Source organism: Lacticaseibacillus porcinae (assembly GCF_003946305.1).
Lineage (GTDB): Bacteria > Bacillota > Bacilli > Lactobacillales > Lactobacillaceae > Lacticaseibacillus > Lacticaseibacillus porcinae.
In genome coordinates, this window is record NZ_RHNS01000007.1 from 57,672 (window position 1) to 115,342 (window position 57,671).

General features: G+C 46.2%; 55 protein-coding genes (2 of these 55 cut by a window edge). 9 read left to right on the forward strand and 46 right to left on the reverse strand.

Annotation, left to right across the window (positions count from 1 at the left end; genetic code table 11):
* Positions 1-180, reverse strand: the 5' portion of a protein-coding gene (locus EKM92_RS07250) for an S-ribosylhomocysteine lyase (RefSeq protein ID WP_125709344.1). 294 nt of this gene lie to the left of the window's left edge; only the first 180 of its 474 coding nucleotides appear in the window; it begins with the start codon at positions 178-180; its stop codon lies off the left edge, out of view.
* 138 nt (positions 181-318) lie between these two features.
* Positions 319-1,431: a vitamin B12 independent methionine synthase gene (locus tag EKM92_RS07255; protein WP_125709346.1), complete on the reverse strand. Its 1,113-nt coding sequence runs from the start codon at positions 1,429-1,431 to the stop codon at positions 319-321.
* A gap of 563 nt (positions 1,432-1,994) precedes the next feature.
* Here EKM92_RS07255 and EKM92_RS07260 point away from each other — a divergent pair.
* Positions 1,995-2,753, forward strand: a complete 759-nt coding sequence (locus tag EKM92_RS07260) for a nucleoside phosphorylase (protein WP_125709348.1) — start codon at positions 1,995-1,997, stop codon at positions 2,751-2,753.
* Positions 2,754-3,229: 476 nt separating this feature from the next.
* On the opposite strand, the gene EKM92_RS07265 is transcribed toward EKM92_RS07260, so the two are convergent.
* The 9 genes from EKM92_RS07265 to EKM92_RS07305 all read right to left on the reverse strand — a co-directional run bounded on the left by EKM92_RS07265 (position 3,230) and on the right by EKM92_RS07305 (position 11,236).
* A complete protein-coding gene (locus EKM92_RS07265; protein WP_125709350.1) occupies positions 3,230-4,102 on the reverse strand; it encodes a sortase domain-containing protein in 873 nt (290 codons plus the stop codon).
* Positions 4,103-4,469: 367 nt separating this feature from the next.
* Complete coding sequence (locus EKM92_RS07270) at positions 4,470-5,279, reverse strand: Rossmann-fold NAD(P)-binding domain-containing protein (protein WP_125709353.1); 810 nt, start codon at positions 5,277-5,279, stop codon at positions 4,470-4,472.
* 9 nt (positions 5,280-5,288) lie between these two features.
* Positions 5,289-6,212 carry an alpha/beta hydrolase gene (locus EKM92_RS07275; protein ID WP_125709355.1) on the reverse strand — a complete coding sequence of 308 codons (924 nt, stop codon included), beginning with the start codon at positions 6,210-6,212 and terminating at the stop codon, positions 5,289-5,291.
* Positions 6,213-6,221: 9 nt separating this feature from the next.
* Positions 6,222-6,917: a hypothetical protein gene (locus EKM92_RS07280; protein WP_125709357.1), complete on the reverse strand. Its 696-nt coding sequence runs from the start codon at positions 6,915-6,917 to the stop codon at positions 6,222-6,224.
* A 13-nt stretch (positions 6,918-6,930) separates the two neighbouring features.
* A complete protein-coding gene (locus tag EKM92_RS07285; RefSeq protein ID WP_125709359.1) occupies positions 6,931-7,587 on the reverse strand; it encodes an HAD hydrolase-like protein in 657 nt (218 codons plus the stop codon).
* A gap of 99 nt (positions 7,588-7,686) precedes the next feature.
* Positions 7,687-8,847, reverse strand: coding sequence for a cation:proton antiporter (locus tag EKM92_RS07290; RefSeq protein ID WP_125709361.1), 1,161 nt, complete (start codon positions 8,845-8,847; stop codon positions 7,687-7,689).
* 22 nt (positions 8,848-8,869) lie between these two features.
* Positions 8,870-9,388: a GNAT family N-acetyltransferase gene (locus tag EKM92_RS07295; RefSeq protein ID WP_125709363.1), complete on the reverse strand. Its 519-nt coding sequence runs from the start codon at positions 9,386-9,388 to the stop codon at positions 8,870-8,872.
* 579 nt (positions 9,389-9,967) lie between these two features.
* Positions 9,968-10,309, reverse strand: a complete 342-nt coding sequence (locus EKM92_RS07300; protein ID WP_125709365.1) for a hypothetical protein — start codon at positions 10,307-10,309, stop codon at positions 9,968-9,970.
* 24 nt (positions 10,310-10,333) lie between these two features.
* On the reverse strand, positions 10,334-11,236 hold the full coding sequence (locus tag EKM92_RS07305; RefSeq protein ID WP_225420741.1) for a proline iminopeptidase-family hydrolase: 903 nt from the start codon (positions 11,234-11,236) through the stop codon (positions 10,334-10,336).
* Between the two features lie 127 nt (positions 11,237-11,363).
* Between EKM92_RS07305 and EKM92_RS07310 the strand changes: the two genes are divergently transcribed.
* Positions 11,364-13,682 carry an HAD-IC family P-type ATPase gene (locus EKM92_RS07310; RefSeq protein ID WP_125709369.1) on the forward strand — a complete coding sequence of 773 codons (2,319 nt, stop codon included), beginning with the start codon at positions 11,364-11,366 and terminating at the stop codon, positions 13,680-13,682.
* 60 nt (positions 13,683-13,742) lie between these two features.
* On the opposite strand, the gene EKM92_RS07315 is transcribed toward EKM92_RS07310, so the two are convergent.
* Positions 13,743-14,192, reverse strand: coding sequence for a universal stress protein (locus tag EKM92_RS07315; RefSeq protein WP_164509927.1), 450 nt, complete (start codon positions 14,190-14,192; stop codon positions 13,743-13,745).
* An 878-nt stretch (positions 14,193-15,070) separates the two neighbouring features.
* Complete coding sequence (locus EKM92_RS07320) at positions 15,071-15,865, reverse strand: LysR family transcriptional regulator (protein WP_125709373.1); 795 nt, start codon at positions 15,863-15,865, stop codon at positions 15,071-15,073.
* Between the two features lie 107 nt (positions 15,866-15,972).
* Here EKM92_RS07320 and EKM92_RS07325 point away from each other — a divergent pair, with 107 nt between their 5' ends.
* Positions 15,973-16,989: a YeiH family protein gene (locus EKM92_RS07325; RefSeq protein WP_225420742.1), complete on the forward strand. Its 1,017-nt coding sequence runs from the start codon at positions 15,973-15,975 to the stop codon at positions 16,987-16,989.
* Positions 16,990-17,303: 314 nt separating this feature from the next.
* On the opposite strand, the gene EKM92_RS07330 is transcribed toward EKM92_RS07325, so the two are convergent.
* The gene (locus EKM92_RS07330) at positions 17,304-17,651 is read right to left on the reverse strand and encodes a hypothetical protein (RefSeq protein WP_125709375.1); all 348 of its coding nucleotides are present in this window, start codon (positions 17,649-17,651) and stop codon (positions 17,304-17,306) included.
* A 144-nt stretch (positions 17,652-17,795) separates the two neighbouring features.
* Between EKM92_RS07330 and pepF the strand changes: the two genes are divergently transcribed.
* Positions 17,796-19,604, forward strand: coding sequence for an oligoendopeptidase F (gene pepF / locus EKM92_RS07335; protein WP_164509928.1), 1,809 nt, complete (start codon positions 17,796-17,798; stop codon positions 19,602-19,604).
* Positions 19,605-19,649: 45 nt separating this feature from the next.
* On the opposite strand, the gene EKM92_RS07340 is transcribed toward pepF, so the two are convergent.
* The 3 genes from EKM92_RS07340 to EKM92_RS07350 are packed head-to-tail and all read right to left on the reverse strand — an operon-like array spanning position 19,650 to position 21,476.
* Complete coding sequence (locus EKM92_RS07340) at positions 19,650-19,949, reverse strand: CHY zinc finger protein (RefSeq protein ID WP_125709379.1); 300 nt, start codon at positions 19,947-19,949, stop codon at positions 19,650-19,652.
* A complete protein-coding gene (locus EKM92_RS07345; protein ID WP_125709381.1) occupies positions 19,942-20,904 on the reverse strand; it encodes a biotin--[acetyl-CoA-carboxylase] ligase in 963 nt (320 codons plus the stop codon). Before EKM92_RS07345 ends, EKM92_RS07340 begins: the two co-directional genes overlap by 8 nt.
* Positions 20,905-20,930: 26 nt before the next feature.
* Positions 20,931-21,476: a biotin transporter BioY gene (locus tag EKM92_RS07350; protein ID WP_125709383.1), complete on the reverse strand. Its 546-nt coding sequence runs from the start codon at positions 21,474-21,476 to the stop codon at positions 20,931-20,933.
* 127 nt (positions 21,477-21,603) lie between these two features.
* On the opposite strand from EKM92_RS07350, the gene EKM92_RS07355 reads away from it, so the two are divergent.
* Both EKM92_RS07355 and EKM92_RS07360 read left to right on the forward strand, forming a co-directional pair.
* Positions 21,604-22,248 (forward strand): YdeI/OmpD-associated family protein, encoded by a 645-nt coding sequence (locus EKM92_RS07355; RefSeq protein ID WP_125709385.1) that lies wholly within the window; start codon positions 21,604-21,606, stop codon positions 22,246-22,248.
* Positions 22,248-22,544 carry a hypothetical protein gene (locus EKM92_RS07360; protein ID WP_125709387.1) on the forward strand — a complete coding sequence of 99 codons (297 nt, stop codon included), beginning with the start codon at positions 22,248-22,250 and terminating at the stop codon, positions 22,542-22,544. Before EKM92_RS07355 ends, EKM92_RS07360 begins: the two co-directional genes overlap by 1 nt.
* Here the strand turns inward: EKM92_RS07360 and EKM92_RS07365 are convergent.
* Positions 22,541-23,005 carry a flavodoxin domain-containing protein gene (locus tag EKM92_RS07365; protein WP_125709389.1) on the reverse strand — a complete coding sequence of 155 codons (465 nt, stop codon included), beginning with the start codon at positions 23,003-23,005 and terminating at the stop codon, positions 22,541-22,543. The genes EKM92_RS07360 and EKM92_RS07365 overlap by 4 nt on opposite strands.
* Positions 23,006-23,095: 90 nt before the next feature.
* Between EKM92_RS07365 and EKM92_RS07370 the strand changes: the two genes are divergently transcribed.
* Positions 23,096-23,596, forward strand: coding sequence for a thiol peroxidase (locus EKM92_RS07370; protein ID WP_125709391.1), 501 nt, complete (start codon positions 23,096-23,098; stop codon positions 23,594-23,596).
* A gap of 54 nt (positions 23,597-23,650) precedes the next feature.
* Here EKM92_RS07370 and EKM92_RS07375 read toward each other — a convergent pair whose 3' ends face one another.
* Complete coding sequence (locus EKM92_RS07375) at positions 23,651-24,346, reverse strand: hypothetical protein (RefSeq protein ID WP_125709393.1); 696 nt, start codon at positions 24,344-24,346, stop codon at positions 23,651-23,653.
* On the reverse strand, positions 24,346-25,215 hold the full coding sequence (locus tag EKM92_RS07380) for a hypothetical protein (protein WP_125709395.1): 870 nt from the start codon (positions 25,213-25,215) through the stop codon (positions 24,346-24,348). Before EKM92_RS07380 ends, EKM92_RS07375 begins: the two co-directional genes overlap by 1 nt.
* 667 nt (positions 25,216-25,882) lie before the next feature.
* On the opposite strand from EKM92_RS07380, the gene EKM92_RS07385 reads away from it, so the two are divergent.
* Entirely contained in the window at positions 25,883-26,809 is a 927-nt protein-coding gene (locus EKM92_RS07385; RefSeq protein ID WP_125709397.1) for a glycosyltransferase family 2 protein, read from the forward strand.
* Positions 26,810-26,875: 66 nt separating this feature from the next.
* Here the strand turns inward: EKM92_RS07385 and EKM92_RS07390 are convergent, their stop codons facing one another.
* The 22 genes from EKM92_RS07390 to galE form a co-directional block, all read right to left on the reverse strand.
* Entirely contained in the window at positions 26,876-27,319 is a 444-nt protein-coding gene (locus tag EKM92_RS07390; protein ID WP_338035109.1) for a GtrA family protein, read from the reverse strand.
* Positions 27,320-27,606: 287 nt separating this feature from the next.
* Positions 27,607-29,166, reverse strand: coding sequence for a glycosyltransferase family 39 protein (locus tag EKM92_RS07395; RefSeq protein ID WP_164509929.1), 1,560 nt, complete (start codon positions 29,164-29,166; stop codon positions 27,607-27,609).
* A 132-nt stretch (positions 29,167-29,298) separates the two neighbouring features.
* The gene (gene rfbD, locus EKM92_RS07400; protein ID WP_125709401.1) at positions 29,299-30,141 is read right to left on the reverse strand and encodes a dTDP-4-dehydrorhamnose reductase; all 843 of its coding nucleotides are present in this window, start codon (positions 30,139-30,141) and stop codon (positions 29,299-29,301) included.
* 60 nt (positions 30,142-30,201) lie between these two features.
* A complete protein-coding gene (rfbB, locus tag EKM92_RS07405) occupies positions 30,202-31,227 on the reverse strand; it encodes a dTDP-glucose 4,6-dehydratase (RefSeq protein ID WP_125709403.1) in 1,026 nt (341 codons plus the stop codon).
* A 2-nt stretch (positions 31,228-31,229) separates the two neighbouring features.
* Positions 31,230-31,802: a dTDP-4-dehydrorhamnose 3,5-epimerase gene (gene rfbC, locus EKM92_RS07410; protein WP_125709405.1), complete on the reverse strand. Its 573-nt coding sequence runs from the start codon at positions 31,800-31,802 to the stop codon at positions 31,230-31,232.
* Positions 31,803-31,804: 2 nt separating this feature from the next.
* Positions 31,805-32,680, reverse strand: a complete 876-nt coding sequence (rfbA, locus tag EKM92_RS07415; RefSeq protein ID WP_125709408.1) for a glucose-1-phosphate thymidylyltransferase RfbA — start codon at positions 32,678-32,680, stop codon at positions 31,805-31,807.
* A gap of 89 nt (positions 32,681-32,769) precedes the next feature.
* Positions 32,770-34,200 (reverse strand): oligosaccharide flippase family protein, encoded by a 1,431-nt coding sequence (locus EKM92_RS07420; RefSeq protein ID WP_125709409.1) that lies wholly within the window; start codon positions 34,198-34,200, stop codon positions 32,770-32,772.
* A gap of 97 nt (positions 34,201-34,297) precedes the next feature.
* On the reverse strand, positions 34,298-35,194 hold the full coding sequence (locus tag EKM92_RS07425) for a glycosyltransferase family 2 protein (RefSeq protein WP_125709411.1): 897 nt from the start codon (positions 35,192-35,194) through the stop codon (positions 34,298-34,300).
* A 24-nt stretch (positions 35,195-35,218) separates the two neighbouring features.
* Positions 35,219-36,196, reverse strand: coding sequence for a glycosyltransferase family 2 protein (locus EKM92_RS07430; RefSeq protein ID WP_125709413.1), 978 nt, complete (start codon positions 36,194-36,196; stop codon positions 35,219-35,221).
* Positions 36,197-36,230: 34 nt separating this feature from the next.
* The gene (locus EKM92_RS07435; RefSeq protein WP_420812571.1) at positions 36,231-37,289 is read right to left on the reverse strand and encodes an NAD-dependent epimerase/dehydratase family protein; all 1,059 of its coding nucleotides are present in this window, start codon (positions 37,287-37,289) and stop codon (positions 36,231-36,233) included.
* An 8-nt stretch (positions 37,290-37,297) separates the two neighbouring features.
* Positions 37,298-38,002, reverse strand: a complete 705-nt coding sequence (locus tag EKM92_RS07440) for an IspD/TarI family cytidylyltransferase (protein ID WP_125709417.1) — start codon at positions 38,000-38,002, stop codon at positions 37,298-37,300.
* 53 nt (positions 38,003-38,055) lie between these two features.
* Entirely contained in the window at positions 38,056-39,456 is a 1,401-nt protein-coding gene (locus tag EKM92_RS07445) for a sugar transferase (RefSeq protein WP_125709419.1), read from the reverse strand.
* Positions 39,457-39,658: 202 nt separating this feature from the next.
* Positions 39,659-40,708, reverse strand: a complete 1,050-nt coding sequence (locus EKM92_RS07450; RefSeq protein WP_191988950.1) for an EpsG family protein — start codon at positions 40,706-40,708, stop codon at positions 39,659-39,661.
* Between the two features lie 37 nt (positions 40,709-40,745).
* A complete protein-coding gene (locus EKM92_RS07455; protein WP_125709421.1) occupies positions 40,746-41,363 on the reverse strand; it encodes a CpsD/CapB family tyrosine-protein kinase in 618 nt (205 codons plus the stop codon).
* Positions 41,364-41,390: 27 nt separating this feature from the next.
* Positions 41,391-42,083, reverse strand: coding sequence for a YveK family protein (locus EKM92_RS07460; protein WP_125709423.1), 693 nt, complete (start codon positions 42,081-42,083; stop codon positions 41,391-41,393).
* Positions 42,084-42,121: 38 nt separating this feature from the next.
* On the reverse strand, positions 42,122-42,865 hold the full coding sequence (locus tag EKM92_RS07465; protein ID WP_125709425.1) for a glycosyltransferase family 32 protein: 744 nt from the start codon (positions 42,863-42,865) through the stop codon (positions 42,122-42,124).
* A 10-nt stretch (positions 42,866-42,875) separates the two neighbouring features.
* The gene (locus tag EKM92_RS07470; protein ID WP_225420743.1) at positions 42,876-43,625 is read right to left on the reverse strand and encodes a glycosyltransferase family 2 protein; all 750 of its coding nucleotides are present in this window, start codon (positions 43,623-43,625) and stop codon (positions 42,876-42,878) included.
* Positions 43,626-43,664: 39 nt separating this feature from the next.
* Complete coding sequence (locus EKM92_RS07475) at positions 43,665-44,444, reverse strand: LicD family protein (RefSeq protein ID WP_225420746.1); 780 nt, start codon at positions 44,442-44,444, stop codon at positions 43,665-43,667.
* 247 nt (positions 44,445-44,691) lie between these two features.
* Positions 44,692-46,566: an SH3-like domain-containing protein gene (locus tag EKM92_RS07480; protein ID WP_338035111.1), complete on the reverse strand. Its 1,875-nt coding sequence runs from the start codon at positions 46,564-46,566 to the stop codon at positions 44,692-44,694.
* A gap of 9 nt (positions 46,567-46,575) precedes the next feature.
* The gene (locus EKM92_RS07485; protein WP_125709430.1) at positions 46,576-47,706 is read right to left on the reverse strand and encodes a GH25 family lysozyme; all 1,131 of its coding nucleotides are present in this window, start codon (positions 47,704-47,706) and stop codon (positions 46,576-46,578) included.
* Between the two features lie 215 nt (positions 47,707-47,921).
* On the reverse strand, positions 47,922-50,513 hold the full coding sequence (locus tag EKM92_RS07490) for a GW dipeptide domain-containing protein (RefSeq protein WP_125709432.1): 2,592 nt from the start codon (positions 50,511-50,513) through the stop codon (positions 47,922-47,924).
* Positions 50,514-51,006: 493 nt separating this feature from the next.
* A complete protein-coding gene (gene galE / locus EKM92_RS07495; RefSeq protein WP_125709434.1) occupies positions 51,007-51,999 on the reverse strand; it encodes a UDP-glucose 4-epimerase GalE in 993 nt (330 codons plus the stop codon).
* 139 nt (positions 52,000-52,138) lie between these two features.
* On the opposite strand from galE, the gene EKM92_RS07500 reads away from it, so the two are divergent.
* The gene (locus EKM92_RS07500) at positions 52,139-52,939 is read left to right on the forward strand and encodes a hypothetical protein (RefSeq protein ID WP_125709436.1); all 801 of its coding nucleotides are present in this window, start codon (positions 52,139-52,141) and stop codon (positions 52,937-52,939) included.
* Between the two features lie 218 nt (positions 52,940-53,157).
* On the opposite strand, the gene rny is transcribed toward EKM92_RS07500, so the two are convergent.
* The 4 genes from rny to EKM92_RS07520 form a co-directional block, all read right to left on the reverse strand.
* On the reverse strand, positions 53,158-54,729 hold the full coding sequence (rny, locus tag EKM92_RS07505; protein ID WP_125709438.1) for a ribonuclease Y: 1,572 nt from the start codon (positions 54,727-54,729) through the stop codon (positions 53,158-53,160).
* A 387-nt stretch (positions 54,730-55,116) separates the two neighbouring features.
* Positions 55,117-56,358, reverse strand: a complete 1,242-nt coding sequence (locus EKM92_RS07510) for a competence/damage-inducible protein A (protein WP_125709440.1) — start codon at positions 56,356-56,358, stop codon at positions 55,117-55,119.
* 209 nt (positions 56,359-56,567) lie between these two features.
* Positions 56,568-57,137 (reverse strand): CDP-diacylglycerol--glycerol-3-phosphate 3-phosphatidyltransferase, encoded by a 570-nt coding sequence (gene pgsA, locus EKM92_RS07515; RefSeq protein WP_125709442.1) that lies wholly within the window; start codon positions 57,135-57,137, stop codon positions 56,568-56,570.
* A gap of 2 nt (positions 57,138-57,139) precedes the next feature.
* Positions 57,140-57,671, reverse strand: partial view of a helix-turn-helix domain-containing protein gene (locus EKM92_RS07520; protein ID WP_125709444.1) — the 3' portion only. Its footprint extends 389 nt past the window's final position; 532 of the gene's 921 nt are visible here — the last part of the coding sequence; the start codon falls outside the window, past its right edge; it ends in the stop codon at positions 57,140-57,142.

Consider the following 57,671-nt stretch of genomic DNA (forward strand, 5'->3'; position numbering starts at 1 on the left):
CAGCAAATGTTCGATGGTGTGCAAACCGCCAGTTGGGATCGCATCTTTGTTCGGTTGAACCAGCCGCAGATCAAAATTCGAGATCTTGTCGCCTTTTTCGCCTTCTTCAACCGCGATCAAGCGGACGTAAGGTGCTAAGACTTTCGTGTGGTCCAATTCAAAACTTTCAACTTTTGCCATGGTGAAATTCCTCCTAATTTTTACAAAACTTCTCGGCTTTCAAACCTCAATGAGCGAGGCGCAGCAGTCGAACAACGCAATGACTTGCGGCAGTCGATGTTTCCATCGTACACCGATACTCAACTAAGATTCAAGCGACTAGTCGTTCCAAGTGTCAGCAGCGACTTTTTGGACAAGGGCTAACTTCGCCCATTGATCAGCATCAGTGATCTTGTTACCTTCTTCAGTAGAAGCAAACCCACATTGTGTGGAGATTGCTAAGTTTTCCTTAGGGACGAATTGGCTCGCCTCTTCAATGCGCGCTTCGATTGCTTTAGGATCTTCGAGTTCAGCGAACTTCGAAGTGATCAAGCCTAAAACGATGCGCTTGTTTTTGTCGCCATTCCACAACGTCTTCAATGGTTCAAAGCTCCCAGAGCGTTCGTTGTCATATTCCAAGAACAAACCGTCATATGGCAAGTCTTTGATGTAATCGGCGACATATTCATAACCGCCGGCAAACAAGAAGGTGGATTGGAAGTTCCCACGGCAGATATGAGACGTGATAGTCAAGTCTGCAGGCTTTGCTGCCAAGACCTTGGCAATCACTTCATGAGCGGTTTCGGCAAGTTCAACGAATGGCTTTTGCGCGGCGGCGTCGCCTTCATTTTTCTTCAAGTTGTCGATCAAGTAAGCCCAGTTGGTGTCATCGATTTGCAAGTAACGCAAGCCTAAGTCGTAGAAGTGTTGGATCGAGTCGCTGTAAGCTTTGGCCACATCATCTTTGAAGGCTTGGAAAGAATCGTAGAAGTCAGCCCAGTTGTCAGCGCGGTGATCACGGAAGATCAATGCTGGACTGGGAATGGTGAACTTCGCGTCGACGCCTTCAGGTGTAACAGATTGCAAATATTCAAAGGCGTCATAGAATGGGTGGGTGTCATTAGCGGCAACTTTCCCAGTTAAAATGACGTTGTCAGCAGGCGCGATGTTCCCGACAAAGTTGCGATCATAATCGGCGCGAACCAGCTTGTCGATGCCTTTTAAGCCCCACAAGAAGTCCAAATGCCAGTATTGACGAGAAAATTCGCCATCAGTCACCGCTTTGAAGCCAGCAGCGACTTCTTTTTCAACAAGGTCTTTGATCGCGGCATGTTGAATTTCAACTTCGCGAGCGTTGGATAATTTGCCGGCTAAGAAATCAACATGGGCTTGCTTTAATTCAGCTGGGCGTAAGAAGGAACCAACAAGGTCTGCACGGTATGGTTTAGTCATAAGAATAATCTCCCTTTTTTTAAATGCGTCTGTATTTTTTTCGATATGCTTTAGCGGCGTCGAGGATTTCCAAACAACGCTCAGACGTCTAGCTACGCTCGAGCACTTAAACCACAAACCGGTCTAAGCACTTGATCGGGCTACCCGCTGAGCTAAGAACGCTTGAAACTCCTCTGGGACAAAAAAATTCGCCCCCACCTAGCACTATGCTAGATAGGGGCGAATCATCGCGTTACCACCCTAGTTCGAAAGCCTAAGCTTTCCTCAACGGCACCTGTTGATGCCCGGCAAGGTAACGGTTGCGACCGTCGCGCCAGCGTGAACTGGTGTGAAGCTATTAGGAGCTCATCTTCACAAACTTGCAGGCGTCCCTTTTTCACCATCCGGGTTCTCTTTGCCGCCGCGCGTTCGCTACTCTTCTCCGCTAAGCCATATCTGATTAACTCAATGACATCATGTTACCATCAATTCTCATGAAGTCAACAGCTAAATGAGAAAAATGTGAGAAATTATTTGAACCATCGTGTATACTAGCGCTATGACTTAGTTTAGGAGGTGTACTGATGCCTAATTCATTCGATCAATTGCCATTATTTCAATGCGACGATCAACCTGCAGTGATCGAACCTGATCGCCAAGAAGGTTTTGTCTTCCCGAAGAAAATGTTAATGGCCTTTGTCACTGAAACCAACTTCAACGCCTTCATCGCTGAACAATCTGCAAAAGTGGTCGGTGACTTTCACACGATCAACAACGATTATTCAATTTACGCATGCCTTGTTGACGGGCAAGTGATTGGTGCTTGTCTTGCGCCTTTAGGAGCGCCAGCAGCCACCCAGATCATGGAGTTCTTGATTGCTTATGGTGCTGAAGAAATTGTGGCAGTGGGCTCATGCGGTGTTTTAGTCGACACACCAGAAAACCAATTATTGATCCCCACGATTGCCTTGCGCGACGAAGGCACCTCTTATCATTACTTAGCACCAGCAGCGACGATCACCTTGCATCACGACTTCACCCAAGCGCTGCTGAATTACCTAGGCAACCAAGCCAAAGCTGTGAAAACTTGGACCAACGATGCCTACTTCCGCGAAACGCCTGCAAAAATTAAAGCGGCTTGCGATCAAGGTTTTGAAGTCGTGGAAATGGAATGTGCTGCGCTGGCCGCATGTGCAGCCTTTCGCAACGTGCGCTTTGCACAGATCCTATTTACTGCAGATTCTTTGGCCACTGTCGATCACTATGATGCTAGAGGCTTTGGCATGGCCTCCCATTTAAAGACCATGGCGATTGGCTTTGATTGCTTGGTGCATATTGATTGACCACCAGCGTCCCCAAATGAAGTCCGGCATCGAGCGCGTTTCAGCAGACTATACCAATATGCTTTCGATTCGAAAATCTGTAGGTTCAGGCGAATTAACGCGACTCCGGTGAAGTGTGCCTTCATGCAATAGACAACCTATCACATCGGCGTTGGCATCACGCGTTTCGTATGGATCCGGTGACCGTTATCTAACGTGTTGAACGTAATTTGAAATGAGGACGGAAGCTGGTCGCCGGTGCGTGGTGAGATTCTCGTTAGCGGTTTACCGCTTACGAGAAGCCGCAGGGGAAGATCCACTTGGCGGTGAGCGTAGCGAAACGTCCAAGTTAGCTTCCCCGAGGACCCTCACCACGCACCGGCGAGCCAGCTGGAGTCCCCATTTCAAATCACCGAAGCGCAAAAAAAGAAGCCCATCAACGGCTTCCTTATGCTTACGATTGTGAAAGATGGTTGAACCCGCTGCCCCCCAGCAGCTTAATGGGCCCAAACGATCCGGTTAACAGTATCGGAAATGCAAGTTTGTAAAACCACTGCTTCGCCTTGGCCAGCAGAGGTAATGGCGTTCCATTGGTCTTTGCCAGTTTTGGTGGAGTATGATTGGTCATTGACATCATCAGTGGCATAAACCGTGTAAGTGCGGGCATTGCCATCAGCGTCAGTGACAGAAACTTGACTACCAACGCCTAAGCCCATGATCCAAGCAAAATTCATGCTCCGAGCATGGCCGGCGATTTCAGTGGTTAAACCATCGGTGGTGGACAAACGCGTTGCCCCGCCCCAAGTCATGGCCAAACCTGCTTGTGCAGGGGCTGACGTGCGGCTCATGGAGCCTTGAACGACATCAGTCGAATGGCCTAAGCCAGAGATCGTCCCGACATAAGTTTCACCGGTGGTGTTGCGGATACTTGCCGCTTTAGCAGCTGCGCGTTGGGCTGGCGTTTGAGCCACCGCTTGTGCTGGTGCACTATATGAACTAGCACTTGATTGAGAGGCGCTAGTTGAGCTAGCAGAAGTGGTACTTTGGCTAGTAGCAGCTTGACTACTTGCAGCAGCTTTGACGCTCGAAGTGCTGGCAGCAACACTTGACGCTTTGGCGCTAGAAGCCTTGCTAGAAGCTGCGGCTTTGGAAGATTCAGAAGCTTTAACCGCTAGCTTTTTAGCTTCAGCTTTTTTCTCAGCGACAGCTTTGCTGCTTGAGGTCGACTTGGATGACTTTGACTTAGTGGAAGTCGAAACACTGCTTGTCGACACCGGGTTGTTCCCCGCGTGCGCAGTCACAGTAACGACACCAAGACCAGAAGCCACGACAATAATTGCGGCCAAACCAAATATTCTGTTTTTAAACATGTTGTTCCCCTTACTTGCGTGCAGGGAACTGAGCCCTGCTTACACATGACAACACTGCGCTCACGTCTTGCTTCTCCCCCCCAGGATCCACAAAACCGCAGTGTTTTTTACGACTACACTCCGTTGAATACGAAAGTGGCGACAGTCACCTATCTCACTTTCCTCAAACCGACACGACGAAAACAGTGATGTGTGCTTCATCTCCGTAACTATACTTCCATAAGCTAGCGAATACAACAAAAAACGTCAAAAATTGATAGAATTGCATTCCAGTTATGAACAATCATTGATTTAATAAGGTTCTTAGAAAATAAAATAACACCTGTCGACGAATTGGCAGGTGTTATTTTGATGTTTTTTTATAAAACTATTTTTGTTTATTTCGGAAAAGGTAGCTCAACCCCGCGCCACACAAGCCAATGACGATCACGATGCCGGCGACGCGCTGCCACAACGGGGCATAAGCTTGCATCAATTGGCTGACGATCCCCATAGGCGACCCACCGATCGACCATTGTGCTGATAAACTCGGCATCCCAGCGGCAATACTCAACAATCCACCGCCGATACCGATGATGTAAGTCAATCGCCCAGTAACGCGCAAGAAACGTTGCCACGAATGCGCAGACAACCGCATCAGCAATAAAATGATCACTCCAAGGACAGCGGTGACAATGGTGGTCGTTTGCATCATTAAGACTAACATCCCATATGCTGCACCCCAACCACTTTGCATCAATAACGTCATATCTTTAGATAAGCTTTGCGTGACTTGGGCCACGCGACTGGCCCCTGGGTGTTGTTGGGCCTTGGCAGCTTGTTGATTGATCGTTGTGGTCAAGCTGGTGACTAACGCCGTCGTGTCAAGCGTCTTTTGAAAGTCAGCACTGGCCATCACCGCTTGATCAGTCAATTGCTTCGATTGCTTGAGGCTGACCAGTTGCGTGTTTTCAGGTAAGGCAATGCCGGCGGTTTTGGCTTGGTTGACTAGCTCAGTATTGAGACTTTGGTTGATTTTGACACTTGCCGGTGCCGTTTGTAATTGTTTGGACACAGACTTTGGGGTGCCAATGGTCAAGGTCATCCCCAAGCTGATGGCAAACATCACCAATAACACACATTCGATCAATCCAAAAAAAGCTAGCCAACCGCGGCTGGTATGTGAAATCTCTGACATGGTTTCTCCTTAGTGCATCTGTGCATTGATAAAGCCGACCACTTTTTGTTGATAAGTCGCCGGATCATGATAAAAGCTTTGCGCATGACCGGCGCCTTTGACTTTCCACAACTTTTTCGTGCCGTGAGCGGCTTTGTAGAGTTCATCGACCATCGCTGTCGGCACGAACGTATCTTTGGTGCCATGAATCAACATGATCGGTCGACTGTTGCGTTGTAAACTCTTGCGCGCATCGGCAGCAAAGACGTTATAGCCTGCCTTCAGGCTAGCATACGCTGCGACTGCTGGCACCAATGGCCACTTCGGCAAGTTATACATACTTTTAGCTTGATAGGCGAGTTCGTCGACAATACTAGTGTAGCCACAATCTTCAACGATGACCTTGACTTGCTTGGGGAGTTTGAGGCCGCTGACATACATCACCGTTGCCCCACCCATAGATTCGCCGTAAAGGGCAATTTGTTGATCAGTACCAGTTTTTGCTAAAAGCTTGTCGATCCATTTGCGATAATCTAAACGATCAGGCCAACCATAACCAATGTAATCGCCTTGAGATTGCCCATGGCCGCGATCATCAGGGGCTAAAACGTTGAACCCAGCATCATGAAACATTTTGATGCGGGCAGCCATGTCTTCTTTTTTCCCCATGTAACCATGTGCGATCACTACGGTTTTCTTAGAGGTAATGGCCGCTGGGACATAGTCGGCGACTAAGCGTAAGTCTGCTTTGGCTGCTTGCATATGCCAAGTTTGCTTGGTGGTGTGCGCCAACCACTCCGCCGCAGATTGTTGAATCGCCGGTTGTTTATTGGATAAAAAGTCTTTGTGGCTAGGGACAAAGGCAAATTGATAAAAGTAAATGCTAGCGCCTAGTACCCCTAAGCATAAGACGCCGATAACCCCTGAAAATATCCACCAACGCTTTTTATGCATGTGTCCCTCCTATTGTACTTTGGTCCATTCGTCTAATGTTTTACCTTGGGCATCTTTGAGCTGCAACCACGAGTTGGTGCCACCATAATATAGAAACAACCCGACTTCATTGACGCTACGCAACACGATTGATGCGGTTGTTTGTGCCTCTGCGATCGCGTTTTGATGATCAGCGCGCAGTTTGTCACCAAACTTGGTATCAATCCCTAATGCCCCATCTTTGGTGACATGTGGGGTCATGGAAAGCGTGGCGCCAGGTAAAATTTCCATTTCATTGCGTTTACGCCAATACACAGTGGCCTTTGAGCCATCATGATCAATCATAAATGGTGTGTCCGCTAACGTTTTAGTGAAGCGATGCGTCGCTTTAGCTGGGCGCTTCTTCGGTTTTGCTGGCGTTAATTGCACGCCAAAACGCGATAAGATCTGCTTGACCGTCTCCACGTAAGGTTGTTGTGCCTTAGGGATCGCGTCACCTTGTAAAGCCTTTCGTAAATATTGAGGTTCAGTCGTCCAAGGTATTGAAATTGCGACATACTCATCGGCATCCCCATCATCAAAGCCAACGAATTGACCGCCTTGCACCCGCAGTACCACCCCATGATCCGGGACTTTTAACGCGTGAGTGGCAAACACCAATTGCCCGTTATCATCAGGCAGTAACACCGTCGTTTGGTCATCATTTAAGTCAACGCGCAATTGCATCGTTACCAGCCTCCTAAGCCATCAGTTTGGCAATGCCTGCAGGAATCGCTTGTGGGGTTTCGACGATCGCTGCTGCATGGGCGTTGGTCAATTCTTCTGCCGAGCCGAAGCCATAAGTCACCCCAAGAGTTTGGACATGGTTGTTGAACCCGCCTTGCATATCGGTATCACGATCGCCGATCATTAAACTTTCTGCAGTGTTGGCTTGCGCTTTTTCCAATCCGTATGCTAAGACCGCGGTTTTGGTAGAGCGAATCGATTCGTCAAGCGTTGCCCCATAAACACCAGTGAAGTACTGCCCTAAATCAAAATGTTCAATGATGCGATCGACCATCACTTCAGGCTTAGCCGTCGCCACGTTCAAGCGATAACCGGCATTTTGCAAGTCGCTTAACACTTGTTGAATACCTGGATACAAATCTAATTCAAAAATCGCGGAATCTGCATATAACTCTTGGTAATACTTCACTGCTTGTGCGCAGTCCGCATCAGTCAACTTCGGAAAGTAGCGCTTCAAACTGCTAGTGAGGCTTGGGCCGATGAAGGTGCGATATTGCGCATCAGTTAAGCTCGGCAAGTGCATTTGTTGGAGCATGTACTCGATGCCATGGATGATGCCGCGGTGAGAATCTGCGATCGTACCGTCAAAATCAAAGAAGAGTTGTTTCAATCGTCTACCTCGTTTTCGTAATGCTTATAGTTTACAAGAAAAAGGCGATTGGCTCAAATCTCAAGAAAAAAGCTCAGCCATCAGTTGACTGAGCGTAGTTTAAGCTTCTGCTGCATTTTTGCGGCGCAAGGCATATTTTAATAAGAATGGTGCGATCAAGGTGGTTAAGATAATGACGATGATCACACTGGAATAGAAATCTTCATGGAGTAATTTCGCTTCAAAGCCGATTTGGGCAACGATCAACGCCATTTCCCCACGCGACACCATGCCAGCGCCGACGACATTGGCATCATGCCACGACTGTCCCGCAAGCTTAGAGCCAAAGCCGCAGCCGACCCACTTGGTCAACAACGCGAGCACCGTCATGATGACAATGAAGCCAAGGTCGCGGCCTAAGCCATCTAAGCGCATGTTCAACCCGATGGAAACAAAGAATACTGGAATGAAGATCCCATAGCCGATCGACGTTAAACTGGCATCGACTTCTCGGCGATAAGGCGTCGTCGACACTGCAACGCCGGCAAAAAACGCCCCAATCACTGCAGACATCCCGATAACATCAGCTAAATACGCCATCCCCAAACACAATAGCAGCGACATGATCATCACCGCAGAACTTGGATATAAGCGCTCTGCCAAATGCATCAAATAAGGAGCGGCGAACTTCACAACGAGATAAATCACGCCGAAATACAATACTTGACCGATCAAACTTAACCATAACGGCAAGCTAGTGGTTGATTGTCCTTCGCCAAACACCCCGACGGCAACACTTAAGATGATGACGGTTAAAATGTCATCCACCACCGCAGCGCCTAAGATCGTGGCCCCACTTTTCGTATCTAAAGCTTTCAGTTCCTTCAGCACTTCCACAGAAATTGACACTGAAGTCGCCGCGTAAGTGATCCCTAAGAAACTCGCTGCCACAAAGTTGAAGCCCCAAGCTCTTGCAAAGGCAAAAATCGCAAACACCGGGACGATGACGCCGATCACTGCGACTAAGACGCCTGGGCGAAAATACTTTTTGAGCATGGTGAGATCAGACTCAAGGCCGGCGATAAACATTAAGAAGATCACGCCGATCTCTGCAAAATCTGACACCAATTGCGTCGGCTGGACCCAATTCAACAAAGCTGGGCCTAGCAACACACCTGCAAGTAATTCACCGATAACTGCGGGGATGCCGAGTTTCAAGCTGAAATGTGCAAACATCATGGTCGTTAACAAGATCAAAGCTAGTGTCCCTAAATACCCCATGGTGCTCCCCCTTTTTGAAAAACTAGTCTAACAACAATTGATAGGCATTGCGTTCAGGTACTGGTTCATCGAGATACACAATGCCGCGGAATTGATACCCTGCGGCTTTGATCACATGCTGCATGATTTGATTCTGGGCGTGAGTGTCGATGCGCAAGTCGCGATAACCAAGTGAATAAGCTTCAGTGGTTAAGTTACTCATGAAGAATTTGCTGAGTTGTTGGCCGCGGACTTTACCGTCTAAGGCAAAACGATGGATCATCATGTAATTGCGATCGCCGATCCAACCGTCACCATCGATACGTTTGTAAAAAGGATCTGGCCCGTCGATCAAACTTCCAGTGCCAGCGACTTTGCCGTCAACGATCAACACGCGGTTGGTTTCATCATCGATATCTTTTTGGACGGCGGCGCGGTCAGGATAAGTGCCTTGCCACTGATCAATGCCTTGTTGTGCGAGAAATTCCCGCGCCGATTGAATAATCGCCAAAATCGAATCGATATCGTCTTGCGTCCCTGGACGAACAAAAATAGCAGCCATATGGACAACCTCCAAAAATGTGATTGTTTCCATTGTCTGCTATTTGAGATGAGAATTCAATTAAATCCTTTGTGGCTTTTCATACAAAGGTGGCGGGAGGTTTTGAATTTGGGCCTCCAGCTGGCTCGCTTGGCGTGGTGAGGGTCCTCGGGGGAGCTAACTTGAGTCATTCGCGTTGCTCATGACTCAAGTGGATCTCCCCTGCGGCTTTCTGTAAGCGACACGTCGCTAACAGAAATCTCACTATGCAGTGGCGGCCAGCTTCCGGCCCAAATTCAAAACGCGGCGACGTGACTGACGCGGCAATATGACGCAAACGATCATCTCGTTGCATCTTCATGTGACCACTCAAATTTGTGAGTGGTCAACGAATGTCATTCAGTGAGCGGAGGTAAAAAGTGGGGAGGCGGACTGGACGTCAGCCGTGGAGCGCTTAGCGATTTATCGCTTAGCGCTCAGTGAGAAGGAGATCCACTTTGCGTTTATGAGCGTAGCGAATGCAAAGTTAGCTCCGACGAACGACACCGCGTTCCACGTCCAGTCCGCCGGAACATTTTTTACCGGTCCTCGCCTTAACGCTTATTCCCCGTCGTCGTGTTGGGCAAGTAAATGCGGGTTGTGGTGATGCATGCCAGGTTTGCCATGATGGCCATGGCGGCAGCCGGGATGATGCTTGCCGTGAAATTCAATCATGGCTTTCATGCGGATCTGCTTGGTTTGTTCTTTGGCAATACGCACTTCTTGATGACCGCGAATGATCGCGACTGCACCAGCAATGGACAACGCCACAATGCTAGCGTGTAAGGCGGCAAGTGGCATGATCAAATCAGGATTTTCAGAAACAGTTTGATCGAAGGTATTCAAAGGACCAGTCGTGGCATCAACAATTTTATTGGCAATTTGTTTTGCGTCTTTAAACATGGTGAATCCTCCTTGTAATTGTGGCTAGGCGTTTTGTTGTTGGAGCCATTCGCCTAAATGTTTGAAGTAATCATCTGGATTGTCTAACATTTGACCATGTCCTGCATCAGGGGTGATGTGCAAGGTGCTATTTGGAATTTCGTCGTTCATCCGCCGAGCGGCATCAAGGGGCATGGTTTCATGGCCGCCGAAGGTCAAGTAAGCTGGGACTTTAATGTCTTTCATCGACCCGCGGCGATCCCAGTCTTTCAAAGCGCCGACCATGACGAATTCATTGTCGCCTTGGAAGTAGTTGTACACTGCCGTCCCCATGGTTGAGATCAAATGCCGCGGTTGGGCATCGGCTTGGTGATGCAAGTAATGTTCACCAAGTTCAGCAACTAACGCTTCATAGCGTGGTTCGCTAAAGGCGTGGCGGGCTTCAACGTCATGCATATAAGCCAAGTCGTCGGCGTTGAACATGCTGTCGCGAATGGCGTTGACGTTTTGCAAATATTCATCTAAGTTGTCAATCATTGATGACAAAATGACCCCAGCTAAATGTTCGGGATAACGTAAGGCGTATTCGATTGCCAATACGCCGCCCCATGACTGTCCAAGTAAATAGAAGTGATCAAGGCCGAGTTTTTGGCGAACTTCCTCAACTTCTGAGACATAGTAGTCGATGTTGAGAAACTTTTTGCGATTGTCAGGATCTGAGAAATCCGGTTGATCAGAGAAAAATGACCCTAATTGATCGTAGCGGGTAACGGTGACGCCGTATGGTGCTAAGCGCTCGCCGAAGTTTTCGAACACTTCATTGGTGCCACCAGGGCCACCGTGTAAGGTCATTAAGTGAATCGGGCCAGCGCCGGTGGTTTGCGTCCACAGGTGATACCCGTTGTCTAAGGTGATAAAGCGTGTGCCGTTTGCTTTGTATTTTGCCAAAAAATCAACTCCCATCTGCCTACTATTATAGGCGAATGGAAACGGTTTTGCCAAAATTGTCTTAACTTGTGCATCTAACTACCCTGTTTGCTTCAGCATTGGTTAAAATAGAAGTAGGAGGTGGCGTATGTCTGAAAAATTATCTGGATTATCGCCAGCGCAAGTCGCTAAGCGTAAACCCAATACCGCGCAAAAGCCTTTATCCGCCAGCGTTTCGACCATCATTGCCCAAAACACGCTGACGTTATTCAACTTGGTCAACGTCGCCCTTGGCGCATTGATCTTCACCACAGGCTCATATAAAAACCTCCTATTCTTAGGTGTGGCGATCATTAACACTGCGATCGGCACCTTCCAAGAACTCCGCGCCAAGAAAAAAATCGATGCGATGCGCATTTTAGCCAGTACGCCAGTCACAGTCAGACGCGATGGCGAGGATGTGCAGATCCCCCAAGATGAAATCGTTGAAGGTGATTTGTTATTGCTGCATCGCGGTGATCAAGTGCCAGTTGATGGCAGTGTCGCGCAAACCGATGGCATTGAAGCAGACGAATCCCCACTCACTGGGGAAAGTGATCCCATCGCTAAAACCGTTGGCGACCAACTATTATCTGGCAGTTTCATTGTTGCCGGGACTGCTTGTATGACTGTCACGGCAGTTGCTGGGGATACTTTTGCCGCAAAGCTTTCGGCAGAAGCGAAAAAAGGTGACGACACCAAAAGTCAACTCCTTGCCACCATCAATCGCATCATTAAAGTGTTAACTTACGTGTTGATCCCCTTGGGCATTGCCTTATTCACGGTATCGTTAGTGCGGCGTGGCAATTACAATCGCGCAGTGTTATCCACTTCTGCGGCTGTCATCGGGATGATCCCTGAAGGCTTGGTGTTATTGACCAACGTTGCTTTAGCAGTGTCTGCGCGGAACTTAGCAGTCAAGCGTGTGTTAGTCCGCGCGTTGTCAGCTTTGGAGTCGCTAGCGCGCGTGGATACGATTTGTTTAGATAAAACTGGTACCATCACTTCTGGACATTTGAAAGTCGCGCAGATCGTTCCGCTAGCAGACTTTGATGAAGCATCTGTGCAACATGCCGCCGCGTCGGTGGTATATGCGTTAAATGATGACAATGAAACCGCACTGGCGATCAAAGCAATCGCCGATGATCCCCATTCAGAAATTGCGACAACCATTCCTTTCTCCAGTGCCCGCAAATATTCTGGTGCGACGTTCAAAGACGGACACAGTGTGATCATGGGGGCGCCAGAATTTGTGTTTCCTGAGGGGTTGCCTGAAAACATCACCCAACAGATCAATGATTCAGCGACTCACGGCTTGCGCGTCCTCGTTGTGGCGCGCACCACGCAGGCATTGACCACCCCACTAGCTGGCTTGTCGTTGATGGGGCTGATCTACATTGAAGATGAACTGCGAGAAACCGCCTCAAGCACCTTTGCCTTTTTCAAAAAGCAAGGCGTCGACTTAAAAGTGATCTCTGGTGATAATCCCGTCACAGTTGCCAACATTGCCAAACGCGCCGGGATGGCGAACACTGAAGCCTATGTCGACATGAGTCAAATCGCTGACGACGCCGATTACGAAAACTTAGCGACGACTCACACCGTGTTTGGTCGCGTGACCCCACCACAGAAAAAACATTTGATCCAAGCGTTGCAACATCAAGACCATACCGTGGCGATGTGTGGCGACGGCGTCAACGACGTGTTAGCGTTGCGGCAATCGGATTGTTCGATCGCCATGGCTAGCGGTGCTGAAGCGGCGAAAAGTATTTCTGATTTCGTGTTGCTGGATTCCAACTTCGACGTGTTGTGCAATGTGTTAAACGAAGGCCGCCGCGTCATCAACAATATCGAGCGCGTGGCGTCAATGTATTTGGTCAAAACTATTTTCTCAGTGATCTTAACGGCGATTTTCGTGTTCTTGCCGCTTGACTACCCGATCACCCCGATCAACTTAACGCCTGTTTCTGCAATTGCCGTGGCGATTCCGTCGTTCTTGTTGACGTTAGAGCCAAACTTCGATCGCGTCGTCGGTCAGTTCATGCAAAAAGTCATGACCATTGCCGCCCCAGGTGCCGTTGCGATTGTCTTGTATACGTTGGTATTAACATGGGGAGAATATTGGTTCCACTGGTCATTTGCCGCGACGTCAACAATGGTGGTGCTGATGATCGGCGTCATCGAGTTACATGTGCTGTTCATCAATGCGCGGCCGTTCAATCGCTATAAATATGCGATGATGATCCTACTTTCCATTGCGTTGTTCGGCGTTTTCTTCGTCGTCGGCAAGGTGTTCTCGTTAAGCAACTTGTGGCGCTTTGACCGCTTTATCGTTTATGGACCGCTGATTTTGACCAGCTTGCCGGTGTATATGTTCTTGCAAGAATTCTTAGGGAAGCGAGTACTGGCGAAGATCCATTGGCGATAAATGCAAAAATACTCGCAAACGTCGGTATTCACAGCGTTTGCGAGTATTTTTTATTTAGATTTATTTAACTTCAGGATTGGCAACAATCAACACATCACATGGCGCGTTCTCCACGACGAAGCTGGCCACAGAACCGATAAACATCCGCGAAACCAACTTCTTAGACGAACGACCGATGACGATCAAGCCGGTATTGTAATCTTTCGGCGCATCAACGGCAACCACTGCGCGCGGTGAACCGAAGCGAATATGTGGCTTGGCATCGATGCCTTGTTCTTTCAATGGCTTGATCAGATCCTCAAGTTGCGCTTCGGCGGTTTGTTCAGCGTTGTACAACAATTTACCATCGACCGTGCCAGTTTGTCCGAAACCTGCAGTGTATTGGCGCGTGTCGATCACATGAATCAGATCCAGCCCCCACTCCCGTTCTTTTGCGACAGTGACCGCTTTAGCTAAAGCGCGATCTGAAGCTTCAGAGCCATCGATCGCGACGAGTACGCGTTGTGTCATATGCATCGCTCCCTTCTGGCTTTAATGTAACACAATTTGAGGCCTTCGTGCGAGTCAAAGGTTGCGATGTCGTTTAAGAAAATGCATCGGCACAATCTTTGCACACACGCTTCACAATTTCGCCACAACTCGTGGGTAATATAGGAAACATAGAAATGAGCTACCCCCTTATTTCTACCCCACTTTTTCATTTTCTCTGTTCGGCACCGGTCCCCGCCGGTGTCGATCATCACTCCTCCAAAGTGATAAATAAACCCCAACCCTTTTTTGACCGCCAAGCCCATGGCGGCCTTTTTTATTAGCAATTAAATAACGTTTCATCAGCTTACTAATTATTAGTGTTTCTCTGATTGACATGATATACTAAGCTCGGCAGCTGCCTCGAAAGGGGGTGTTGTCGTGCAATTTGTTGTAGAGGTCTTTATCGGCCCATGTGTGGTGGGTCTAGTCCTTATACTAGTCGAGCGCTGGCTAAATGATCGGCGATAGACCTAGAGACTGCGTCAAACAGTCACACCGCTAGTCTTCCCCGGCTATGCGAAAAAAGACCCCCATCTGTTCCAGCAGATGGGGGTTGTGTTGCCGTGCGTTTGTTGTATCTATATAATAACATTCGCGTGAATTCGTTGCAACTCTCCGAACAATGATTTTACAGATTAAATTCAAAAAAACAAGCATTGCGCCAGAGAAACGTAAACATAAAAAAAGCCGCGCTACACTTAGAAAGTTTACGCGGCTGATGCATTAAAGTAATCTGACTATCGCCCTTACGCAACAAAAGCAGGCGAGACCTCATTTGTTCCGAAAACACCATGTTGGCCGCATGGTGTTTTTGCATGACTTCATTGTATCATGTCATGATACTCACTGACAAAACTTCAACTTCGAACCAGAGTCTCTAACGATTTCAACACCTTTTGCACCCCTGCATCCCCCACGCGACTGATCAAATAAAAATGCCGCAAGAAATCTTCACCTAAATCTTCATACGGTAGCTCACCAACTGCACGCTTGGAAATGATCGACTGACCGAAGCCTGCTTTCAATAATTCTACGATCACCGCATTAGACGCCACCGTCATGGTCTTTGGCGAACTATTTTGCTCGGCTAAGTAACGCCTGGTGTAATAGCCAACGCCAGAATCTGATTCTCGCACTAACCAAGGTTCCCCTTGTCCGACTTTCACCAGTTGATCGGCTAAATATTCGATTCGTTCGATGCCGCGGGCCGCTAGCGGCTTTTCGATAAAACCGAGGTCGGCGTCGTGATTGAGGACTGCGGTTTGCACCGCTTGGGAGTTGGCGACATTCACGCCGAAGGCAATGTGTGGGAACTGGCGGTTCAGTTCAGGCAACAATTGCGGCAACAAATACATCGCAAAACTATGCGACGCAAACAGGCGTAATTGTTGATGCGCTGGGCCGTTGCTTAAATGCACTTGCACATCATCCCATGTTGCTAAAATTTCGCAGGCTTTTTCATAAAGCGTATCAGCGGCAGGCGTCAACCCCACTGCCCCGCGGCCATTGCGAATAAACAGCGTCGTGTGCAGCTGGGCTTCGAGTTGTTTGATCTGTGCGGATACTGTGGGCTGGGCGATGAACAGCATCCCTGCGGCTTTGGAGAAGCTACGAGTTTCATACACTAATTTGAAGGTGGCCAGATTATTCATGAGAATCTCCGATCAGTTTTATTGATAGCTAATATTATCGCAATCAATCCCATTGATTGCAAATATCTCGTATCATTAAACTCATCCCATTACATGAAGGAGTTTATATGGAAACCACCACTACTATGTCAAAAACCCGTGCCATCGCTCCCGGCTTAACGCTATCAATCCTCGTGGCGATCATCGCCAAGTTGCTGGGCTTACTGCTACCGCAACTCGGCGGTGCGACCATCGCCATTTTGCTCGGGATCGTCCTTGGTAACGTCTATTTCAAACAACCAAGTTTAGCGATCGGCACCAAGTTCGCAGAAAGTCGCTTACTTGAATATTCCGTCGTGTTGCTCGGCCTCACCGTCACCTTCCAAACCATCGGGCAAATGGGTTGGCGCGGCTTGATCTACGTCTGGTGTGAAATGACCATCGTGATCTGCGGGGCTTACTTGCTCGGTCGTCGCCTTGGCTTTTCCGAAACTGGGTCATTGATGATGGCAGGGGGCAACGCGGTGTGCGGCTCCAGTGCCATCGGTGCCATCGCCCCTGCCATCGGAGCCGATGACGAAGAAAAAGGTCAGATCATCACCTTAGTCAACTTGCTAGGGACCGTGATGATGTTGACCCTTCCATTCTTAGGCATCGCCGTGTTCGGCAACAATCTCCTCGCCAAAAGCGCGTTGCTTGGCGGCACCTTGCAATCAGTCGGCCAAGTTGTCGCCGGCGCGAGCTTGCTCAACGCCCAAACCGTGCAATACGCGATGCTGTTTAAAATCACTCGCATCATTATGTTAGTGGTGGTCGTCACCGTGTTTGAACGTTTTGCCAAACGTCATCAACCCACAACCACTGCCGCCACTGGGAAAAAGCGCCTCCCCATTCCTTGGTATGTGCTCGCCTTCTTGATTTTATGTTTGTTGAACTCTTTCGTGAACTTACCAAACTTGTTCAACGCCTCAGCGCACAACGTTTCCGGCTGGTTTGAAACGACGGCGCTTGCGGCGATCGGCTTGCGATTAAACTTTGCGAAGTTCATGCAACAAGGCAAGAAGTTCTTATTATACGGCTTAGGCGTCGGTTCAATTCAAATCATCGCGGCCTTAAGCTTGTTGAGCTTACTCCATTTACATTAACGACAAATCGCGCGAAACCAAGTCACTCAGGTCTCGCGCGATTTTTAATTATTGAAAGCTGCTATCATGGCGAGTCAGTCAACAAGCGATTGGGCCGTGGTCGGAAGCTGGTCGGCGCGGCGTGGTGAGATTCTCGTTAGCGATTTATCGCTTACGAGAACCCGCAGGTGGAGATCCACTTGCGGAACGAGCGCAGCGACTGACGCAAGTTAGCGCCGCCGAGGACCCTCACTTCGCCGCGCCGACCAGCTGGAGGCCACGGCCCAATCGCTTGCCCCCACGAAAAAAGACCAGCCGAGGCTGATCTCCAAAAATTAATAATAACGGCTGCGGTTACCAAAGTTGAGTTTGGCAACAATGGTGTTGGGATCGGATTCTTGCTCTGGTTGGATCCACAAGCCTAAGCCATCGATCGTTTTCAACACATAGTTGGTCACAGCGATTTCTTCTTCGGCAGGATCAAGGTTCAACCCACCAGCTTCGCCTGCAGCCATGGCGTCTTCCAGTTGGAAAACGACGGTGTCAGAAAAAGTGGTTTTCAAATCGTTGTATAAACTTTCAAGTTGCTTGTTGATGTAGGCATTGACTGCAGCAAAGCCAGCAGCGTTCTCTGCTTGCAAGTCGTAGTAACGTGTCACCAAGTGGTTATTATCAATGACCATGATGTTTTCCTCCTAAGGATACCGGTATCCCGGTTCGTTCAATCTTATTTTACCCTAAGCATATTCTTTTGAGTATATATTTTCCCCAAAAAATCACTCAATTTGTCAGATTAGAGAACGTGCTATACTGGTGACAAAAAGGAGTTGTTGACGATGAGCTTACCAACGCGCGCGCAAGTGCCAACTGCAGATACTTGGGACCTCAGTGCGATTTTTAAAGATGACTTTGAATTCGAGCAAACGATCAAAGCCACCAAAGAATTGATCCAAGACTTTCAACACATTTACCAAGGTCGGCTAAGTCAGGTGCCGGTGATCTTCGACGCGCTTGATGATTACGCACATATCCTAGAAAATGAGAATCACTTGAGCTGCTACACCGGCTTTCCCGTCAGCACTGACGCCACTGACAGCAAGCTTGCTGCCACTAGCCACCGTATCGACAACTTGCTCGCAACTTGGGACAGTCAACTACATTTTGTTGAAGCGGAACTCAGTGAATTAGACGATGCCGTTCTCGATCAAGTCGCAGCAAAGTCTGTTGACCACGCTGCCTTCATTCGCCACATTAAACAAAGCCGCAAGCAAGCCTTGGCCCCTGCCGTTGAAGAAGCGCTGAGTCAACTGGCGCCGGTACTCGATGCGCCTAGTGCGATCCGCGCGCAATCGGTTTTCGCCGATATGGATTTTGGTGAATTCACTGTCGACGGCAAAACTTACCCGCTATCGTTTACATTATATGAAGAAGAATATCAAAAACACCCAGACGTCACCATTCGCCGCGCTGCTTATTTGAAATTCTGCGACACTTTAGCAAACTATCAAAATGGCATGGCTGCTGGCTACCTCGCACAAGTCACCAAAGAAAAAACGCTCGCCACGATGCGCGGCTATGATTCAGTGATCGACTACTTATTAGCCGAACAAGAAGTCCCACGGGCGATGTTTGAACGCCAAGTCAACACCATCATGCACGACTTAGCGCCCGTGATGCGGCGGTATGTCACGCACTTGAAGCAAACGCTAGGCCTTGATCGCATCACTTACACCGACTTGCAAGTAGACCTTGATCCTGACTTTTCACCAAAAGTCACTCGCGACGCGGCACCAGCGATGATCAATGATGCGCTAAAGCCTTTAGGTGCGGATTATCAAGCCCGCATTGCCCCGGCATTCACTGATCGGTGGGTGGATTTTTCCGCCAATGTCGGGAAAGAATCTGGTGCCTTTGCAGAATGTCCTTATGGCACCCATCCTTATGTGTTGATGAGTTGGGCTGACACGTTGCCAAGTTTGTACACCTTGATCCACGAACTTGGCCACTGTGGGCAAATGACGTTAGCAGATGAGCATCACTCAATTCTCGGTAATGTGCCGTCGTGGTATATTGTCGAAGCCCCATCAACCTTCCATGAATTGCTGTTAACTAAGAGCTTGTTGGAAAAAGATCACGATCCGCGGTTTGAACGGTTTGCTTTGAGTCGCTTGTTGAATGATACTTACTTCCATAACTGCGTCACCCATTTGCTGGAAGCTGCCTTCCAAGCCAAAGTTTACGGGTTGATCGATGCAGGCGAAAGTTTTGACGCGGCGAAGCTCAATGAATTGAAGCTCGGCGTCCTTCGCGAGTTCTGGGGCGACAGCGTTGATCTCGACTTCGGAAAACCTGAATTGACATGGATGCGTCAAAGTCATTATTACATGGGGTTGTATTCTTATACTTACTCCGCCAGCTTGGTCGTTTCCACTGGTGCGTTCTTGCGGTTGCAAGCTGGTGACGCAAACGCCGCCAGTGATTGGTTAAAGTTCTTAACCTTAGGCGACAGCCTCACCCCAATTCAAGAAGCACAAGTGGCCGGTGTGGACATCACCACTGCCAAGCCGCTACATGACATGATCGCCTTCCTTGATCAAAGTGAACAACGCATCGAAACGTTAAGCGCAGAAATCTAAAAAATAGCGTGCCACGATTTTTTGAAAATCGTGACACGCCTTTTTTTAATTGAAATAATGATCGGTATGTAAACTGCACCGAGGATTAAAGCCATGCCCACAAAATGGACACTGCCCGATCTGGTACTGTGCGTACGTCATGATTTGCCGACAAGCACCGCATAACACTGGCGCTTGGGCTTTTGGGAGCGGCATGAAGTCATGATCACACAGCGTGTCGTGGCATTGGTAACAGGCCCAGAACTGTTGACATTGTTTGCACCACAAGGCGACGACGTCAACCTCTGAGTGATAATGCACACAACGGCCGCATACATCTACGTGCAGGCCTTTAATTTCATTCATCAACCGAGACTTTCACCACTTCTCCAGCAGTAATGGTTTGCACCCCTTGGTCAGTCAACAACTCCAAGCCACCATTATCTGCGATATCAACGACTTTACCGGTTAATTGTTGTTCCCCGAGTTTCACGGTAACTGAGTGGCCAACGACGGTAGAAAGTCGCCGATACTCAGGCAGGAAAGCAGCGGTTTGATAATCACTGGCACGTTCAACAATCGCCGAAATCAACTTAGCCGCCAACGCATTGCGATCGATTGCTTGGTCGCTAATGGCACCAGCGACATTTGCCAAATCATCAGGGAAACTTGCGGTATCCAGATTCAAGCCAACGCCAATGACAAACGCCGCACTCGTGGCTGACTCTAACGCGAGCACTGCTTCACACAAAATACCCGCTACTTTTTTGTGATTGAGCATCACATCATTGACCCACTTCAACCCAAAGTCTGCATTGGGGAAGAAATCTTGTAACACCGCCACCACTGCCGTTGCGACGCCTGTCGTCAACAACCCCACTTGCGTCAGATCTGCTTGGGGATTGGGGATCACTAGCGACAGATACAACCCACTTTCAGCAGGGGAATAAAATCCGCGTCCACGACGGCCGTAGCCATGAGTTTGACGATCTGCGACAAACGCTGCCGTTGTGACTGTCGTTTGCGCGGCTAACCAACTTTTGGCAACGTCTTGAGTAGAAGTGACGACATTTTCAACGGTTAACGGCAAGGCATTTTGCAGGTGATAAGCGATCACCATCTCGTCTAAATGCGAACAGCCCACATAACGGTAGCCTTGACTTTTTCGGGCGATGATCTCATGTCCCGCTTTGCGCAAGGCGTTGATCGCCTTCCACACTGATTCGCGCGACAAGCCTAATTCTGATGCTAAGCTGTCGCCAGAATGCCATTCATTCCCATTTGCAAGTAATGCCGTTAAAACGCGTTGTTTGGTGTTCATGGTGTCGCCCTCCTACACTAGTCTCTTTAGTGTAAGACTTTTCGTAGGCGTCTGGCAATCATCACCGCAAACCCTAGCTTCAACAGATCCCCTGGCACAAACATCACATTGGACGCGAGCGCTGCAGTCAGTGGCATATGCGACTGGACACTTAACCAAATGCTACCGATCGCATCAACGAACACCACCAAGAAAATCGTAGCCCAGCAGAATTCTTGCCATGCGGGTTTGTGCGCCGCGCCGGTGATATGTAAGAGCCAAGCATTCAACGCCGGGGCCAACACCCACGCGATCAGATACCCACCAGTGGGCCCGGCGATGATCGCTATCCCGCCGCGACCGCCTGATAAAAAGGGTAACCCTAACGCGACCAGTAATAAAAATACCCCAACGGCTAAGGTGCCATATCGCGCGGGTAAAATTTCTCCGGCGAGCATCACGCCGAGGTTTTGCAAGACGACAGCGACGGGAATAATACCTAACGGGATCCCTGGAAATAACCCGAGAATAATTAATAATGCGCATACCATGGCCGCTTGCATCAAATTCTTCAAAGTTGCTTTTTGCCCCATAAACTCACCTGTTTTCTTAGAATGACCTGAGTTTAATCGGTTGTCACCCACTTGTCAATTATCGGGTTACAATTAGCTATTTATAAATTTCCCGTGGCGGCGTACACTAACAACAGGAGGTGAGTTGATGCCTGAACTCGCGAAATTTAAATTCTCTAAGTTTCATCACCGCGTCGCTGAATCGTTGCCAGAGCCGGTCCACAATGCCTTGGCCAACCTTGATTTTGAGCCGCGCGCCACGAAAGCGACAGACTTGCGGGTGGTGGTCGCCATGTCGACGACTGCCGCCACTCAGCGGTTAGCGGCGATTTCAAAAGATCACTTGCTGGCCTTTGATGGGCATGTGTATTTGTTTTACCCCAAGGCGACCAGTCAACAATTCAAAGGCATCAGCCGCGACGCCATGTTGCAGGCGCTACAATTTGATCGCCGCACCGGACTGCTTGGCAACAGCGGCTTCAAGTATCTGTCGATGTTAAGTTTTGACGATAACTTCACCGTGATTGATTTGAAGTGGGCAGAAGCTGTCGCCACGAAAACCCGCCTCGCTGACTATGATGCGCAAGTGCCGCAATTGTTCGCACGATTGACCAAACAAAACGCTAAGCTTGCCAAACAGTGGCATGCCTTGACGCCGGCGATGCAAAGCCAGTGGGCGCGCTATATTTATTCGCCTAAGCGCCTAGTCACCCAGAAAATGCATTTTGAACAGATGCTGGTGGTATTGGCATCAGGTCATCGCACCCTTGAAGAATACATGGGGGCGCGGTGATGCGAGTGTTAGATCTGTTGCAGCTGTTGTCTGACTACAACAAAAACACCCCAGTGCGCGTTAAAGTCGCTGGGGCATTGGAAAATATTGAATCGTTTGAATTACAACTCGTTGACGAACAACGCCAACTTTGGATCCACGCCAAACCTGCCGGCAAACCACTGAAAGTTTGGGAAGTGATGATGCTTCTCGACAAACCTGAGTGGCGGCAAGCGTTCGTGCATGTGATCGAACCAGACGACATTCGCCCATTGTTCGGCTTTCAAGACACCGACTTGTGTTTGGCGTTGAATTAAAGCAAATGATCAACTGCTTCAAGCACTGGCCGCACGGCTTCTAAGCCTGAAGTTTCCGCATCAGTGCCGCCTTTAACTTTGAGCTTCAGCCGCAAGCGCCAAGGCAGATCCACTTCTGGTTGGCCTTGTAAGTAGCGAAATACGGGTTGTTGGTGACAGGTGGCGAAGCTTTTAACTTGCAGTTTCTCCACTTCGGTTAAACTCATGGGAAAAATGCCGGTTCCAAACACCAAGAAATGAGGCGGCAACAATTCCGCATATTGGCGGTAGAACCGTTTAAAGCCAGCAATTTGATGGCCTGACACATGACCACCATACAAAACGACGTCCACATGTTCGAAATCTTTTGGCGCAATCAACTTCGTGTCCACCAACTCTGCATGCAATGTTTGCGCGAGTTGCTGGGCGAATGCTTGGGTAAAGCCTGTTTGCGATTGGTAAATGACCTTGATCGTGCGCATGTGTTTCACCTCTTATCTACAAGCATACCAAATTACCCCATTAGGACTCAAACATGGTACACTCGACTTAAGTAAAAAGGAGGAATTGGAATGCAGATCACACGACATGGTACCCCGCAACAAACTGTTGGCACGCCACCAAGTTTAGGTCATCAGCTGCCAGCGTTTCGTTTAACTGACGCTAACGGCAAAACCGTGACCACAGCGGATTTTTCCGGGCGTTACAACTTGATTTCGGTTGTTCCTGATATCAATACCCGCGTATGCTCGATTTCGACGAAACAATTCAACCAAGCGATGGATGAATTTGATGGCGTTGGCTTCTATACCATTTCCACCAACACCACCGCGCAACAAGCAAATTGGTGTGCTGCCGAAGACGTGCATCACATTCAATTGCTCAGCGATGATGACGACAACTTCGGCACCGCGATGGGACTGTATGTCGCTGACAACCACACCGACGCGCGCTCCGTTTGGATCATTGCCCCAGATGGTCATATCGCTTATCGCGAGTTGATCTTGGAACAAACCCAAGAACCTGATTACGGCAGTGCATTAGCGTATTTGGAAGCACATCAGGCACATTAATGCATGATCAAGCGGCTAGGACATTGTGCCCTAGCCGCTTTGTTGTGATGCGATTTAGGATTTTGCTGCGTCAGCCATTTCTTGTTGCCACTTCGCCCAGCTTTGTTCCAGTGAATGGCCATCTAAGCGGATCACTTGCAGTTCTCCACTTGCTTCAAGTGGGTCCCCAGCGCCGCGATATTCGATAGTGTCAGCGTCGACGAACCAATACACTGATGGCGCATCTTTCACTAATGCCGCACGAGCTTTCAAAATCGGCTGTAACGCTTTGCGGAGTTTCTCGACGCGGGTGTTCGTGTCTTGGTCGTCACCAAATGCGGTGTGTTGCATTTGTTTACTGAAGGCTGCCATCGAGAATTTGCCTTTGAGAAATTGATTCATCACCTGCGTTAACGCCGCTTGTTGCGCCTGCAAGTGATAACGTTTGATCCACACCTTCAAGGCACCAATCGCGCGGGTGTGGAGCTGGTCGAGTTGCTTGGCTAACCGTTTTTCTTCACCTGCTGGCATGACTTTGCGAATTTGGATTTCGCCGCCAATCGTCACCGGCGTTTGCAAATGTAAGTCTTGATAAAATACTTGTGAAAATGGCACCATCGCCACCGCTAAATCATCAACGTTGATTTCCTCTGAGTCGATCGCCGAAGCCTCGACTTGCAGCTTCAACACGCGCACCACGCCGCTGTCGGTACCTGCAAGTGTCGCCACAGTGTCGACGCCTAACACTTTCCCGCTGATTTCACCTTGCATCATAAACCTCCTTGTTGATAAGCCTCAAGTTGATTAAGTTCAAACACCGAGCGGTTAAAGTCATGCTGGGCTTGTAGCCACGCCGCGGTGTAAAAAGGAATCTGCTCAGCTTTGAATTGTGCTTGTTGCGTTTTGACTTGAGCAAACTGTTGCTGCAAAAACTCGGCTTCTGACATGTTGGCCTTGGCTTCGTCGGTGATCATTTTCACGTTAAGGTCGCGATTGTCGCCATACATAAAGAATTCCACCTTGCGCAAGTTGCGGAAAAGGTAGGCGACGGGGAAACGGCGCGCAAATCGCCAATCGTAACTCGCAGCTAATCCCAAAACTTCTCGAATCAGTTTGCGACCGCGCTTTTGATGATGAGACCCCAGCGGCTCAAACGCTTTTTCAAAACGCTGTAGCAATTGTTCTAACGTCAGCTGTTGCGCACCGAACGCATCGACTGCGTGCAACAAAGCCCGAACTTGCTGCGGCCACGTCGGGTCTTTTCGGTGAACTTCGTGGGCCAGCCAATCTTGAAACTTGGTGATCAACACCCCACGCATTTGTCGCAACAGCCGTTCAGCGCGTTGACGATCCTGGGCATTCTTCATCACATAAACTCTAGTTAACATCCCATTGAACGCCAGCATCCGCGCATAAGCCATTTGACCGTTTTTCTGGAAAAATGGTGCCCCATACTCTGCTAACACGATTTGTGGTGGCCACGCTAACTGTTCAAACTTGTTGATCCGCGCATAATTGACACCGCCGATCACCACAGTTGCCAATTGTTCAAATGTCCCATCTGAAAACATCAATTCAACTGTGATCGTATCGACAACCACCCCGCGAACCTTCAACCGTCTTCGAGCATGCATCGACATCTGCGATCACCTCCTTTTGACTGTAGTATGGCGGCGACTTTCAAATCCGGCAAATTCTAAGCTTCTCCATCAGCTAAAATTTGAGGTTGCCCTTTTTTAAAAAAATGCGTATCACTTTGATAAAATACTTGACTTTAGTTTTTGATGGCGCTATCATCACTGTCAGGAGGAGTAGACGGCTTAGGCCAAGTCGCCTGTACCACTTCATGGCGAAGCGGAAGAGCTTCGTTAAACCGAATGAGACAGACCCGCAGCGCCACAGCGACTTTTACGTTTGGTTGTTGTGCAACGTTGGATCTCTCGTATCAGAGTACCGGTACTGAAGGGCCCCTGTGGGGTTCAAACCAGTGACACCGGGTCGAGTTCCCTATGGCGACGTAGGAGGAAAGTGACGCCTGTGGACCAAAGGCAGTGCAAAGCTGATTAGTCCCGAACGTGGTCAAGGTCCAATAAGCCGAGGCGACGCAGACACGCGCTTGATGATGAACTGCTAGAACGTAATTGAATTGGCGTCAAAGCCAGAGATCCACGAAGCAGAATACTGTTTCGTGGATTTTGTGCGCCCTTTTACCTTTTTTTGCCGAGATTCTGCGGCACGACAGTTGTCAGCGCGCGGGGTTCAGTGTACCCTTAACCATATACAACTCACCTGCTTGGAGGCAGAATTTTGACGCAATCGCTTGCCATTATCATTCCCTGTCATAACGAAGAAGAAAACGTGCCGCTGTTTTATCAAGCCGTGCAGCGGACTTTTGCTGAACTGCCCGACTACAAACCGATTTTTTGGTACATCAACGACGGCTCAGTCGACCGCACACTCGCTGAGATCCAACAGCTGCAACTGACGGATCCTGATGTCCACTACATCGACTTCTCCCGCGGCTTCGGCAAAGAAGCTGGCATGTACGCCGGCTTGCAAAATGCGAAAGCCGACCTGTACACGATCATGGATGCCGACTTGCAAGATCCGCCAGCCATGTTGAAAGACATGCTCGCAGGCATTCGCGAAGGCTATGAAATGGTAGGCGCCGCGCGAATGGACCGGACTGGGGAGCCAGCGATGAGAAGTTTCTTCTCGAATATGTTCTACAAAGTTATTAACAAGATCTCGAAAACTGAAATCGTGCCTGGTGCTCGTGATTTCCGCGTGATGACGCCTAAGTACGTTAACGCAGTGCTGTCTTTGAGTGAACGCAATCGCTTCTCTAAAGGAATTTTCGGTTGGGTCGGGTTTAAGTCCAAATATCTCCCCTATCAAAACGTTGAACGTGAACATGGTGAAACTAGCTGGAGCTTCGGTAGTTTGTTCCAATACTCGCTGGATGGAATTATCGACTTCTCAGAAACGCCGTTGAACATTGTGTCATGGTTAGGGCTAACTTCATGCTTCTTGTCCTTGCTGGCGTTGATTTTCATCGTAGTGCGTGCATTGTTCTGGGGTGGTTCCGTTGCAGGGTGGCCATCAATGGTATCCATCTTCTTGATGATTGGCGGGCTGCAGTTATTTGGGACTGGAATCTTAGGCAAATACATCGGCAAGATCTATCTCGAAATCAAGAACCGGCCGATTTATATTGCTAACGAAATCAAATAAACAAATATGGCGTCACACGACTCAGTTGATGAGAGTGTAACGCCATATTTTTATTGTGGACTCGAATCAAACGTGATCGGTAGGTTTGTTGCGAAAGATGATGAACTTGGAAAACGCATAGTTGGCAACGATGATAACAATCTGAGTCAAAATTTTTGCTACCATATTCGACCAGTGAATCGCATTGATGAACAGGAACATGCAAGCGTAATCGATACCCAATGAAATGATACGCGCAAACATGAACTTGGCGAATTCCCACACCAAAGAACCAAATGATTCCGTGTGTGAGTTGAAGACCCACAACTTGTTGGTGACAAAGGCAAATAAAACAGAAAGCAACCATGCCAAGAAATTAGATACTTGCCAGCTAATACCAATATGCGTTGCGCCAGCAAATACAACAATATTTACCACTGTAGTGAGACCGCCGAAAAAGACGTATGTGAATACGTCCCACAGATGATTTTCTTCAAGTAACGCCTTGCCTCGATTGAATAATTTGATCAAGAAAATACTCCTACCTTTTTGATTACTGGAGTCGATTATCCGCTGAAGTATATGTTAGGTCAACAAATCAAAAACAGTAAATCATCCTTGTCTACTGCTTCAAATTTTTGGCATTGCTTTTCGGTCATTCATTATTCCAGCCCTGATGCGGAATAAAGACGAGCATTCATGGAAGCGACTTACCTCCCGAGAATTAAGATTTTTTCGATACCGGAAGGTTTGCGTCCTTCGACGTTAAATTGAATTTATCGCGCTTTTCACCAAGTTTCTCGGTAATGATCGGTATGTCAAACCGAATCGGCGTTTTGTTGAAGAATCAAAGTTCTTGCAAGCATCATTATCGCAATGGGGAATAGTATTAGGCTATATCGTGGATTTGCTTCCCAGATGAGCATGAACGCGAAATATCCACTAATAAAAATTCCTCCAAGAAATAGAAGCGAGTCAGGATGTTTCAGCCCAAACACACAAGCCGCAATTATTGATATATAAATTAACAACTGTGCTATTGTCATAATGATATACAGTAATTTGCCGATATGATCACTAGTCAAAATCGAATCCGCTCGAATCTGATTGCGTGATGCTCTGAGCAGACTAAATGTCACTTTAGCGTCGCCGGACCCATACACAACGGAAATCTTGTTATTAATTGCTTCCAAAAGCTGAGAAAAATTCATGCTCGTTAGTCGCGTCTTATAAATTTTAAGCTGCTTCTTCTCGACACTCTTCTTTGAAAGCTGTTTATCATATAGCAGATGCCACGAATAATCCTGCTCACTCTTTTCATAGATTCCAACTGACCACAGTTGTTTCTGTTGTGGGTCCAGCCGCTTAGGAATAGGCGTATTATCGATTCCCATCATGACGTAATGCGTGTTAGGTTGTCCGAAGTTGGAGTCAGAATAAACTCCACTCGAATTAATTGCAGCGTGCCAGCCAAGATTTCCAACGACTAAGAAAACCATCGGCACAATGGATAAAAGCCGCGTCTTTCCGTGAGTGGTTAATGCCAGATACAGACTCAAAGCGATGATATAAATTAACATCGTTCCTTTGCCTATAAATCCAATAACTGCGAATACGTTTGTCCAGATAAAATTCCATCGGCGTGCACGAATTGGCTTGTGTTGATCCACAAATCCAGAAAAGAAGAATAACGATACAACTATGAAAAATAATGCTAATGTATCCGTATATGCGAGAACAGAATGCAAAGTCAGTTGAATTGCAAAGAAGTATATCTGTACCAGCAACAAGGCTTGTACATTGTTCAATTTCAGGCGACGGAGGGTTTTAAATAATAAAACAATGGTCGCAGCGTGAATCATAAAAAAAGCGCTAACGGTTGCACAAAAGTTTGAGCCAAATAAAGCCATGATGAGACGATAGATCAGTGCAAGGAACATATTTTGTGGATTTGCATAAAAATATTGATCAATACCGCCGTTTTTCCACGGATTAATTTGATGGAAATTCGTCATCCATCGATAGACAATTCCAGAATCATCCACAAGATGGTCGTATCCTAGCTTACGCAGAAAGTAATGTGTGCCCACACTAAGCACTAGAATTTCAATTATTAGTAGAAAAAACGCACACTTATCGCTCATCTTATATTTCCGAGCAACATGACCTAATATCCACAAGACAACGATCAGTACTAATGCAATAAAGAACGAAAGCCATCCAATTCGACCCACCGTTTGAAAAGTATTCTCACGTCTAAAAATTCCATATAGTGAGCCCATTCGATAATTTACTAAAACACTCATCAAGGACCAAATCGTCACAACATATGTAGTCAATAAAAAAAACTGCTGAATTCTAAAAGATATACCCTTCATTTCAACCCCCTTATGCTTCATCGCTTATATGTGGATAAGCTTTGCAACGCAAGTAGCGTGAAACAATATCCTTGCAGTCTAATTGAACCTGACATTAAATACTTTCCACCTTGCTTTATTCTTCTACACTTTTCAATCGTTAATCTCTGCCATAAACTCATGCAGCGCATCTTGCCAAGTTGGCAATTCAAACCCAGTCGCTTTGGTCTTAGACAGATCCAAGATTGAATGCCGTGGTCGCCATGCTTTTTGAGGATATTCCGCAGAAGTGACAGGCAAGACTTTGGTATCAGTATCCTTCAAAATCTCAGTGGCAAATTCATACCAGTTACATGAGTTATCTTCAGACAAGTGGTAGATGCCATATTCAAGCTTTTGATCAATGGCAAAAGTCATGAATTCTGCCAAGGTCTTAGTCCATGAAGGACGACCGTATTGATCGTTCACCACAGTCAAAGTGTCATGCGTCTTGGCGAGGTTCAACATGGTGTAAACAAAGTTGTGGCCATATTCACCAAAGACCCAGCTGGTGCGAATGATGTAGAACTTCTTGGCATACTTTTGCACGGCAAGTTCGCCTTCATACTTGGTGCGGCCGTATTCGTTGCGAGGCGCTGGCTTGTGGTCAACGGTATATAATTCGTCAGAATCACCATCAAAGACATAGTCAGTGGAGATGTAAACCAACGTAGCGTCGTTTTCACCGGCAGCGACAGCGAGGTTCTTAGTGCCGTCAACGTTGACTTTTTGGTTGATGGCTTTGCCTTCGTCTTCGGCTTTATCAACTGCAGTGTACGCTGCACAGTGATAAATCACGTCAGGTTGGAAATCTTTAACATAGGCGTTAACAGCGTCTGCGTCGGTGATATCCAGTTCCTTAGAATCGGTCGCACGGTAGTCAAGGCCACGACTGTCGAGTAAGTGACGTAATTCAGTACCGAGTTGACCGTTGGCACCAGTGATCAAAATTTTCATATGAATTGTTCTCCTTCGACGAAAAAGCGAAGCCAAGCGCTTCGCTTTTTGTAGTGACGATTACTGACCGGACTTTGCGTACTTGGCTTCGACTTCAGCCTTTTCCGCTTGCCACCAAGCTTCGTTATCCGTATACCATTGAATGGTGTGCTTCAAACCAGAAGCGAAATCGGTGTACTTAGGCTTCCAGCCGAGTTCAGTGCGCAACTTCGTGGAATCGATTGCGTAACGCAAGTCATGGCCGGGACGGTCTTTAACTTGTTCGTAGTCGGATGGATTTTTGCCCATATCTTTTAAGATCATTTCCAGAACCGTCTTGTTGTCTTGCTCACCGTCAGCGCCGATCAAATAAGTTTCGCCGATCTTGCCTTTAGTCAGGATCGTCCAAACCGCAGATGAATGGTCTTCAGTGTGGATCCAGTCGCGGACGTTCTTACCAGTGCCGTACAACTTAGGCTTGATGCCAGCCAAAATGTTGGTGATTTGGCGAGGAATGAACTTTTCAATATGTTGATAAGGGCCGTAGTTGTTCGAGCAGTTCGAAATCGTGGCGCGGACACCGAAGGAACGAGTCCAGCCGTGGACTAACATATCGGAAGCTGCCTTAGTTGAGGAATATGGTGAAGATGGGTTGTAGCGAGATTCCGTCGTGAACTTCTCGCCTTCTCCTTCGCCATGACCTGGTAAATCTTCGCGCAATGGCAAATCACCATACACTTCATCCGTGGAGACATGGTGGAAGCGCACATCGTATTTACGTGCAGCTTCAAGCAATGTGTAAGTCCCAATCACGTTAGAATGCAGGAATGGTGATGGGTCTAACAAGGCATTATCGTTGTGAGATTCTGCGGCATAGTGCACGCAGGCATCAACGTCAGCCATCAATTTATCAACTAATTCAGCGTCGCAAATGTCGCCAACGACGAGCTGTACGCGGTCTCCTAAGATGCTTTCAAGGTTGGCACGATTGCCGGCGTAAGTCAGCTTATCGAGTACCACGATTTGGACATCTGGATGGTTGTTATACACATAATGGACGAAGTTAGAGCCGATAAATCCGGCCCCGCCAGTTACCATAATTTTCATAATTAGATCTCCCCGTAGACAAAGTTGTTGTCAGCGTCTTTGAGTTGTGGGTGGTGCAAGTCTTTTTCAGACATGATCAAGTGATCCGTGCTCATTGGCCAATCGATACCCAAATCTGGATCATCAAACGCGATACCGCGGTCAGCGTCAGGTGCGTAGTAGCCTTCAACTTTGTAGCAGAAATTAACGTTGTTCGTTAAGGTAATGAAGCCATGCGCGAAGCCCTTTGGAACGAGCAGTTGGCGATGGTTGAACTCAGATAAAATGTAGCCTTCCCATTGGCCATAAGTAGGAGAGCCTTTACGGATATCAACCAAGACATCTTCAACAACACCGGTAACCACGCGAACTAATTTTGTTTGTGCATCTTTACCGTATTGATAGTGTAACCCGCGCAAAACGCCAGCTTCTGCGGATAAAGATTGGTTATCTTGGTTGAAGTCGTTGGTGATGCCAGCTTCGATGAACTTCTCACGGGTGTAGGTTTCAGTGAAGTATCCACGATTGTCGCCGAATACGTCGGTTTCAACTAATTTGACGTCTTGTAACTTTGTTGGAATGATCTTTAATGCCATGATTATTTGGCCTCCTGCTTAACCAGTTGTAATAAGTATTGCCCGTATTCAGTCTTCTTCAACGGCTGAGCGAGTTTTTCGACTTGTTTGATATCGATATAGCCCATGCGATAGGCAATTTCTTCCAAGCATGAAATCTGCAAGTTCTGTCGGTGTTGAATGGAAGCGATGAACGCAGAAGCTTCTTGAAGTGACTCATGCGTCCCGGTATCCAACCAGGCAAACCCGCGGCCTAACAATTCAACATCCAACTGATCCCGACGCAAGTATTCTTGGTTGATGTCTGTAATTTCAAGTTCACCACGTGCAGAAGGTTTGATGTTCTTCGCGATTTCAACAACGTCGTTATCGTAGAAGTACAAACCCGTTACAGCGTAGTTCGAAGCGGGATGTTCCGGCTTTTCAATGATGGACTTGGCATGCATGTTTTCATCGAAGTCCACAACGCCAAAGCGTTCTGGATCGTTGACGTGATACCCAAAGACTGTCGCACCAACTGGCTTAGAAGCAGCGCGTTGTAACATCTTCGACAAGCCGCCACCATAAAAGACGTTATCGCCTAAGATCAAGCATACAGAATCATCCCCGATGAAGTCTGCGGCTAAGATGAAGGCTTCAGCCAAGCCATTCGGATGTTCTTGGACTTTATATTCAAGGTTCAGGCCTAATTCATGACCATCGCCAAATAATTCTTCAAACCGTGGTAAGTCTTTAGGCGTTGAAATCAACATGATGTCTTTGATTCCCGCCAACATTAACGTGGACATTGGATAGTAGATCATCGGTTTGTCATAGATCGGGATCAATTGCTTTGAAATTGCCCGAGTGATTGGATACAAACGCGTGCCGGACCCACCGGCTAGGATAATACCTTTCAAGAGAATTCCTCCACTGTTTTTATCTCAATGCCGACTACCAACAGATATTCCAATAGCCATTCAGACATCGATTAATTTCAATATAGAATTTAACCGCGACGTTGCTTGATAAAACTCGTAACGAATCCTAAAACGATTCGAGGACGAAGTAAAAGCAAGGTCCCTGCGTATACAATTATACCAACTGCAACATCTGCTACCAGTGTTAATATGCTCCGGCCCAGCATAATATCCACAAGCTTGACACAAATGAACATCAATAAACCTGCAGCGAAGTATTTCCATACTTCAGCAAACAAAGACTTAATAGAGATATCTTTTCGGACCGTGAAGATCTGATATGCCGTCACAACTGATTCTGCAATAACGGTGCTGACGATTGCACCCATGGTATGCCACATTAAAATCAGTGGAATGTTCAAGATAATGTTGACGACTGATCCCAAAATGACGGAAGTCGTGTAATCCTTCATCCGATTTGTAGGTAACAAATACTGAACGCCAATTGCATTTCCAATAGCGATTGGAATAACAACAATCGCCTCGACCGCCATCAAATTCGCAACAGGCATAAACTTTGCACTGAAGAAATAATACGTAAAAGTAGTGGAAACCGCGGAAATACCGAAAGCCAGTGGAAATGCGATCACAAGGATCAAATGCATAGTCGTAATCAAAGAACGTTTGACTGCATCGTGGTGGCCATTGGCAAAATTATTGGCCACGTGTGGCAACATCACTGTACCTGTGGCAGTTACGACTGCAAGTAGCATTTTGACAATTTTATCCGAATTATCGTAAAAGCCAGATGCCGTAACGTTGACTAAGAAGCCTAACATGGTTTTGTTCAGTTGCACATAAATTTGAATTGCGAGCTGTGGAATCAGCATCGCAATCGATGGCATAATATGTTGTCGAAAATCAAGTTGGCTGAGCTTCGGCAGATGATGAACGTATTTCTTGAGATATGGCCAAAAAGTCAAGTTACCTAAGAACTGAGATCCGGCTAAGATACAAATATATAGTAATGTATCCCCAGAGTTCCGTACCAAGGCGAAGATGAGCACCACAGATACAATTTTGACGAATGTGCTTCGCAAAACTGTGACTTTAAAGTTCTCCAGACCTTGGAAGAACCATGAAATATCCAATGCCGTACCAATTAAGGCAATACCCTGTCCAAGATAAAACAAGCGATACTTGCTTGACTGCCAAATAAAAATCAGATAAACGGCGGTAGAGATCCCGATGAAGACGAACCTCAGAATTGCAAGTTCCCAGAAATACCGGGATAACTTATCCGGATCATCCCGCACGTATGCAGTGCCCCTGCTACCATAGAGATTAATCCCTAAGCTACCAAGTAAGATAAAATATTGAACGACTGAGTTTGTGAATGCACTTGCGCCAACACCTGTAGGTCCAAGAACACGGTTAATGTATGGAACAGTGATTAATGGTACCAATAGAATAAATACTTGATAGCCAATGTTCCATAAATAATTCTTTAATACCTTCATTGAGTTCCTCAAATTTCTGCATTATATTTCGACAGCTATAATCCGATACCAGCAGCTTGTTTCAATGTTGGCTCATTAAGTCAGATGCCTGTCGAAATCAGTTGTGACTGTATCGATTATGTCCAGTCATACCGTCTACTTGGGCAACAAGTGGCATGATGCTACGATGCTTGAGCGACATCAGCACAGAAAAAGGTAATAGCTTTATCAAAAACCAGACGTACTGTCCGCGAGTATCCATACGCTTATTGAAAAGCACCAAGTTGCGCTTCATAAAATAACTTTGAATGCCACTTACTTTTCCGATCGAGCCATGAGGTTTGTGCAACGCAAACAAATATGGGATGCACTGTACTTGAAAGTCTGCCCGCTTGAACTTCAAGCACCATTCAGTCTCTTCAAAGTTCAAAAAGTACGGCTCTGGAATCATCCCGACTTGCTTGATGGCGCCCATTTGCACCATAAAGCATGCACCAATAATTGAATCAACATTGATTGGTTTGTCAATAGCGTCGGGCTTGACTAACGTAGAAAAGTGGACACGGCCAAGATATACCTTGCGCCCGTAGTCATTCGGACGATCCGGGATCTTCAACGCAGGGCTTGCAATAGCGCACTTTGGATGCGCGGACATATAGGCCCGAAGTCGATCGAACGTCGACTGCTCTACTCGTACATCACTATTCATGATCATCACGAAATCACTATTAAGTTCTGCAGCCCGCTTTATTCCAACGTTATTGCCGTATGCATATCCGCCATTAAACCCAGTTTCAATGACCTCAGCACCTGACGTTAGCTTCGAGCGTAACTGGTGAAGTGAATCATCGGTTGACTGATTGTCTACTACCAAGATGTTGACATTAGTCAAATTCATTGCGATTAATTCGTTGGCTAGTTCGATGGTATCAGCGGCACTATTGTAATTAAGAATGATGAAAGAAACTGTTTTAAGCGCTGTGCTATCATGCGCAACTGCCTCATTTTGACTCATTGCAATGCTCCTATCTTGGTAATCTTAGGCAAGTCCATATTTATTCTTTTTTTGCATCTGCACCAGATATCGATATAATCGCTGGCTCACAAGTAACGCAATAACTGAGAGTTTACGACTACGGGTAAATTCCTCTTCACGAAGGATAAAACCAATGTGGTGTTTAATGAATTTTACAACTTCGTAACGCGACGGAATGGACTGCCAATCAGGAGATTGAACAATCTTATCTAGCACATAGAAGTAGGCACTACAAACGCGCATTCGTGCTAAATTGGTCAGGCGAGGATATTCATGCTGAATTCTTTTTTCATTGGCTTGCCAAACTTCAACACTCGTCATATCAATTGCGGAAAATGGTCGAGTTGTGGCACTGCCACTATGACGGTTGTAAAAATACTTGTTAGCCGGATCATAAACGATTGTTTGTGCCTTATGCAAATTATCTAAAAGCACTGCCGCATCTTCAGCAATCTTCCCGACTGGAAAAGTGACATCATCAAACAACTTAGCTCGGTAAATTCGATTTTGCACGTTCACTGAAATTGCTTTAGCACGCAAAATCAATTCCAGCGTTGCTTCAGGTGTTAACACCTTTGCCTCGGAATTCACGCTTGCATCTACATGCGATCCGCGCCGAACCTCGGTCATCCCACAAATGGAGATATCTGCGTGATGCGACTCTAGATTGTTGATCAAGAAACTGTACATATCTGGCGCAATATAATCATCAGAATCCACAAATCCGATTAATTGACCCTCAACCATACTTAACCCAACGTTTCGAGCTGCACTCATCCCAGAATTCTGCTGATGTACGACTTTAACACGTAGGTCCTGTTCACTATATTGATCACAAATATTGCCGCTGGTATCTGTCGAACCATCATCAATCAAGAGCAATTCGAAGTCGGTAAAATCCTGCTTTAAAATCGAGTCAATACAACTCTTGAGATATCGTTCGACGTTATAAACGGGGACGATAATACTGAGCTTTGTCAAAGTTTTCTCCTTTGGTGATGATTTCTGATGTCAATTAGTCTTCGCGAGCTTGAAGAATCCGGACGGTATGCCGTAAGGCGGTTTTAAGGTCATACTGTGCTTGCCAGCCCAAAGCATTTAATTTCGAAGCATCAAGGAGTGCTTTCGTCGCTTTCGAGAATCCGGCAGTTTCAACTTTGTCTGGTAACTGCATGATCACTGATTTTCCAGAGATTTCTGCCAAAGTCGTGGCCAGTTGTTTCAGTGTCGTATCTAAAGCAGGCACAGCAACGTTATATGCTTCACCTGAGACACCTTCAGTCATCAAGAACAGCAACGCAGACACAACGTCAGCAACATAAGCGTACGAATAATTCTGATGTCCATCACTCTTCAAGACGATATCTTGTTCATGCACAGCATTGAGAATGAATTGTGATGACGCCTTTGAGTCGTTGAGACGCATCGTTGGTCCAAAGATGCGGCATAATCGTGGAATCACGATATCTAAATCATATTTAGCAATATAAGCCTGACACAGTGCTTCACTTACTCGTTTACTTTCTGGATAACCTGCACGAAGCGTATTAGAATCCAAATATCCAGAATACGATTCGTCGAATTTTTCAACATCTCCGCGGTTTTCCCCATATACTTCAACGCTTGAGAGGAACATCACTCGTGTCGTCGGGTGTTTGACGACGTGTTCGAGGACATTTTGAGTGCCCATCAAATTCGTCATGATGGTGCCGACAGGATCAGTCGCATAGGCTCTTGGATGTGTATTGCTGGCTGCATGCAAGATATAATCCGTATCAAGATTTTCTGGTAATGGCTGAGTCACATCGCCAACTACGAGATCAAACAAGGATGAATCCATGTATTCACCAAATCGTTCAACCAAATGTTCGCGACTTCTGCCCATTGCATAAATGTGAATGTTCGCATTTTCAGAGGTGTTTCGTTTCATCAATACGTCAATCAGAAATGACCCAACCATTCCGGAAGCGCCAATCACTAAAAAAGAATGCCCATCAATAGCATTCCATTTTTGATGACTATTGAGAACGTTCTCTAAATCAGTTTGATAAAAAGCGTTCTGAGTTAACATCATAGCTCTCCTTATTGTTGCTTCATCCGCAGATATGCCTTGAACAACGCGAGATCGTCGGTATTTGTTAACTTAATGTTTTTGTCGGAACCAGCTGCAAAATGAAGTGTCTCACCTAATTCAACCATCATTGTGTTGGTATAAGACGAATCAGTCATACCAATATTTTCTGCGGTTGCTTTATTGTATGCCCACAACAGCTTGTTATAACGGTAGGCTTGTGGCGTTCCGACACGACGCAAGGTGTTTCGATCGATATACTTGTCAGTCGTATCTTCTGTTTTCTTCACAAAAATCTGTTCGTTGTATGGTAAGGACGTGACCGCGTTACCGAATTCTTCACACTTCACAATAACATCCGACAATACCAATTCATCAACGAGCGGTCGAATGCCGTCGTGGATAATAATAGTCTCATCATCAGAGGCGTAATCTTTCAGAAATTGAACCCCATTGTTGATGGATTCTTGTCCTTTGCTACCGCCAGCAATCACCCACTTGACCTTGGTAATGCCGAATTCTTTGATGTATGCCCACATGGTATCTTCCCAGCCATGCTTACATACGACTAAGATACGATCGACTTGCGGATGGTTTTGAAACCCTTCAAGCGTGTAAATGATGACTGGTTTTTCGTTCACCAAAATAAATTGCTTTGGAATTTCCATGCCCATACGTTTCCCAACGCCACCTGCAATAATCAGTGCTGTAGTCATTATTTTCTCCTTAGTAATTGAGTTATTGTGAGTTCAATTATGATATTCGGTTACTAGTCAAGATGTTGAATATCGTTATCTTCAACGATTTCGTGCATCTTCTTAACGCTTGGTTCTTCTTCGTCATCAACACCGGCTGACGACATCTTATCAAACAAGATCTTAACGGTTTGTAATAAGATCTTCGCATCAAGAAATACGCTATAAGATTTGATATAAAGCAGATCAAATTTCAACTTGCTATGATAGTCCGAAGCATATTTCCCATAAACTTGAGCGTAGCCGGTGATCCCAGCACGGACATTATGTCGCAAGTAATAATGGGGTTCTTCAGCGTTGAATTGATCAACAAAGAATGGGCGTTCAGGACGAGGCCCAACGATCGACATGTCACCTTTCAACACGTTGAAAATCTGTGGTAACTCATCTAAGCGTAATTTTCGCAAATATTTACCGACTGGTGTGATGCGTGAATCATGGGCTTGAGCTAACATAGGACCAGATTTAGCTTCAGCATTCGCACTCATTGTCCGGAATTTAAGAATACTGAACTCCTTTTGATTCAAAGTGATGCGAGTTTGTTTGTAGATGATTGGACCAGGAGAAGTCACTTTAACCAAGATTGCAGTAACCAACATGAATGGTGAAGCAACAATTAATAACAGGATAGCAACAATGATATCAAAAACTCGCTTGAAAAAGGCGTTTTCAGGGGTCAAACGGAACCCGCGGATCCCCATCACGCTTTCATCTTCAAAGTTCATCAAGCTTGGGAAGAGCATCAAAATGTTGTCAAATGTTGACGTCAACATGATCTGCTTCTCATTTTTAAGCGCTAAATCCACAATAGCCCGCCGATTTTCATCTGAAAGGCTCTTCGTTAAGTAGAAAATATCAACTTGAGATAAGAGCTTCGTTGCATTGTCTACGAAATGATCCGTTACAACAAAAGTAACCTTGTGTTTATTGTTCTTACTGGAATTGAAGTTTTGAACGATTGCTGGCAACTCGTCTTCAGTCGAAAAAACCGCGACATGTTGATTGGGAGTCAAGCGCAAGTACATGTAGAAGACCAGTACCCGCCATATTCCAAGCACAACCACGCTAATCAAGAATGAGTAAACCAAGACCAAACGTGGAAAGGCAAACCACCGACCGATAAATGTGATCATAATTAAGCCAAATATTGTGAGTAATTGGCCAAGAACTGTCACAAATAGCACATCACTGACGCGCCGATTATAGTAAACGTACACACCTAATAAATAATTCACGAGAAGGAAGAGGATCGTGATGTAGATGGCCGACTTTTCATATGTATAAAAATTGACTTCAGGAATCGCACGCCCAAACCTAAAGTAGAATGCAAGCAAGACGCTCATGTTAAATAGTAAAACGTCCCCTAACATGGTCGCGTATCGTTTTAAACCGCTCCACGCAGTTTTTTGTTTCATAAGCCAACCCTCTCAGTAATGAATAATGAATTAATAATTGATTAATAATACAATTTGAGCGCAGAATCCGCACTTTGCGAATTATACCATAATCAGTAGGTCTAATCAAAAATGCGGTTACTCAGATGATAGCACATCTCAGTAACCGCATAAGTTTTCAGCTTCAAGCTTAATGAAATTTATCAAATTCCTGCATGCCGGTTTACAGGAAGCTTTGATACGGAATGTATTGGTGGTAAATACCGCCAACAATGAATATCAAGACGAAGATGAAGCCAACTGCGGCAACGGCACAAATCGTTCGCGCATATTTTGGCAACATCGAATAGACGATGGTTGGCACCAGAATCGTTTCCAAGGTTGAATAAATCGTGGAGAGACGCCCTGAAATTGTGGAGAGTCTTGCTAACCCCAACAACGTTAACGCAGCCAAAAGGTATAACGTTAATAACAGCCGAAAGACTTCTTTATCTCGAATAAACGCAGGCGAGATATCCAAGTGTTCCAGCACATAGAATCCCGCAATACAAATCATCACGTGCATCAACGTCACAGGCGAAAACAAGCTGCCGCCAACATATGCTGGGTTCGTGACATAAGGTGCATATCGCGGTAAAACCCTGACAACAACGACTGCAAGAATTTTCGTTGACACTGTTCCGGCTAAAAATGCTGCTCCTAAGAGAATGCAGGCCCATTTCAGGTTGATGTTCTTAAAGATGATGTAAAAAGGATATGCCAGAAGGAAAAATAGTGCTGAAATATGAATCAGCGACGCCAGTAAAACAACAACGGCAAACAATATCGGCTTTTTCTTGATGATCAGACTAATCGACAACATACAAATGGTACATACCATCGCTGCACGAATCTGCCCCATATCACGTAAAAAGTAAAATCGAGCAAAGTAGTACGCAATTGGAATAATTGCGGGTCGAAAGTATTGTCGGACAAATACGCAGTACAAGACCAAGGAAACTGTTGCCCAGATCAAGGTAAAGGCTTCGAACGGCACATGAATGCCGCCAAGGAAATTCTGGATTGCTAGGAATCCAGATTCCACTTGGCCTGGCGTATATTTCCCGGCATAGATGGCTTCATAGGACATATAATCTGCCCCCATCTCAAATCGTGTACCGGCAAAAATAATTAATACTGCGATTCCGATCCAATCCCACCATGCCGACATCGTGGCGCGTCCTAAAAACGCAAGGCCTATCAGTAAGGTCAAGATGATTAAGTAAACGATCACGGTTGTGCTCCTCTATTGCCTCAGTGGTGGACGGTGCTTAAACCGTCAACACACCACCTAGTACATCAGCTCCCACTTCTCGAAGTGCATCAACTGCATCTGTAAGTTGATGTTGATGTGCTTGGCGTTGTGGCACAACGAATAACGTGGTATCCGTCACGCGACCGATGAATTGAACGTCAGATTCACCGAAAGCTGCAGGCCCGTCCACAATCACAACATCGTAGTTAGCTTTTGCTTTTTCTAATAATTGCGCAAAACGAGGATTGCCCAAAACAATCGCTGAGTCAGTCGTGGCCTTACCAGCAGGCAAGTACGAAATGCCGTTCCCTTGCTTGATGGCAACCTTTGTGACTGCATCCAAATCATCGTCAGAAAGAATCAGATCAAAGAGATTGTGTTCAGCCACATCAGCAGTTGAATCTTGACGGGTTTCAGAGAAGTTGCCGTCAATCAGCAGCACTTGCTTTTGTAAGGTTTGGAAACTTTTTGCCAAGGCTAATGCCATAGCAGATTTACCTTCTTGTTCTCCGGCAGAAGTGATCAACAGACTGAATGACTTTTGATTTGAAAAATGAAATGCAATGGTGTTACGTAACTCACGGACTTGGCGGTCGAAGTCTGTTGCTTGAGGATCTTTTACATTAGTAGCCATATTTTCGCTCTCCTTTTGAGATACTGCTTACTTCGACACTTTGATTGTGCCAAGATATGGGATCTTTGCACTCTTCGTCAAGAATTCAGGATCCTTGACCGTATCATTAAAGATTTCGCGTAATGTTGCAATTGCCGCACCAATAATGAGGCCAATGATCAAACCTGCAATGGCAAACAGTTTGGCGTTTGGTTTAACTGGCAAAGCATCTTCAGAAGCTTCATCAGCAACCTTGACGCCTTGTGTCTTACCGATCACGGTTTTGACCTTGTCTGCAAAAGAACTAGCGACAGTATTTGCTACCTTAGCCGCAAGCTTCGGCGTCGCCGCTTCAACAGTCACTGAAAACGCACGCGAATTAGCGTTGTTCTTCACTGTGACCATTTTTTGCACGTCGCTAGATGTCAATTTAGGATATCCATTGGCATTCAAGTTGGTAGCAACAGTGGCATAAAGCGCTGAATCATTTAATAAATCATTATAGGTTGCCAACATTTGAGTATCATATTGTGATGCATTCAAGGCATCGCTGACGCTTTGGTCACCATTAGAACCGTTTTTATCAACGACAATTGTCGTACTAACGTCATAACTCGGTGCAACCATTTTGGCAGCGTAGACATACAATGCCCCGCCAAACACGATCATCAACCCGATGATCAAAAGCATATGATGCCAGATGGTATATCCTAGACGTTGCATACTAAGTAATTTTTCCATGATTCCTCCATACGATTGATGTACAAGATTGAATAATGCTATTTTTTCATCAACGGAACACCGTCCGCCTCAGCACTTTTAATGCCGCGTTTAGCGGAAATATCCGCCCATAAATATGGCATCAACTGCTTGAACAATGCTTTAGAACGTCCTTTGAGCCCTTGATTGGCGCTTCCCCAAGAGTTATCAAAAAGGTGTTGCATATAATTTGCTTCTTGGTTGCGGCTTTGATAACTGAAGTAATCGCGTGGATAAACAATTAAGTCAGAATCCAATTCCTGACGTTCACCATTGGTCTTAAAGTCTGGAAACGACTTTAAAAAGATCTTAGTCACAAATGGATTACTGGTCATATGATACTTATCATCATTCAGTTCAGGATACAGTTCTTCAGCATAAACCGATAGAATTGTCTTCAAGGCTGGATGGCCTGCCTCCGATCCAAAGAAGGAAGTCAACAGGCTATTATCATATTGAAATCCCCAAACCATCTTATGTTTCAGCAATGGGTCCAACGATTTCTTGACGATCATATCGGTATCAAAATAGAAACCACCGTACTGATATAATACTGCGTAACGCAACTCATCTGCAGCATAACCTAAATTTCCTTCGTGATACATCTTGCTACTGAACGCATATTGATCAATATCAAAATTCTTCTCGGACCAGAATTTAAATTCCCAGCCTGGCAACATCTCTTGCCATTCGTTGACGCGCGTTTGAATGGCATCAGGAAGTTCCGAACCAAACCAAGCATAATGGACAATTTTTGGAATCATCTTGCTCTCCTTAACGGCGATCAGTAAGCGCCATAATCATATAGTGGGCAAAGTAGTAACTTGCCTTAAAAATATTTAATCCTTCAAAATCACGATAAATATGCCACGTCCACGTTGCGGCTTGCATTTTGTTGGCGCTTAGAGATGTCTGATGCTTTCGATACTTAGCCAGTGGTTCTGTCGATACCCGATAAGCGACAATGTCTTCGCGGGTAATTGACAACCAGCAAGCGTAATCTTCGTGATGAATTTCAGGAAATTGGTGTGATACAGCAGTCTTTCGATCCAACATCACCGAAAGTAGTCCAATTCGATTACCTTTCAGGAGGTCGCGGTGAGTCAATGAGGACTCTGAAATCATGCGACTCCCAATATCATGCCCATCCTGATCGATCAACTCATAACTACCATAGGTCAATTGTAAACCTTGGCTACTCATCAAGGCATATTGTAACTCCAATTTGTTAGGTAGCCACAAATCATCAGAATCTAGATATGCAACATAATCACCTGTTGCTGCTTGAATCCCGGCATTTCGAGCAAACGCTACACCGTGATTCTCTGGCAACTGAATTAAGCGAACTCTCTTATCTTGCTGGGCAATGTTGTTAACGAGCTCAACCGTATTATCAGTCGATGCATCATCCACAACCAACAGTTCAAGGTCCGACAAAGTTTGTGTTAATACCGATTGAATGCTGTCTTCAATAAAGTGACTCCCATTATGCGCTGGCATAACAACTGAAACTTTTACTTTCACTGTAAATTCTCCTGATTGATCGAACAGCTACGTGAATTTCTATTTTTCAGAATCGCGAATGTGGCCGGGATGTTGTTCAGCACGATCTGGAACCTTCATATAATCACCATATGTTCGTGTCAACAAAGTATCATAACCGGTTGGGACAGAAATATGAGTCGTCTCGAACGGCATTTCGATTGATTCCTTAATTTCTTTCCACAAGTAATTATCTTTATCAAACGCGTATGGACCACCATAGTTAGTTAACGTTTCACCCGTTGTAGGCCGATTTACGCGCAAGAATCGCTCACGCTTTTGTTTAAGTGAATTCAGTGAGAAAAGCCTATACCAGCCAAACATCGGAAGGAAGATCCACCACTTCGCGCCAAAACTAGATCGGGAGCCCACGTGTCGGCGAATAATGGCTTTATTCAGCACCTTAAAATGCAAGAAGTCAAGATGCCGCTTGCGCTTATTCTCTGAAACGACATCCAGCGGGAAGACATCGATAAATAATCCTGTGATGCCGCTCGATTCATCCAAATATGCCGGATCATTACGTTCTGCATATACCTTTGCATAACTAAATGGATTTGCTACATCACCCGGAAGGAGTACATGCAACTTTCCAAGCTTTCCAGATTGTTTGTTGACGATTGCTCTGAGCTTCTCAAACTCAACGCGAGTCATGGCGACATCCATATCATCGTCCCAAGGAATAAAGCCTTTATGTCGGATTGCACCGATGGTTGTCCCACCTGCAGATATGTAACGAAGCTCATGCTGATCAAACTCTTTTCTCATCACTTCGAAGAGTTCTAAAATCTCTGATTGCATTTTATTCAATGTAAATACCCCTACCATTGACTGTTAACTTACAAGTTCTTCGTCAATAACCCTTATATTATACCGGACGAAGGAACGTTTCCCAACAAATTTTCATGATTGTTACAATATCTAAAAGAATCAAACAATTTGAATCGTCTGCCATCGAAAATTTCTGTAATCATAATCCGTTAAACCAAAAACAGATCACAATGCGATGGGCCATGACCCATTGCATCTATGATCTGTTTTTTTACAATTAACGTCGTAACCCATGAATATCGATCCAAAAGCGCTTGCCATTAGTTAATGTCACATGCGCATATGTTGACTGCGCGTTAGTCGCTTCTTCGGTTACCCAGACGATTTGTCCATCGTATAGTTTGCTATCAGTATTGATTTCAAATGTATCAAGGCTTGTGCGATATGGGCCGGAAGTGTAAATGCCATCAATGACGCCATTCTTATGCAACGATTCATCAATCACAGCAGTGTAGTTCACTTGCTTGCGGCTTGTTATTGGATAATACACTAATTTCTGAACCGCGTGACTATCAATCCAAAAAGCAGTTCCAGTCGTCAACGTAATATGTACGTATGTGGAGTTTACCGTTGTTGCCAACTTATCCACATGTCCGACTTGTTGATCATACTTCTTGCCATCGTAATTAATCGCCGCCGTCGCCAAGCTCGTCCGGTAAGGCCCTGACGAATAGACACCATCAACGACCCCATTAGGTCGAGCTAACTCATCGATTTTGGCATCATAACTCACGTCTTGTGACTTAAGCACCTGGTCAAAGCTCAACTTCTTCAACGCATGGACATCAATCCAAAAAGCGGTACCACTGGTTAATGTAATATGTGCATAAGTTGAGTTAGCTGTTGTTGCTAGTTTATCCACATGACCATTTTGTTGATCATACTTCTTGCCGTCATAATTGATCTCTGAGGTTGCCAGACTGGTTCGATATGGTCCGGATGCATACACACCGTCAACGACACCATTTGGTCGCGCAGCTTCATCGATTTTGGCATCATAGTTCACATTTTGCGAATTTAGAATCTTATCATAAGTCAGCTTCTTCAATGCATGGACATCGATCCAAAACGCGGTACCACTATTCAACTTAATGTGGGCATAGGTTGAATTGACCGTGGTTGCCAGTTTATCGACATGACCATTTTGTTGGTCATATTTCTTGCCATCATAGTTGATTGGAGACGTCGCTAAACTAGTTCGATAAGGCCCCGAAGCATAGACACCATCAACGATGCCATTTGGTCGCGCAGCTTCATCGATTTTGGCATCATAATCGACGTTTTGTTGATTGAGTATCTTATCATAGCTCGGTTTCTTCAATCCATGAATATCGATCCAAAACGACGTACCACTTAACAATTTCACATGAGCATACGTTGAATTCGCATTTGTTGCTTCCTTATCGACATGTCCATATTGTCCATCATATTTCTTGCTATCGGTATTTACCCGATAGGTTTCTGCGCTTGTGCGATATGGACCGGACTCATAAATCCCATCAACCACGCCGTTCTTGTGCAATGACTCATCAATTTGGACATCATAGCTAACGTTTTTTTGACTCGTAATCGGATAATAGGTCGGTGTCTTCAACGCGTGAATATCGATCCAGAACGTCTTATTATTGTCGCCAACGACTTGCGCATATGTCGACCATTTAGTACGTTCGGTTTTGATTACATGAACAAACTGCTGATCATACTTTGTGCCATCAGTGTTCGGCCAGTAAGTCCCTGTTGCAGTCCGATATGGACCGTTCAGGTAAACACCATCGCGGCGACTCGATTGATCGATCACCGCATAATAATCTTGCGACTTACTCTCTAAAACAGGATCCGATGTGGGTGTCTTCAACGCATGGATATCAATCCAAAATGTTGCCCCAGTAGTAGTTTTCACTTGAACATAAGTACTATGTGGTGTGACTGCTTGTTTCAGTTCTTGAACCACTTGGCCATTATACTTGACCCCATCAGTGTTGATTGCGGCAGTCGCGCTGCTGGTGTTGTACGGTCCGCTAGTATAAATACCATCCTTACGATTTGTTTGATCAATTTGCATGACACCACTGAGTGTCTTGCTGGATATGATTTGATCATATTACTTAGAGAACAAGCCGACATAATCAGTCGATGCATCGATAAATTTACCCGTAAATCCTGGCAAATAAGAAGTCGACGAGAACTGCCAAGCACCATAATTCTTTTCTAGTAGGTTGTTTTTGCTTGGTGTGGTTGGATAATGGGCATACCATGTCCTAGCCGCGCCAACTGTACCACTTGTCGCTGCTGCATAACCAGCCCCGTATAAACCTCCGGTATAAACGCCGTGATTCATGTAACCACCGGCAGACATAGTTTTCCAATACTGATTCAGATTGGTCCCAACAGATGAGACGTTTGTTTCTGCACCTTCCATATCAGCAAATACTAGCGTTGAAGTTGGTAAGCCTAAGGAATTTAAGACTTGGATCGTCTTTTTAGCCTCGGCTTGAGCGGTAGCTGTATTTCCGAATCTTGCAAAATGATAAACCGCAACATTCAAACCAGCAGCCTCAGCATATTTAATTTGAGAGGCGGCGTATGGATTCGAATAGTTCGTTGACTCGCTAATTTTGATAATGACAGTTTTAACACCCAGTTGCTTCAATTGCGTATATTGTGCTTGTGTCATCCAACTTTGATAAGAAGAAACATCGACTGCATCAACATGCGGCACACTGGTATTGCCAATCGCAAATTCAAGCGTGTTTTGCGCAGTGGCAGCAACCATAATAATTTGTTGCTGACGTCCAGTCTTTTGCTGATCTATTTGCCCCTGTTTCTTCGCTAAGGTCAACCACGTTGCGGCAGTATCAGTGTCTAAACTAGTAGGCATCTTCATCACATGCCGCGTTGAGGTAGAGCCTGATTCGTCGGTCATTGCCCACAACGCTTGATCATTGATAATCGCCCCAAGACTCCGATTGCTGGTTGATTCTTCTGACTCGTTTGAATGTCCATTGGTCAATTGAAAGGCGGCGTCAGCAACTTGTGCCGCTGCATCCACCTGTTGACTTGACTTCAAAATAACGGTTGATTGTTTCTGCTGCCCAGTCGTATCCACAGCTTGCGACGGCGCAGACTGTGAAATTGCATGCACCTCGGCGGGCTGTTGCATATTTGTGAGCAACAATGCCGAAAATAAGCCCGCGATTCCAAGTACCGACTTGGATTGTCGATTCAATTTCAAATTCTTCCCCCCTCAGAGATTTTTGCGTCTCTCACCAAGATCCTCAATGCTTTCTAAAATAACAACGAAATACTGAGGACAAAGACAAGTATACGTTACTCCGCGAATTCACACCGCAACCTATCCAATCTGTTATCTAAAAGTAACATATCGAACCATCAAGTATCAAAAAAACGCCACCTCTCTAATTTAGGGAGGTGACGCTTGCAAAACATTTATTTCTTCTGAAGTCCGTGAATATCAATCCAGAAGCTGGTACCGTTAGTCAATGTCAGATGCGCATAAGTTGAATTGCTATTAGTCGCTTCACGATCGACATGGCCAGACATACCATCATACTTTTTACTATCTGTGTTGATTGTGTAAGTATCCAAACTTGTCCGATATGGACCGGACTGATAGATGCCATCAATTACACCGTTCTTATGAAGGGCTTCATTAACAGTCGCGTCATAACTTACAGCTTTATCAGAAGTTATCGGGTAGTATGTCAGCTTTTTGACGGCGTTATGATCGATCCAGAAGCTCTTTCCTGATTGCAATGTCACATGGACATAAGTCGAGTTGCTGGTTGTTTCTTCCCGATCGACATGACCTAACTGTTGATCATAAAGTTTACCGTCCTTGTTAATGATGGAGGTTTCAAGACTAGTCCGATATGGGCCAGACGTATAGACACCATCAACAATGCCATTCTTCCGATGTGCTTCATCAATCTGTACATCGTAATCAACATTCTTTGAACTCAAGGCGGCATCGTATTTAATCGTCTTCAACCCATGAATATCAATCCAGAATGCTTTACCACTAGCAAGTGTGATATGAGCATAAGTCGAGTTAGCATTTCTGATTTCACGATCAACATGGCCGTACTGTTTATCATATTGCTTACTATCCGTGTTGATAGAAGATGTTGCTAAACTAGAGCGATATGGTCCTTCGGTATAAATCCCATCAATGACACCTTTTGGACGAGAGGATTCATCAACCTGTGCGTCGTAGCTAACTGACTTATCACTTAATGCTGGGAGATAAGCCACCTTCTTCAACGCATGGATATCAATCCAGAATGCTTTGCCGCTACTCAATGTAATATGAGCATAAGTGGAGTTGGCATTGCGAATCTCTTGATCAACATGACCAGCTTGTTGGTCATATTGTTTACTATCAGTGTTGATCGCGTAAGTCTCAAAGCTTGAACGATATGGGCCAGATGCATAAATACCATCGATAACGCCTTTAGGACGAGAAGATTCATCAACTTGAGCGTCGTAGTTAACATTGGAATGACTCAAGTTAGGATAATACGTCATCTTACTCAAGCCATGCACATCAATCCAAAATGCCGTCCCGCTAGCGAGCGTGATATGCGCATAAGTCGAGCGACTGGTAGTCGCTTCTTGATCGACATGACCGACTTGCATGTCGTACTTCTTCGCATCCTCATTGATTGGATAAGTGTCGGCAGTCGTGCGGAATGGTCCTGACGCATACACACCATCAATCACACCATTCTTGTGCAGACTCTGATTGACTTGTGCGTCATATTTCACCGGCTTCTGAGAAAGGATCTTATTGTATTCAACCGGTACTAACGCATGTGCATCAATCCAGAAGGTTGTGCCATTGGCCAAGCGGACTTTAGAGAACGTCGACCATTGAGTCCGGTCAGTTTCTAAGACATGGACAACTTGATCATTATATTTAATCCCATCCGTATTTGCTACATAAGCGGTCGGCGTGGTGCGATAAGGGCCATCTTTATAAACGCCATCTTTACGCTTGCTTTGGTTAATGACAGCATCACGATTTTCTGCCGTTGAAGACAAGATTGGATCTGGCGTCGGGGTCTTCAGCGCATGAATATCGGTCCAAAATACTGAGCCATTGGATGATTTAACCTGAACGTACGTACTTCTCTGGGTGGTTTCTTGCTTCAATAATTGAACCATATCACCATCATACTTCTTTGCATCAGTATTGATTGTTTGGGTATGGAAGTCAGTATTGTACGGTCCAGTGGTATAAACACCATCTTTGCGAGTGCTCTGATCGATTTGCATCACACCACTCACGTTCTTGCTGCTTAAAACCTTGTCGAACATTCCGTCATAGTAGGCCTTAGCTAAATCCAAGAACTGGGTTGTGTTGTAACCATGGCTGGATAAATAACTGATTGGATCGACATGATCAGTGCCGCCTAAGTAATGTGATACATCATAATGCGTCCACAAGGTGCCAACGCCGGCATGGGCAGATGCAAGTGATAATGTCCAACCGAAATAATGGGCAAGGTATGCGGTATACCATGCAGAGTTATTGATAGACTTTGCAAACTCAGTTGCGTTCCGTGCTGTCACCAATTCGAATTGAACAAACCGATGATTGGCGTATGGTCCTGCACCCCAACAGCCTTTATTAATATCATGAATGTTCAAAATGGTATTGGCATCAATAAACGTATGAACAAAGGCGTTTTGCCAATGTCCGCCATTGATTTCATAGTCAGCTTCGTTGCGCGCACTATATGTATGAGGATTTGCAGTTTGATGAAAAACGACCCCATTTGGCTTCTTGTCCGGCGTTGAATACGAAAAGATTTCGAAAGTATGTAGTTCTTTCGTAATCCCTACTGGACTAAGCTTGTGACTAGCGATATACGAGTTAACAGAGGAGCTCACGTGCAACTGACTCGCAGAAATCGTCGTTGCCGAAACTTCGGTTGGCCGATTCACGAATACCACGCTGACCCCGAATGCCACTCCAAGCAACCCAATGATCATGCTTCGAGAGATTCTTTTGTTCACTTTTCCCACCTCACAAAAATTTGATGCATATCCCCTGTCTTTAGAAATTTAAATCCGTATCGTCGGAATTCCTAAAGATATTGTTAAGTATACGCCAATTAGAATCACTATTAAAGAACCGCTTTCACCTGTTATGAGTATTTTTGCGTCAAGCAGGTACTCGTTTTGTGATGCAACACAATTGTAAAAAAAACATCTTGCCATTTGAGTGGTACTGCATGTCAAAAATCGATGGAATGAAATTTGTTCTTCATGACCTGATCATCATATAGCCCTATACACGAGGTGATCGTGATTACCTCATTGCGAAGTCGATCATTCCGCAAGCAAAACAAATGAACTGCTTATACAGAAAAAAATCTCTATCAACAGACAATCCGCCGATAGAGATCAGTAATGCATTTAACGTTGAACAGTAGCACGTTAACTCACTGGCTCACGCAATTCAAATTGAAAGCCTGCAACTAGTGTTTCGGCTAGCTTGATTACCTACTTATTTATCGCCAAAACCTTCTGAGTGAGTTTGATGCCAGTTCCAAGCCGTGGCAATGACTTGCTCAACATCATCGAACTTCGGCTTCCAGCCTAAAATAGTGCGTGCTTTGTCAGATGCAGCGATCAATGTTGATGGATCGCCTGGGCGACGTGGACCGATCTTAGCAGGGATCGGTTGGCCAGTGACTTTGCGCGCAGCGTTTAAAATCTCTAAGTTAGAAAAGCCAGTCGCAGAGCCCAAGTTAAAGGCGTTTGATTCATGGCCTTCCGATAAATACTTCATCGCGAGGATGTGGGCGTCAGCAAGATCGACAACATGCACATAGTCGCGGACGTTGGTGCCGTCTTTAGTGGGATAGTCATCGCCGAAGATCTGTAAACCGTCACGCGTACCAGCGGCTGCTTGTAAAATAATTGGGATCAAGTGTGTTTCTGGATGGTGATCTTCACCAATCGAACCGTCTGGCATGGCACCAGCGACGTTGAAGTAACGCAAGGCAACAAACTTGATGCCGTAAGCGACGTCTGCCCATTTGATGATTTTTTCCATTACAAGTTTGGATTCACCATAGGGATTCGTTGGCACTTGAGGATCATCTTCATGGATCGGCACTTGCTTTGGTTCGCCGTATGTTGCGGCAGTCGAAGAGAATACGATCTTCTTAATGCCGAATTCGTTCATTGCTTCAAGTAAGGTGATCATGCCAGAAGTGTTGTTGTCGAAGTACTTCAACGGATCTTTCATTGATTCTGGGACGATGGAGAAGGCGGCGAAGTGGATGACACCGTCGATTTTTTCTTTAGAGAACACTTGGCTCAAGAAATGGTAATCGCGAATATCACCTTGATAAAAGCGGGCTTTGGGATCAACCGCACGTTTGTGACCAGTGATCAAGTTATCCAATACCACCACGTCTTGGCCAGCTTTGATAAGTTGCGCAACAGTATGAGAACCAATGTATCCGGCGCCACCAAGAACTGCAATTGTCATTATAAATACCTCTTTTTCTACAGATACACTTATCATACCCGATTACTTGTTAAACGCTTTGAGAATCCGTTTTCTTATTTAAAACTTCTAAAAGAAAGACACGTACCTAGATGCTATACTATTGGTGGAGGTGGGAAAAATGAAAATTTCGCACATTTTAATTACCGGCATCGCTTTACTGACGCTGGCCGGGTGTCAGGCGAAACCAGACATTAGCAAACTCAATTCGAATTTAGATGACGCAATATCCGCAAAGCAATACGAAAAAGCTGAAGGGATCAACGATTCAATTCAATCGCTAGCATCAACTAAAACATCCACCAAGCGTGCCAAGGTCCTGCACGCAATCGTCTCGGCACAGGATGCACTTGAATCATCCAATTTTTCTCAAGCCATCAAGACCACCAAGAATTATGCCAACGGCAGTACCTCTCTTGAAGGCGTGGCTGCAAAACTCCATTCTCGTGCAACCACTCTCAATAAACAAAACAAATCACTCACAACTCAACTGGACGCGGCAAAATCCTCTGCTCAAACAGGAAATAACACTCAAGCTTTAACCACGCTCAATGAATTACTCGATGCCAAGGCCATCAAGCAACCTGAACTTCGTAATTTGTACATTAAAGCCTTGAAATTACGGATCTCACTTGAAGACACATCTCACAGCACGGATACCAGTACTGCCACAACAAGCACAACTGATCAAGCAAGTCAGGCTTCATCAACCAATGAGACCAGTTCTTCAGCTGCCTCACCTGAAAGTCAACCGATCGCAGGCTCTGACACCATCACAGATGCCGAGATTCAACAAGCGCGTGATGATATCAAAGGCCTAGGTGAAGATCCCACTTACTTCAGTAATAACGATATTCGCCGTGCCATTTTAAAGATGCGTGCAGCTGGTCGCAGTCATCTTACTGCTTCTGATTGGCAGTAATCCCTTTCTAGAGTCACAAAGCAAAAATCGCTTTGTGACTTTTTTGTTTGAAAAAATTAAGGAGCAGTTTTCTCCCCAGCAAAATACGCCTCCCAACGTTTCCGTTAGCAGGCGCATCGATGAGTGTTATATTAATTACACCAAAATTTTACGCCGAGGTGCTGTACGGTGTCAAACCACAAAAAAAGCGCCCACCTTCACAGGCAGACGCATCCCCACTATTTGGCATATTCGACAGTGCGCTTCTCGCGAATGACTGTCACTTTGATATGCCCTGGGTATTCGAGTTCTTTTTCGATTTGGTTGCGAATGTCACGCGCCAACACGACGGATTGCTCATCTGACAGCTTGTCAGGCTGAACGATCACGCGGACTTCGCGACCAGCTTGAATGGCAAAGGAGTGATCGACACCTGGATAGGCGTTAGCGATCGATTCCAGCTTTTCAAGACGGTGCAAGTAGTTCTCAAGCGATTCACTGCGGGCGCCTGGACGCGCGGCGGAGATCGCATCTGCGGCAGCGACTAACACGGAGATCACACTCGTTGCTGGGACATCCCCGTGGTGTGAGGCGATCGCGTTGATCACTGTGGCAGGTTCTTTGTACTTGGTAGCAAGCTCGACGCCAATTTCAACGTGCGAGCCGTCGACTTCATGATCCAATGCTTTGCCGATATCATGCAATAATCCGGCGCGTTTCGCCATAGTGACATCAACGCCTAGCTCGGCAGCCATTACTCCGGCAAGTTTCGCCACTTGAATGGAATGGTCGAGCACATTTTGGCCATAAGAAGTCCTGAAGTGTAAGCGGCCCAAGACTTTGATCAAGTCTGGGTGCATGTTGTGGATCCCGATATCAAAAATGGCTTGTTCCCCAAATTCACGGATGCGATCATCCATTTCTTTGCGGGCTTTGTCCACCATTTCTTCAATGCGAGCCGGATGGATCCGGCCATCTTGGATCAACTTTTCCAAAGCCATCCGCGCGATCTCACGACGGATCGGATCAAAACCAGACAACACCACAGCTTCTGGTGTGTCGTCGATGATCAAATCGATCCCTGTGAGCGTTTCCAACGTGCGAATGTTGCGGCCTTCACGACCGATGATGCGGCCTTTCATGTCATCGTTAGGTAAGTTGACCACGGTAACAGTCGATTCGGCCACGACATCCGAAGCCGAACGCTGGATCGCTTGGGCGATCAGCATTTTGGCTTGTTTGTCGGCAGTGTCTTTGGCTTCGGTTTCACTTTCTTTGATCAGCTTTGCTCGCTCATGGGCAAGTTCAGCTTTGGTATCAGTCAGGATGCGGTCGCGGGCTTGGCTTTTGGTCAATTCCGCAACTTGCTCTAAGGTCTTTTGTTGTTCGGCAATGATGGCAGCAATACTAGCTTCACGTTCATCTAGTTGTTGCTGCTTGGTATTTAGATTGGCATCACGATCAGACAGGCTTTGTTCTTTGCGATCCAGCGTGTCGTCGCGATGATCCAGTGTCGCTTCTCGAGTAACGTTACGGTTCTCCGCTTTTTGGACTTCATTGCGGCGATCTTGTAACTCTTGTTCCACTTGACTGCGGTACTCGTGGGCTTGATCTTTGGCTTCGATCAAGGTCTCTTTTTTAAGCGTGTTGGCTTCTTTTTTAGCGGCCTCAATTATCCCAGTGGCGCTGTCATGCGCTTGATCTAAGCTTTGTTGGTGCTTGCGATTTTGGATAATGTTCCCAATCCAAACCCCGATCGCTAAGGCGATGATCGCGACGAGGATAATTGCGGCCCATGTTCCTGAGCTCATCTGTTCACCTCCGCATCATCATAGCGATGGTTCTTATAGAACGTTCACTGATGCTATTTTATAGAATTAGTTAATACTATTCGATTGTAGCGAACCCACGCCTGCAAGTCAATCGAAGCTTCCTTGCTGTCTGGGGTAACGCTTGCAAAAAATGGACAGCTGGCGGCTGTCCATTGGGAAAAAGTTTATTTTCTTAAAGCACGATCAAACGACAAGAGGACCATTAGTCGCATGACTAACGCCTGCACCACAATGCCACCCGCAACATTGACGATGGCAACGCTTAACAACAACCACCAAGTTTTGCATTTTTGAATAGTGATCTCCCCTCACTATATATACGCAAAAAAACCGAGAATCATCTTCTCGGTCGATAAAAATTTTCAGTTAGGCGTTCAACGCTTGATAAATCGTGAATAATCCCGCTTTGACGGCGCGTCCGCGGACATCAGCGCGTGCTCCTGGAAAATGATACAAGGTCGCAGTCGTCGCCTTCCCTGGTTGCGCTAAGCCGATCCACACTGTCCCTGCTTCTTGTCCTTCTGAAGGTCCAGGGCCAGCGACGCCAGTAAAGGAAATCGCGATGTCAGCGTCAGCTTTTGCTAACGCACCATCAGCCATCGCAATTGCAGTTGGTTCGCTGACAGCACCATCGGCATTGATTGTCGCTTCATCTAAGCCTAAGAACAGTGCTTTGGTGTAATTGCTGTAAGTGACGAACCCACCTTTGAACCATTCGGATACGCCGGCAACATCACCAAGTGCTGATTGAAACGCCCCAGCAGTCAACGATTCTGCGGCAGTCAAGGTTAAGTGATGATCTGCCAACGCCTTCACTGCGACTTTTGCTAAGGAGTTATCATCGCCGAAGCCGTAGAAATATTGCCCGACGCGATCTAGCACCGCTTTTTGCATTGGGGCGATCAATGCTTGGGCGGCGGCTTCACTGTCAGCTTTTGCCGTGATGCGCAAGGTCACTTCCCAATCTTTAATGTAAGGCGCAATCGTCGGGTTAGTTTGCTGCTCGATCAAATCTTGCAACTCCGTAACTAACGCTGATTCACCGATGCCAAAGAAGCGCAAGACTTTACTTTGCAAAACGCTATTGCCGCCGAGCACCTTCAACAAATAAGGCACCAGTTGGTCGAGCACCATCGGCTTGAATTCTTTAGGTGGACCAGGCAGTAAAATGTAGCGATGTGCCGGTGCTTCATACACGGCGCCGACTGCTAAGCCGACGTGATTGGCCAACACATGAGACCCTTCAGGATATTGTGCCTGCACCCAGTTGTTTGGCGTCATCGTGTGATGTTGTTGTTCCGCGTAATGCGCTAATTTATCATGGGCGGGTTGATCAGTTGCAAGGTCGACGCCTAAATGCTTTGCGAGTACTTGTTTTGATAAATCGTCTTTTGTTGGGCCAAGGCCGCCGAGTAACACAACGACATCAGCACGAGAGTCAGCAAGCTGCAACGCTTGTTCCATACGTTCAGGATTGTCGCCGACGACTTGTTGATTCAAGCTATCGATGCCAAGATCTGCGAATTGCTTGGCTAAGAAGCTGGCGTTGGAGTTAACGATTTGACCGAGGAGAATTTCTGTTCCGACGGCAATGATTTCTGCTTGCATGAAGGGACCACCTTTTTTGAGTATTTTTTTAAATTGAGCAGCGTCGTGGTTTGCGCAACAACGCAGACACAGATAGCTACGCTTGAGACGTCACGCCAAGCCCAGGCGCAACGCCTCAAGCTAGGCTACCTGGTCTGCTAAAAGCGTTGCGCAAACCACTGGGGACCAAAAAACGCAGCGCACCACTCGGGCGACGCTGCGTTGATTGGTTAGAAGGAGTCTGAGAAGACGCCTCGGTTTTTGTAGAAATATTCCGTTCCAGAGTAAATGGTGAAGAATACCGCCAAGTAGAACAAGATCAAGTCGATGCGCAAGCTTAAGCCGAAGTTATTGAACATCAAGAAAATGATCGCAAACATTTGGGCGTTGGTTTTAATTTTACCTGGCCAAGCCGCTGCCATCACTTCGCCGCTGCCGGCGAGCAACAACCGCAAACCAGTGACCGCAAGTTCGCGCCACAAAATGATCGCCACACCCCAAGCAGGCACGGAGCCGCGCACTGCTAAGAAAATGAACGCCGTCATCACCAACAATTTATCCGCCAGCGGATCAGCGAACTTCCCGAAGTTCGTGACCAAGTGGTTGCGCCGCGCGATTTGCCCATCAGCAAAGTCCGTCAAGCACGCCACGATGAAAATGATCACCCCAACAAACCAACTGGTCGCCACTGGCTCGCCGAACACAGAAACTGTGCCAGCAGGCCAGTTGAAGACTAACAATAACGTGAAGATCGGGATCAAAATGATCCGCATCAACGTTAATTTATTTGGTAAATTCACCCTTAATTACCCGCACTTTCCGTTGTAAAGTTAATGGTTCGAACAAAACTTGTCCCATTGGAGATATCCACGTTGGTCTTGTTCAACTTAATGGTGGTCGTGGTGGCATTCCCAGACTTCACAGCAAAACTCGTGGTCCCTGCTGGCAAATCAACGGTGTGTTCTGCCCCTGCAGACAAGGTCCCTTGCCATGAAGCTGTGCCATTGATCAACACTTCGACCCAAGCGGCAGACTTAGAAGCACCAACCGTGATAGTGTTGGCAGTCGTTGGCCAGTTCTTCACTGTGACTGCTTGTGCAGAATTTGCTTCTGCCGCCACAGCAACACTTAACTTATCAGAAGCTTTAGAAGAACTGGACTTCTTAGCTTTCTTAGAGCTTGACGTCGACTTATCTGAAGAAGACTTTTCAGAAGCACTTGACGACTTGCTGGAAGACTTTTTCACTGAGCTAGATTTCTTTTTGCTAGATACCGTCACCGAACTTGCAGTATCTGGGATCGCTTGTTTGTTAGATTGTGACGACTTGAAAGTC

Coding starts and splice junctions, on each gene's coding strand:
- EKM92_RS07255 (WP_125709346.1), bottom strand. CDS start 1,431: ATGACTAAACCATACCGTGCAGACCTTGTTGGTTCCTTCTTACGCCCA.
- EKM92_RS07260 (WP_125709348.1), top strand. CDS start 1,995: ATGCCTAATTCATTCGATCAATTGCCATTATTTCAATGCGACGATCAA.
- EKM92_RS07265 (WP_125709350.1), bottom strand. CDS start 4,102: ATGTTTAAAAACAGAATATTTGGTTTGGCCGCAATTATTGTCGTGGCT.
- EKM92_RS07270 (WP_125709353.1), bottom strand. CDS start 5,279: ATGTCAGAGATTTCACATACCAGCCGCGGTTGGCTAGCTTTTTTTGGA.
- EKM92_RS07275 (WP_125709355.1), bottom strand. CDS start 6,212: ATGCATAAAAAGCGTTGGTGGATATTTTCAGGGGTTATCGGCGTCTTA.
- EKM92_RS07280 (WP_125709357.1), bottom strand. CDS start 6,917: ATGCAATTGCGCGTTGACTTAAATGATGACCAAACGACGGTGTTACTG.
- EKM92_RS07290 (WP_125709361.1), bottom strand. CDS start 8,847: ATGGGGTATTTAGGGACACTAGCTTTGATCTTGTTAACGACCATGATG.
- EKM92_RS07295 (WP_125709363.1), bottom strand. CDS start 9,388: ATGGCTGCTATTTTTGTTCGTCCAGGGACGCAAGACGATATCGATTCG.
- EKM92_RS07300 (WP_125709365.1), bottom strand. CDS start 10,309: ATGTTTAAAGACGCAAAACAAATTGCCAATAAAATTGTTGATGCCACG.
- EKM92_RS07310 (WP_125709369.1), top strand. CDS start 11,364: ATGTCTGAAAAATTATCTGGATTATCGCCAGCGCAAGTCGCTAAGCGT.
- EKM92_RS07315 (WP_164509927.1), bottom strand. CDS start 14,192: ATGACACAACGCGTACTCGTCGCGATCGATGGCTCTGAAGCTTCAGAT.
- EKM92_RS07320 (WP_125709373.1), bottom strand. CDS start 15,865: ATGAATAATCTGGCCACCTTCAAATTAGTGTATGAAACTCGTAGCTTC.
- EKM92_RS07325 (WP_225420742.1), top strand. CDS start 15,973: ATGGAAACCACCACTACTATGTCAAAAACCCGTGCCATCGCTCCCGGC.
- EKM92_RS07330 (WP_125709375.1), bottom strand. CDS start 17,651: ATGGTCATTGATAATAACCACTTGGTGACACGTTACTACGACTTGCAA.
- EKM92_RS07340 (WP_125709379.1), bottom strand. CDS start 19,949: ATGAATGAAATTAAAGGCCTGCACGTAGATGTATGCGGCCGTTGTGTG.
- EKM92_RS07345 (WP_125709381.1), bottom strand. CDS start 20,904: ATGAACACCAAACAACGCGTTTTAACGGCATTACTTGCAAATGGGAAT.
- EKM92_RS07350 (WP_125709383.1), bottom strand. CDS start 21,476: ATGGGGCAAAAAGCAACTTTGAAGAATTTGATGCAAGCGGCCATGGTA.
- EKM92_RS07355 (WP_125709385.1), top strand. CDS start 21,604: ATGCCTGAACTCGCGAAATTTAAATTCTCTAAGTTTCATCACCGCGTC.
- EKM92_RS07360 (WP_125709387.1), top strand. CDS start 22,248: ATGCGAGTGTTAGATCTGTTGCAGCTGTTGTCTGACTACAACAAAAAC.
- EKM92_RS07365 (WP_125709389.1), bottom strand. CDS start 23,005: ATGCGCACGATCAAGGTCATTTACCAATCGCAAACAGGCTTTACCCAA.
- EKM92_RS07370 (WP_125709391.1), top strand. CDS start 23,096: ATGCAGATCACACGACATGGTACCCCGCAACAAACTGTTGGCACGCCA.
- EKM92_RS07375 (WP_125709393.1), bottom strand. CDS start 24,346: ATGCAAGGTGAAATCAGCGGGAAAGTGTTAGGCGTCGACACTGTGGCG.
- EKM92_RS07380 (WP_125709395.1), bottom strand. CDS start 25,215: ATGTCGATGCATGCTCGAAGACGGTTGAAGGTTCGCGGGGTGGTTGTC.
- EKM92_RS07395 (WP_164509929.1), bottom strand. CDS start 29,166: ATGAAGGGTATATCTTTTAGAATTCAGCAGTTTTTTTTATTGACTACA.
- rfbD (WP_125709401.1), bottom strand. CDS start 30,141: ATGAAAATTTTGATCACTGGTGCCAACGGTCAACTCGGTACTGAATTA.
- rfbB (WP_125709403.1), bottom strand. CDS start 31,227: ATGAAAATTATGGTAACTGGCGGGGCCGGATTTATCGGCTCTAACTTC.
- rfbC (WP_125709405.1), bottom strand. CDS start 31,802: ATGGCATTAAAGATCATTCCAACAAAGTTACAAGACGTCAAATTAGTT.
- EKM92_RS07420 (WP_125709409.1), bottom strand. CDS start 34,200: ATGAAGGTATTAAAGAATTATTTATGGAACATTGGCTATCAAGTATTT.
- EKM92_RS07425 (WP_125709411.1), bottom strand. CDS start 35,194: ATGAGTCAAAATGAGGCAGTTGCGCATGATAGCACAGCGCTTAAAACA.
- EKM92_RS07435 (WP_420812571.1), bottom strand. CDS start 37,289: ATGATGTTAACTCAGAACGCTTTTTATCAAACTGATTTAGAGAACGTT.
- EKM92_RS07440 (WP_125709417.1), bottom strand. CDS start 38,002: ATGACTACAGCACTGATTATTGCAGGTGGCGTTGGGAAACGTATGGGC.
- EKM92_RS07445 (WP_125709419.1), bottom strand. CDS start 39,456: ATGAAACAAAAAACTGCGTGGAGCGGTTTAAAACGATACGCGACCATG.
- EKM92_RS07455 (WP_125709421.1), bottom strand. CDS start 41,363: ATGGCTACTAATGTAAAAGATCCTCAAGCAACAGACTTCGACCGCCAA.
- EKM92_RS07460 (WP_125709423.1), bottom strand. CDS start 42,083: ATGGAAAAATTACTTAGTATGCAACGTCTAGGATATACCATCTGGCAT.
- EKM92_RS07465 (WP_125709425.1), bottom strand. CDS start 42,865: ATGATTCCAAAAATTGTCCATTATGCTTGGTTTGGTTCGGAACTTCCT.
- EKM92_RS07475 (WP_225420746.1), bottom strand. CDS start 44,444: ATGCAATCAGAGATTTTAGAACTCTTCGAAGTGATGAGAAAAGAGTTT.
- galE (WP_125709434.1), bottom strand. CDS start 51,999: ATGACAATTGCAGTTCTTGGTGGCGCCGGATACATTGGTTCTCATACT.
- EKM92_RS07500 (WP_125709436.1), top strand. CDS start 52,139: ATGAAAATTTCGCACATTTTAATTACCGGCATCGCTTTACTGACGCTG.
- rny (WP_125709438.1), bottom strand. CDS start 54,729: ATGAGCTCAGGAACATGGGCCGCAATTATCCTCGTCGCGATCATCGCC.
- EKM92_RS07510 (WP_125709440.1), bottom strand. CDS start 56,358: ATGCAAGCAGAAATCATTGCCGTCGGAACAGAAATTCTCCTCGGTCAA.